This window comes from Ignavibacteriales bacterium (assembly GCA_026390575.1).
GTDB lineage: Bacteria > Bacteroidota > Ignavibacteria > UBA10030 > UBA10030 > Fen-1298.
In genome coordinates this window covers 346,029-403,699 of the sequence record JAPLFR010000009.1, presented here as the reverse complement: position 1 = coordinate 403,699, position 57,671 = coordinate 346,029, and the positions used below count along the sequence as shown (strand labels likewise).

Below are 57,671 nucleotides of genomic sequence, written 5' to 3'. Positions count from 1 at the left end.
GGCGCGAATAACTCGCCGCACTTTCGTTGCATCCATCTTTCCCGCGGAAACTGGATCGATCTTTTTCAAACGTTCAAATAATTTCTCAGGCCCAAGCGCGTGTACTTCAGTTTCAAGCTGTTCGCGTATATCCGAATTTTTACCAGGTCCTTCAAAGAATCCATCGATGACGGCACGAACATACAAACCGGAACCACCGACAAGAATCGGCTGTTTGTTTTGCTTCAAAAGTTCTTCAATCTTCGCACGGGCTTGTTGGCCATATTCTCCGGCGTTGTAATATTGATCTGGATTAAGAATATTTATGAATTGGTGACCAACACGTTGAAGTTCTTCGGATGTCGGCTTCGCTGTACCAATATCAAGATACCGATAGATTTGCCGTGAGTCCGCTGAGATGATTTCTCCACCCAACTTTTCAGCGAGAAGAATCGAGAGCGCAGTTTTTCCCGATGCTGTTGGTCCGACGATAACAAGTAATAGTGGAAATGACATAGAATTATTGCATCTCTATCAACATGGACTTCATGCTTTATAATTAAATATGTTCATGTTTTGTCTACTGATCTTCGCTCGTTAAAATGGATAGTAAGTTACGTCATTGTGCGTTGTAATTCAAATTGCTCTCAAGAACGATTATATATTCAAGAATTTGATCGTTATTGATTGTAAAACATTTTCAAGAATAAACAAAAAGCCTCAGACATTCGCTGAGGCTTTTTTAATGAGAAAAACTATAGAAGACTGCTATTCAAGAATTATAATATTCTTTTTTACTCGGATATCTTTTGAGGAACTGCCAATGAGAATATTAAACTCGCCGGGCTCTATGACCCATTGTTTCTTATCTGGGTTATAGAAGTGAAACGCATTTTCATTCAACGTGAATTTTACTTCCTTGCTTTCTCCAGCTTTAAGCTGAACTTTTGAAAACGCCTTGAGTTCTTTTGGAGGCCTCGGCAAGGAAGCGACAGGATCATTTACATAAAGTTCTACAACCTCTGCACCATCAACCTTTCCTGTGTTTTTTACCGTGAGTGTGATCTCCACAGGATCGGTTATTTTGTACTGATCTTTATTTGCAATCAGATTGCTGTATTCGAACGTGGTGTACGAAAGTCCGAACCCGAAAGGAAATTGCGGATCGATGTTGTCTTTATCGAAATGCCTATATCCGAGAAAAACTCCTTCAGTGAATTTTACATGCTTATCACCATCGTCATCGTAATAACTATTGTACGTCGCATTATCTTCCCAGCGTTTCTCAAAACTTACCGGAAGTTTTCCGGATGGATTGGTTTTTCCAAAAAGAATTTCGGCAACGGCAAGGTTTCCTTCCTGTCCTGGATACCAAGCATGGATGAGCGCTTTCGTTTGCAGAAGCCATTGGTTCATATCGACATTCCCGCCGGCGTTCAGAACGACTATAATATCTTTTTTCGCTTTCATTACTTCCTGAATTAACTCCTGCTGCTGCATCGGCAGGGCAAATGTCCTGTCTGCATTTTCCCTCTCAGTTTCATTATTAAATCCAACGGAGAGAATAACGAGATCACTTTGTTCAGCAAGCTTGTACGCTTGCCGATATCTTTCTGCAGTTTTTTGTTTTGCTGATTTCTCGGTTTCATATCCCAGCCGGACAATACCATTGGCATGACGTTGCCATGTATGCAAAGAGATTTTATTTTCCTTTCCCGCCTCTAATTGGACGGTTGCAGAATGCACCGCTTCTTTGACATTGCTCCATGAGCCTACAATAACTGAATCATTGACAAAGAGTCTAAAACCAACATCTGATGATACAACAAAGCGATACTTTCCTGATTCCTCCACTTGAAGAAGTCCAGAACATTGAGCTGAAAAGTTATCCTTTGAAATGCCGTCTGGAATATTGTTGAATACGAGATTGCTGTTATCAACATGCTGTTTCTGATCCGGCTTCCCTTCCGGCCAGCGTTTAGCAAAGTATTCTATATTCAAGCCCGGGATTTTCTTTCCATCGGTCATGGAATAGAATTTACTTTGAGCATAAAATTCTACAGGAGGAAGATCTGTTTCGTAGATTCCGGATTCGAAAGTGACGCTTATGTCTTTCGGTGCAATACGCTGTAATGCTTCATAGAGTGAAAGGGGATGGAGCGGTTGGACAAGCGCGCTTCCCCCGCCTCCGGTGACGGCAGGATCACCATTCGGACCGATGAGCGCAATTCGTTTTATAGAATTTGACTGCAACGGAAGAATGTTTTTTTCATTCTTCAATAACACAATACCACCTCGCGCATCATCGAGCGATGTCGCACGCACGTCGTTAGAATCTAGTACAAATCCTTTGCTAATATCCGGATTTTCAAAATAACCGAATCGTTCATATTCCCGGAGAATGCGCCGGATTTTATCATCAATAGTTTTTTCCGACAATCTTCCATCTTTCAAGGCAGGAAGAAGTGTATCACGGCACATCCATTTTCCCGAAGGCATTTCCAGATCGAGTCCACCGTTCGCAGCAGCAACGCCGTCATACACCGAGGTCCAGTCCGACATAACAATTCCGTCAAACTTCCATTCATCTTTGAGAATTTTGTTGATCAAATAATCGTGCTGAGATGCATGAATACCGTTTACAAGGTTATACGACGTCATGACCGCAGCAGTATGCCCCTCTATGACCGAAGCTTGAAATGCAGGAAGGTAGATTTCGCGCATCGTCCGTTCATCCATGTCGGTTGAAATTCTGTGGCGATTATATTCCTGAAAATTTCCCATATAGTGCTTGGCAGTTGCCATAACACCTTCCTGTTGTATACCTTGAATAATCTGTACAGCAATCTTTCCGGCAAGAAAAGGATCTTCACCTAAGTATTCGAAGTTACGCCCATTCATGGGTGCGCGGTGGATATTCATAGCCGGGCAGAGCATGAAATGGTTATTCCGTGCACGCGATTCTTTCCCTATTGCATCTCCAACTCGACGAGCGAGCATCGTATCCCATGAAGCGGTAAGATTTATTGTTGCAGGATATGCGGTAGAGGGGCCATAATTTCGTACACCAACCGGGCCGTCGGCCATATTGGTTTGAGGGATTCCAAGCCGTGGAACGGAGCGAATGTGGAAATCCTGATATCCGCCGATGAAATCGATCTTTTCTTCGAGCGTCATCTTTCCGATGAGGTCTTCAATCTTTTTATCAGATGAAGCCGGTTGACCCGCCAGTGGAAGAGCAAAGAGAAATGTGAATGGTACAAAAAGGAATATGGAGATTTTCATGCTATCCCTTTGTAATTTGTGAGAATGAATGTAGAGTTCAAAATATTTGGATAGTATTGTAGTCATATTTCAGATTTATTCCAAGTAATTTTCTGCGGTTGGATGGAAATCTAGTGGCAATCAAAATTTTTTCTCATGTTTCTTCTGATGAAAACAGGCATGCACTCTTCTTTGCTGTATATAATTCACGCCGGTTGCGTAGAGAGAAAAAAAGATTATCTTAATGCTATTCTGTTTTGATGGAAAATTATCGTCTTCATTTTCATTTTGAGATTCTATGATTTTTTAGGAATCTAGACACCTAAGATTGATGCGTGTAGCACAGGTTTTCATTCTTCGAAATGTCTCGGCTGAAAACCAGGACATACTTTAGCAAAAGGAGAAAATGCATGAACAAAATCAAGATCACATTGCTTACTTTCCTTTTTTCAATTCAAGGTTACGCACAAGAATCTTTTATGACATTAGGTGAGCGAAAATCCATCAGCCTTGATGGAAGTTGGAATTATATTATCGATCCGTATGAAAATGGTTTTTACAATTATCGTTGGGAACCGAATCCGAATGGATTTTTCAAGAACGAAAAGTCTAAAAATAAATGGGACCACATTGAATACAATTTCGACATCTCTGATACTCTGACTGTTCCGGGTGACTGGAATTCACAGAGAAAAGAACTTTTCCTCTACGAAGGTACGATTTGGTACAAGAAATCATTTGATTTCAAAAAGAAAAACAACACACGTGTTTTCCTGCGCTTTGGCGCTGCAAACTATAGTGCGATCGTGTATCTTAACGGAGAAACACTTGGTCAACACGAAGGCGGATTTACGCCATTCAGTTTTGAAATAACAAATCTTGTCCGAGAGAAGGACAATTTCATCATCGTAAAGGTTGACAATAAACGCTGTGCCGAATGCGTTCCCACTCTGAACACGGACTGGTGGAACTATGGCGGATTGACACGGAGCGTGAGCATCATAGAGACTCCTGCAACATTCATCAGTGATGATGTTGTGCAATTGAAAAAAGAATCTGCAGGCGAAATATCCGGCTGGATACAGTTGAATGGTTCTCAACTTCATCAGAAAGTCAGCGTCGCTCTGCACGATGCAAACATTCGACGGCAATACAAAACAGATTCGAGCGGATTTGTGAAATTTTCATTTCCTGCTTCAGTGAAACTTTGGTCGCCGGAAAATCCGGTACTGCACGAAGTAATAGTTTCTTCTGAAACAGATACTCTTTCCAGTTTCATTGGATTCCGGACAATCGGAACGAAAGGAACACAAATACTTCTCAATGGCAAACCGGTTTTTCTAAGAGGTATATCCATTCATGAAGAAGCCCCTTTCCGGTCAGGACGGGCGAACAGTGTTCGAGATGCACGAACATTACTGGGGTGGGCAAAGGAATTGGGTTGCAATTTTGTTCGGCTGGCGCATTATCCGCATAATGAAAATATGGTAAAAGAAGCAGATAAGCTCGGATTGATGGTCTGGTCTGAAATTCCGGTTTATTGGACAATCCGATGGGAGAATGATCAGACATATAGAAACGCATCGCGGCAGCTCTCTGAAATGATTACACGTGACAGAAATCGGGTTTCGATCATTTGCTGGTCAGTTGCCAACGAAACGCCGTTGAGTACGCCGCGGTTGGAATTTCTCAAAAGCTTGATTCATCAAGCACGAGAGATGGATCCGACACGACTTTGTACTGCTGCGATGGAACGGCATTATATCGATACGGTGACACAAATGATTGACGATCCGCTTGGCGAATTTGTCGATGTGTTAGGATGTAATGAATACATCGGATGGTACGACGGGCTGCCGCAAAAAAACGATTTCATCCAGTGGAAAACAAGATTTGATAAGCCACTCATCATGAGCGAATTTGGAGGCAGCGCGCTCTTCGGATTTCATGCAGATTCGCTGACAGCGTGGAGTGAAGAATTTCAGGAGTCGTTGTACATACATCAGCTTGTCATGCTACGGAAGATTCCATTCTTGAGCGGGACGAGTCCATGGATTCTCATGGATTTTCGTTCGCCGCGCAGACAATTAACAGGAATCCAGGATTTTCGGAACAGGAAGGGTTTGCTTTCTGAAAAGGGCGAGAAAAAGAAAGCATTTTACGTACTTCAGAAATATTACAATGAACTCCAGCAGATTCGGTAAGTGAGTAAACACGACGACGAGCAAAACGATATCGGCTTAGCTGTGCCAATATCAAGGTAGCGATAGATATGCCGACAGGTAACCTTGTAGCCTTGCGAAGGATTTGGAACCTTCGCAAGGTTGTACACTATTATTGTTGATGGATTAAATGGATTAGGAAAATTCTATTCAAGACAGAAACCCTCTGGCTTATTATTTACTTTATCTTCTACAACTGTTGACTTGTCTATACTAAAATATGATGTATCAGACCATGTTGTAGCCTTTCCATCACTAGCACCAACAGCCTTCGCAAGGTTTAAGGCTCAATCCAAAAGGAAGCATTCAAATTTTTCATCAGTTTTTATCCGATGTTGTTCTTCCACAAACCTTTTGTATGTCTCACCATCGTCAAAATATAAATTTCTTAGTGATAAATCCGTAAATATTTTACCCTTGCGAAGGTCATTCGAACCTTCACAAGGTTTGTTGGGTTCGTCAGTCGAAATCCAGATATTGTAATCAGAAAACTCCCAATCATTAGGTTTACTCACTAATTGTGCTGCTACTGGATTAAGATGGATGTATGCGCAGAGTTGAACGGCATACAGATCGCTATCGACTTCGCGGGTTTTTGCCCTGCCCTCAAAAAGCGTTCCTGATCTGTGCTGCTCTTTGTTTAGTGCTTGTGTGTATGAATTAAAGAGAGTCTGGATACAACGCTGTACCGAACCCTTTAATGATTGCCGAAGCATAAAATGGTAATGATTTGGCATAAGGCAGTAAGCAAGAACCACGACTTTGTACTTTGTTGCGTACTTTTCTAATAGTCGAAGGCAATAACGATAATTTTCATGAAAAAAGAATATTTCCTCTTTGTTAGCTCCCCGGTTGTAGATATGGTAATATTTTTCAGATTCGTATTTCATATCTGTATTACCCTTGCGAAGGTTTTAGAACCTTCGCAAGGGTACACCTTCTGTGCTCGACCACTACTTCTCTTTCCAACCTTTTTTCCCGATAAGGGGAACAAATTTAAACCCAAGCGACTCCACCGATTCAAACTGATCACCCGAACGAGTTATTACTCGAATTGATTGGGTTTCTAAGTCTCCAACCGGAATCACAAGCCGCCCGCCGTCGGCAAGCTGGTCAAGTAACGGCTGAGGCACTTCCGGAGCTGCCGCTGTGACAACTATCCCATCGTACGGCGCATATTCATTCCATCCTACTGTTCCGTCTCCGCAGCGTGCCGCTACGTGGTACCCTAATTTTTCTAACAGCTTGCGTGCTTCTAATTGCAATTCCACATGCCGCTCGATGGTAAACACGCGGCATCCCATTTCAGCAAGAACGGCTGCTTGATAACCTGAACCGGTCCCAATCTCCAGCACTTTTGAATCCTTTCCGACTTGTAATCTCTCTGTTTGAAATGCTACTGTGTATGGCTGAGAAATTGTTTGTCCGTGTGCAATCGGCAGGGCACTATCGTCATACGCACGATTCATAAACGCCGGCAGAACAAATTGTTCACGCTCTACATTCCGCATCGCTTTCAAGAGTTGTTCATTCTTGATACCGCGCTGACGCAGCAGCTCAATCATTTCAGCTCGCTCTTTTTCAAATCGATTCATTCATAATTCCGGAGAATAACCTTGATAAAATTCACTGTTGTTGTCCAGTGTGTCATATAACTTTTTTCAACGCCATAGATCGTCTGCACAGGAACGAATTCTAATTTAAAGCCGCGCCGCGCCGCTTTAATCAGAAATTCTGTCTCTGCTTCATAGCCGGTCGTTTCGAGTTTAATGCAGTCGATAACGGATCGGCGCATCAGTCGAAAACCGCATTGACTATCTTTAATTTTCACTCCAGTTCGCAATCCTACCAGCGCTGATGTAATTGTGTTAGAAATTTTTCGGTGTATCGGCATTCGAGTTCCGATTTTTTCACGCCAGCCGATGACAATATCTGCGTTCGTTTTTTGTTGAACAAGAAGAAATTTTGGAACCTCCTCCGGCTGATGCTGTAAGTCGGCGTCCATCGTTATAATAAATTCAATGCCGGTTTGTTTGTTGAAGTAATCAAAGCCGGTCTGAAGTGCAGCGCCTTTGCCTCGATTCTTTTCATGCCGAAGAACAACTGCTCCAACGGAAGCTGCACCTTCATGCGTTTGGTCCGTCGAGCCGTCATCGACAACAACGATCTGCACCTCGCCAATCGCAGTACGCACCCGACGTACGAGTTCTGCCAGTGACCACTCTGCATTGAACGCTGGAATAAGAATCGCGATTGTTTTGGTTATGAATCCCATCTCAAGGTATTTCCGGCAGACCGGCAGATTTCAATGCATCGCTGACCATTGCCACACGTTTCATTTCTTTTACATCGTGCACGCGGATGATGTTGGTGCCGTTCAAAATAGATGCTGTGACTGCAGCGGCAGTCCCTTCCATTCGCTCGCTCGGCGGTAAATTCAAAATCGCGCCAAGAAATGATTTTTTTGATACTCCCACTAACAACGGATATCCAAGAGACGTTAAAGATTTTAATTCCTTGAGCAGCTGAATGTTGTGTTCATACTTTTTTCCAAACCCTATCCCTGGATCAACAATAATTTGTTTGATACCGGCTTTCACTGCCGCATCAACACGCTCCTGCAGGAACTGTTTTACCTCTTCGGTTACATTCTTATAACTCGGATTCAGCTGCATCGTTTTGGGTGTACCTTGAATATGCATTACTACAACGCTCGCTTTATGTTTCGCTACGATCGATGCCATCTTCCCGTCAAATGTCATCGCACTAATATCATTGATAATGACTGCTCCAGCTTGCAATGCAGCTTCCGCCACATCTGACTTGCAGGTATCGATAGAAATAGGAACGTCTACTTTTTTTGCCAGCGATTCGATAACTGGAATGACTCTCCGTATTTCTTCTTCTATCGAAACCGATTCTGAACCTGGTCTTGTTGATTCTCCGCCGACATCAATAAAATCCGCACCGTCTTCCGCTAGCTTCTTTCCATGTGCAATTGCCTGTTCGACATCCAGATAACGCCCGCCATCTGAAAACGAATCCGGTGTCACATTTAAGATTCCCATCACATGCGTTCGCGATGCAAGATCGTATTCAACCGCGCCAAAGCGATATCTGAAATTCATTTCCTATCCTGTAACGTAATTATGTAGCGTGATTCTTCTCTCTTGAGGAATACAATTCCTCCAATCTTTAAAAATAAATCAGGGAGATATCTGAAATCTATAATCCCTCTAGTTGCTAAACGCCGAAAGCGTTTAACGTTTGTAATACTAGATTTAAAAAAGAAATATACAACTCCAGTGGAGTTGAACACCTATGGTGTTCATATATTTAGATGTTTTCTATTTACAAACGTCCAGCTCCTGACAGAGATGACAAATATCTTTTATGATTCAATTATTTTCAAACTCAGCAATGAATAGCTTTCAGCAAACAGTTCTTACCATAGCAATCGCATGAGTGCAATGCCGACAGCTTTCACTCCCCAAATCATATTCGCCGGTTCCCTATCTGTGGTGAACACAGGGATATCCAACGATGAATGATAATACGGTGAATAGTCAATCGTTACAGAATCGGGATTTCCTTTCCATGCCTTCGACAACCATCCTCGCGTTTGCCGCATGGATTTAGGTTCATTCCATGCCGCCGTGAAAACTGTAATCGATGGAATATTTTCTTCAGACACATCTAAATAATCAAGATACTTAGGCAGAAAGACATAGGAATCAGTACCGCCTTGAGATGGATTCGTCGTTGCTTCTTTCCAAAATCCATTTCTCCCAACATATTCCTCGCCGATTTTTTCAAAGAGCTTTAACAAGTTGTAATTGTGCGGTACATCGTTCCCTTCAAAGTAGAGACACTTCCGCGTTTTTCCAATTCCAATTTCATCATAGTTGATGACACCACGGATATTTTTTAATTCCTTTGCATGCTGTGTAATATACTTGCCTGCCGAATAATATTCACTTCCCCATACAACAAACCGAATGCTGTGCTTCGGTAACGGAAGAGTTTTATGATTCACCAAGACCTTGAGAATGCGTGCCACTTCTAATACTCCCGATTCTCCAGAGGCATTATCATCTGCGCCGGGACCGCCGGAATCGGAATCACCATGGGCACAGACGATATAATATTCATCCGTTTGTCCTTGAAGCGTTGCAACGACCGTTTTCGGATTCCCCTGCGCTATCGTTGTCCTGCATGAATATTTTATTGAAACATATATTCCTTTCGCTAGTTCTTCGCGCAGCCGCTGACCGGCTATATTAGGAATGTCGAAAACGGGAATTGGGTTCTTATTAGATTCCTTGAGAGTAGAAATCATGGCCCAATTGGAATATGCCGATGAACTTACACGTACATAACTTAAGATGCAGCGCGCTCCTGCATCGACTAATTTATCGTACATTGTTTCGGATGGATGTTGATCTATCAGTACAGCACCTTTGCCAATCATTTCCTCGTCAATATCACGAATGGACTTTATGAACGTCAGACGAACAGTATCCTGCTTTGCAGAAGGCGAATATCCTGCAAGCCATTCATGTTGAATAAGCCCGCTGAGTCGTTCCGGCTGTTCAATTCTCAAATCCCAGTCATCGTTGGAGTACACAAGCTTTTGAGGATCTCTCACCATATCCGGTTTGAAACCATAACTTTTAAATTTATTGAACACAAACGACGCTGCTTTGTCCCCTGATTTTGTTCCGCCAAGCCGATTACCGCATTTCACCAAATCGCGTACGGTTTGTTGAAGGCGTTTTTGTGAAACCTTGGAAACGAATTTTGTTTCACTTGATGATTGCGCTTGAAGTAGTGAAATCGCACTTACACAGAATATGATTGCAGAAACAAACCAGCGTTGATGTGCCATTGAGTAAGAACCGAAAATGTCGAAGGAAAAAGTTTGCTGTGCAATAATACCGAAATCTTCCGAGAGGAGCAATGGAGCGTAAAATAATTTAAAATGAAGGGTTTATGAAGAGATGAAAGAAACTTTACATAACGTGTTTCTCACTATCCTTGCAATACATTTTCTTCACGGGGTGAGGAGAATCGATAGTGAAAAATCCCTGAAACGATGGGATGCATCAAACGTTCAGCATTCCCTGAACAATTTTAGGCATATCATCTGGAGGGAATGATACTTTATCCATAATTTTTGTGCGCCCGAGCGCTTTGTTGCTGACCTGTAATAATTCCGAAGGATAATTTGTTATGAGCAATGCGGGAATGTCAATGCCTTGGTTGCGCGCCGATCGAATAATCGCAATTCCATTGGTACCAGGCAGAAGGTAGTCACAGATCATGATATCGAACCTTTCCTGCAAGAGTTTCTTGATTGCCGAATCCCCATCGATACAGAAGGAACAATTAAATCCCGCCCTGCGCAATGTTGACATCAGTACTGATCGATACACATGATCATCTTCTATAATGAGAATTCTTTTTTCTTTTTGTTGAGCGTTGATCATCTTGATAACATCCCTGTAGTAAACTCACATAGTGTACAAAAAAAATGCTGATTTACAAAATCAATCTATATCATTTTCTCCTTCTCTTCACCTTTTTACTCCTAACTTCAAATATATCAGGCGTTTCTGTTCTGTATTATTTATCGCATCAGAAAAAGTCAGAACGCTGCATTCGCTTCAAATAGAGCAATCCCATAGCAACTATTGTAACCCAGCCCTGCACCTTGACGTCACCTTGAAATAATTTTTGTTCGACTTCTTCGATTGTGAATTCTACAAGCTCCATCTCTTCTAGATCGTCTATAATCGGCTCCCCCACCTTGTGCGTATCAAGCGCAATGAAGAGATGCCCTTTGCCTCCACCGTGATTACCGTTCACGGGAAAGCTGCCTAAAGGGATCCATTGTAAAGCCTCGCAACCCATCTCTTCCCGCAGCTCTCGCTGTGCTGCAGCAAGCGCATCTTCCCCTGGCTCAAGATATCCGCCAATGGGAGCAAGGGAAGTCCCATCGACAGCGTATTTTATCTGATGAAAAAGTAAAATTGTATTCCGGTCAGTCACGGGAAGAACAAGAACATAATCAGGTGAAATAATCCATGGCCAATCTTTTATGACTTTACCATCCGGCAATTCAATGGTATGTTGTTCTATTCGTAAGAACTTGTTGAAATCAAGAATTGTCGTTTTTTCAAGAGTTTTCCATTGATGCATAAAATGTCCGATGTATAAAAGAATTCACACCTATAAGTGAAGGTATCATTAATTTTCTAATAAAACGATCACCACCTACACTATATCAACCTATAAATCACAAATAAAAAGTCCGGCACCGTTCCGTTAGCATCAAGGAATAATGTAGGACTTATATTTACTGAAAACTGATAACTTACAACTGATAACTGATTACTTTAGCTTCAGATTCCGTTCGTTGATCCTTCCCCAATGCAGATATGCTTTGTGGCTAACGTCGTCCTGTCCGCTCGACAAGTCCGTTCGACAGCCGGAGGCTTAAAATTGAATCACGCAAAGCGTGATACATTATCAGGCTTCCAGCTGTCGGAATCGACGATCGCAGTCTGACGACCATTTTGCCCGCCAGAACACGTAGCGGGCTGGTTGGGCGGATGGCTCGGTCTTTCGCCTTCCACAATCATTCGCCTATATTTCATTTCTAAGCTACCCTTGGAAGGTTTCTCGGCTTATACTCTGTAACCTTCCGAAGGGCTGGAAGTGGCAAAGCCATGCCTTTGGCACCTGATAATGGAACACGCACAGCGTGTTTCTACTTTATCACTTCCCACAGGTTACGCGGATCACTTCTCATCCAGCACTTCCCGTGTTAATTTCAGAATTTCTTCGAAAGTGTACGGTTTCAAGATAAATTTTTTCACACCGGCTTTGAGAAGTTCCGATTTCATTTCAGGGTCAAGAAAACCAGTCGCAACGATGATCTTTACGTCCGGATTGATCTTCTTAATGAGATTAATTTCTTCCACACCGGTCATTCCGGGTAATCCGAGATCGGTAAACACCATGCTGATTTCCTTCTGCCGTTCCCTATAAATTTTCACGGCTTCTGGACCATCTGCAGCAGAAAGGACTGTGTACCCTTTGGCAGCAAGTGATATCTGGATAAACGCCATCAGCGTTTCTTCATCTTCTACTACTAACACTGTTTCTGTCCCGCCTGGAATTTCTTTTACATTTTCTTGGATGTCTGTTGGTGCCGGCATGATAGCTGACGGCACGGGTAAATACAATCGGAATGTTGTGCCCTTTCCAAGTTCACTTTCCACCTCAACAAATCCTTTATGGGTTTTTACAACACCAAATACCACTGCCAATCCTAAACCGGTTCCCTTTCCTTTCTCTTTTGTTGTGAAGAACGGCTCAAAGATTTTTTGTTGGATCTCGTCGGTTATTCCTTCACCGGTATCGCCAACCTCGATGCAGACATAACTGCTCGCAAGAACATCCGGATGCTGATTACGTAAACTTATACCGGATACCATGCGAGTATTGATGGTAAGAACACCGCCGCTTGACATCGCATCACGTGCATTCACACAAAGATTCAGTAATGCTTGATGCAACTGTGAGCGATCTGCAATTATGAAAGGAATTGCGTTATCACAATTCTGCGAATAGGTAAGAACCTTGGGGAACGTTTCTTGGATCATCGTCATGATTTCCACAACAAGATCATTCACATCTACTGGGCTGAATTCCGTTTCCGATTTTCTGGCAAATGTCAATATCTGCTTGACAAGTGTTTTGCCGCGGTCCACGGCTGTTATGATAGTATCAACAGCGAGGGCTAACTTCTTTGCATCATCTTTAAACCGCTTGATGCTTGTGATGAATGCCAGTATGATTCCAAGAATATTATTAAAATCATGCGCGATCCCTCCGGCAAGCGTTCCCAAACTCTCCAACTTTTGCATTTGCCGTATTTGATCTTCTAACAGCTTACGCTCTGTGATATTTTCGACTGTTCCATCGTAATACAGAGTTTTGCCTTGAGAATTGCGGATCGCCCGGGCACTTTCCAGTATAAATATGACAGTGCCATCCTGTCGAATCCATTTTGAATCATAACCATTGACCTCGCCTTCTCTTTCGATCTTTTCAAGAAATTCTTTACGTTGAGAAGTTGAATCGAAACCGTTTTGTTCAAGGTTCCTTTCAACAATTTTTTCAAAAGATTCAAAACCAAGCATTTTTACTAATGCCGGATTTGCCAACAGTATTTTTCCATCGGGGGTCGTTCTATAAAGACCGATAGTGGCATTCTCGTAGAGTGAACGAAAACGCAACTCACTTTCCTGTAGCGCTTCCTCTGCCCGTTTGCGCTCGGTAATATCACGATCGATGCTAATCGTGTATCTTTTTTCTTTTACGGTCAATGGCACAGCTGTGTATTCAACAATATTATCTTTTCCATCGGGCCGAATCCAGCTAAAGCGTCCAGCGAAAATAATACCATGCCCAATAGAATATGTATTATCTTCGCTCAATGACTTCGCGATATTCTGCGTGTTTCCGAGTTTCAGTAATTCTTCACGACTACGCCCTGCCATCTGAGCATAGTGCTCATTACAATCTATAAGCCGCCGCTGAATTGGATCGTCGGCTTCCTCAAAGATACAGAGACCATCAAAAACATTCTCAAAAACCAAGCGAAGTTTTTGTTCAGACTCCTGTAGCGCTTCCTCCGCCTGCTTGCGCTCGGTGATGTCCTGTCCATGAGTAATGGTGGCAATTATTGTTTTACTATCTGCAGAATAAATATTTGCTGTATTCCATAAGACAGTGCGAACACTCCCATCCTTACAGCGAACAGGCATCTCGACAGATATCAGGTTTTTTCCGTTTGATATCCTTGAAATAAGAGTTGATATTTCTTTTCGCTTATCATAAGAAAAAAGCATTACCGGATTCTTACCAAGAACATCGTACATAGTATATTTCGTTAACCGTTCAAATGCCAGATTGAACTTAGTGATCTTGTTATTATTGTCCCAAACCATTATTGGCGCATTAGCAAAACTAAGCAGGTTTTCAAGATAGTCCGTGGTTTCCCGTAACGCTTCCTCCGCTCGCTTGCGCTCGGTGATATCGTGCATGCTGCCTATGATTTTTTCAGGTCGCCCTTCAGCATCAAATTTAATCGTTGCAGAAATGGAACAAGGGATAAACGAACCATCCCGGTTCTTAAGTCGGACTTCGAAATCAGTGACACTGCCTGTTTTCTGAATCGCTGCTAGAAGTGTATCGCGGTCATTGGTGTTAGGATAGAATTCGTACATCGATTTCCCTATTAAATCCGTCCGATTGTATTGTCCCTTCGAAATAAGCTTGACAGATGGACTGACTTCAAGTATTGTGCCATCTAGCAAAGTTTCATAATACACATCCTGCACATTTTCAAAAATAGAACGATACTTTTCTCCACTCTTTTTTAGTTCTTCTTCTGCCCGTTTGCGTTCGGTGATATCAGTGGCAATTCCCACGAACGCGATATCTTGTCCCTTCTCATCTCGAACAAAGGATGTCGAGAGAGAAACCGGGAATTCGCGGCCGTCCTTCGTCCGATTCATTATCTCACCGCTCCAACCTCCAGCCAATGTCGCTGCGTGAATACCGGAAGCAGCAATGGGAGGATTGTTTGGTGACCGCACTACATTGATGTTCTTTCCCAGAATTTCGTTTTCGGTATAACCATACGTTTTCAGAAATGCGTTGTTGACGAAGAGAACAATATCATTCAAATCCGTTATACTTACACACTCGGCGACACTTTTCAGTGTATGGGCAAGAAGGGTGATCTGTTTCTCTGCCCGTTTGCGTTCGGTGATGTCGTCAGAGATGCCTAATAAGTATTTCGTGACACCATCAGTGCCCTTGATACAGATCTTCCTGGTATGCAACAGCCGCTGGCCTTTCTTGGCTGTCATGATGGGTTCTTCCGGGATGTCCAGCATGCCGGTTTCTCCATCGAGGACTTCTCGGTCCTTAGCCATGAAATGAGCCGCTTGCTCGGGAGGGAAAAGGTCTAGGTTGTTCTTTCCGAGCAAATCTTTTCGGTCATAGCCCAGAAGCTCCTCGCCAGCGCGATTGAATACGACAAACCTCAGGTCTGTTGCCTCTTTGAGGAAAATCATGAGCGGGACATTTTCCACAACCGCTTCGATGAGTGCGTTCGATTCCTTCAGTTCCTCCTCCGATTGCTTGCGTTCGGTGATGTCATGGAAATTAATAAGTAAATATTTTTTCTCGGCAATTGTGAGAATGGCAGGACGAAGATCTGTAAAAAAAATACTTCCCTCTTTGCGCTTAAATCTAATATCACTGCGAAGACCCTCTTCTCCTTTGCTAAACTTCCCGATCTGGTCGTTTATAAAAGCCAGATCCTCACTGGGATGTATATCGTCGATATCCAGATTCAAAAATTCTTCTTGAGTATAGCCCAGCATTTTCATACACATAGCATTACACATGAAGAATTTTCGAGCGTTCAGGTCAACAAGAAACATCCCGTCGCTCGCGTTGTTGAAAATAGCCCGGAACTTACCTTCTGACTTTTTTAACTCCTCCTCCGCCTGTTTGCGTTTGGTGACGTCACGCGAGACTACCACGACCTTGATCGTGTTTCCATTCTCATCGCGAATCACGCTCCCCTGTGACTCGATGTAACGAACGGAGCCATCTTCGAGCAAGAACCGATACTCCGAGCGCTGTCCGATTCCTGTTCTTACCGTTTCCTGAAATATGCGCCTAATCTTTTCCCGGTCTTCGGGATGTATCTCTTGAAAGGAATCTGTTCCTCGAAGCGATTCCGGATCGCCAAGTATGGATTTGTACGATGGGCTGCTATAGATTCTCTTTCCCTCAAGATCAAGTACGGCGATGAGGTCGGTGGCATTTTCTGCAATGAGTCGAAATCGCTCTTCACTCTGTCGAAGCTGTTCTTCCGCCCGCTTGCGTGCGGTATTGTCGCGGATATTGCACTGAATAAATTTTACCTTGTCAACTAAAATGACCTCTGTATCTATAGTGAGGCCCGCTTTGTTTTTTACAGATATGTTGTTGTAATACACTACGCCATCTTTTTCCAATCTTGACAACGCCTCTTGAAAGTCTTTATCATCTTTCACAACTCCGATTCCCCAGAGTTTATTTTTCGAGAACTCCTCTTTTGAATAACCCAGCAATTTCTGGGCATATGCGTTAGCATTAAGAATGTCACCTTGTGATCTATGAACAACCAATAATCCATCCTGCGATGTTTCAAAGGCGCCGCGATAATAATCCTCGGAAGCATCCGATTCTTCTTGTAATCGCATACCTTCGGTGATGTCCTGTTGAGTGTGCTTATATTTCTCCCGCAGGGTTTCCATTTTATTCACTTTCCTGCGAATAGATTCCAATTCTTTAATCAGTTCGTTCTTCGTTTTCCGATCACCCTTCATATATCTTCCCCTCCTCCGATGGTACTGTGTTTTACATATTCAGACTCTATCACAAACGCTGCCGATCTAAGAACAAAACCGATTGTGACCCATCATTACGCTGCAGACATGTCGCATAACGACGCTAACCTTTCGATCACTTCAATCGCTTGTTCGAACTCAGTTGTTTTATCAAAGAAATATTCGACGCCGAGTTGCTTGCATAATTCTCTATGAGGGATAGTTGCAAAGCTTGTAAGCACAAGCACTGTCGTAGACAAGTTATTTTTCTTGATATTCCTTATCACATCGAAACCATTTACTTTTGGCATACGCAGATCGAGAATAACCAGATCCGGTTTCAATTTCTGAATTGATGTAATCGCATCCTCGCCGTCGCTCGCCACGCCAACAACTTTGGCATTGTGAATTTGGGAAACCATTTTGACAAGTCGATTCAGTATGACAGAAGAATCATCTGCAATGAATATTCGCATGAACGTCACCTCTTTTGTTAACAATAGCTTACACGAATGTAACATCAAGCGGTATAGTAAAAAATGTGATTTTCCTGTCGTATTATTAACAATGGGCTAAAGTAGTTTTATATGATTGGTTCTTGCTATTAACGTGAGAAACGAAAGAAGATAGGTCGAGGTGAATGAAAAGCTAATGAGAAGTATAGAATTAGCAGATTCGGTTCAAGTCATATATATGTACAGTACATGACGTGGGGTATTCAAGCCGGTACTCTCAATATCCTTTCGAATCCCGCACAACCGGGAGTAGAGTCCGACTCGTAGTCGGACACATATTAGTCCCTCTATTTTTCGTCCAGCTACGAGCTGGACTCTACAGGCATATCTATCGGCAACTCGGGATCGTCGAAAGGACAAGAGAAGCTAGAGATCAATCTTTCCTCTTATCAAGATTCCCTGCCCCCCGGCTTGACCGTTGGAACAAAGTGCAGGTACCTGTAACACACAGGCGGGCCTCCTAACACACATTGAATATATTGCTATGTCAATTATTCGCTCAGATGGTTTTCGAACAAGTAGCGAACAAGTTCTGCGTTTGTTCTCAAGTGCATTTTTTCCAGAATATGCAATCGATGGGTGTTTACAGTACTCACACTTAAGTTTAACTCTTCAGCAATCTGCGTAACAGTTATCCCGGAACCAATTAAAAGCAGAATTTGAAATTCTCTATCAGAAAGACTCTTATGTGTGGGTTGTTTTTGGTCGTCCTGAAGATAATCGGTTAGTTCCTGCTTAAGCGTTAGACTGACGTATTGTTTCCCTGCCATCACAGTCCGAATTGCCAAAAACAGCTCATCTGCTGCGCCGTTTTTTGTAATGTACCCATCAGCGCCATCCTTCATAGCGCGGAGTGCATACCGCTCCTCCGGATACAGACTCAATATAATTACATGCATCTTGGGATGTCGAGCTTTCACTTCTTTCAAGACGTCAAGTCCGCTTTTGTCGGGAAGAGCAATGTCCAGTAAAAGTACATCACATTGGCATTTATCTAACTTATCCAGTGCCTCGTTGCCGCACTGTGCTTCGCCGACGATTGTAAGATCAAATTCTGTACATAGAATTTTTTTCAATCCCTCGCGGATAAGAACATGATCGTCGACAATGAAGATTTTTGTCATAGCTTCATATTTCCTATGTATCTTTTTCCATTATTTCTGTGGTGTCGGGAATTTGTTCCCGACACTCCTGCAAGTCACTTTGCAACTGAGGTTGGCCAAAAAGTGTACAAATAACGGTAGTCGAAACCTTCAGGTTTCGTTTTCAGATAATAAATGAAGACGAAAGTCTTCGACTACCAAGTTTTCGGTACTTTTTGGACAACCCCAGCATTTTTTTGTTTTCGTGGCGTCAGGAGTTTGCTCCTGATGCACCAAACAGCATACCACCTCAACAAAATTCCGGAAAATCTCTTTGACCGACAAGAAGCCTGCCTGCGTTTCACTACGGCAAACAAGCCCGCCACAAAACACGGCAGGTAAGTAAATCCGGACGGCACTCATAGTGATATTGGTTTCAGGAGTTACCTCTTGGCACACATAACAGCATCCTATATTACTCTACTCTTTTATTACTCCCCTTCTCTCCTGACGACACAATTGACTATAAAGGCAGCCGGACTATTATTGTTGTTCCTTCATCGGCAATTCCACTGATTTTGAGTTGCCCGCCAAGAGCCAGGGCGCGTTCGCGCATGCCAATAAGACCAAACGAATTGGCTTTTGACTGTTCATTAAGTGTAATTCCACGCCCATTATCTTTAATTTCAAAGACAAGCATTTCATCATCCCTTCGAAGAGCACTTTTCACAATGGTAGCATGAGCGTGGCGTAAAATATTTGTAAGGACTTCTTGATAGATTCGAAAAAGAGCAATGGATTTTTTAGAATCGATTTGAATATCTCCTGCAGATGATTGGAACTCACAGGAAATACCCGTGCGCGATTCAAACCCCTCTGTTTCCCATTCGAGAGCCGCCAGAAGCCCTAGGTCATCAAGCATTTGCGGACGCAGATCGGCTATTATTTCCCAGATTAACCGACTCATTTCATCTATAAGCTTTTTTGCAGATTTCAGTTCTCCAGCAATGTATGGACGGGAAATATCCTGCTTTTCGTCAGAGATTGTACGCAGCAAGAGTGACAAGTCCATTTTCAACGCAGTCATTGATTGTCCAAGCCGGTCATGAAATTCCCGGGCTAAATGATTCCGTTCTTCTTCACGGATATTCTGCAAATGATCGGCAAGCATGTGAAGCTCTTTATGGGATTTGTTGATCTCCTCCTCCGCCCGCTTACGTTCGGTTATGTCTTGGTTAACTACAATTGCACCTTGAATATTTCCGAGGGCATCGAGAACCGGGGCAGTGTAATTGAGAATCGTTTTCTTTCTGCCGTCGAAAGCATCTATCTCCAGCAGTTCGTCAACAATCGTCACTTTATCCATGATGGTGTGCGCCAGCGCCCAGTCATCCGGTGCCAATTCTTCTCCGGACGGAAGTCGTCGACCCTTGAATACTCCGTATTCGGACGGGGTCACTTTAGGCTCTGCACCCCATATCTTCACTCCTGCAGGATTCCCGCGCAGGAGCTTTCCATCTTTGTCGGCAAACCAGAGCCCCACAGGAAGTATGTCAAAGACCTTCTGCAGAATGCTTTCGCGATTTCTTAGTTCTTCCTCTGCCCGCTTACGCTCGGTGATATCAGTAAAGAGGACACCCACTCTTTGACTTCCATCCCCGCCGATGCGGAAGGCAAACACATCATAATACCTCTGCATCGCAATGGCTGGGTTCTCAAAACGAATGGCTTCGCCCGTTCGGGCCACTTTCCCATAGATTTCAAACCAATGTGCGTCATGATTGGGAACCATCTGACGGATCGTCTTTCCTAATGCTTGTTGGAGCCCTGTATGTTTCTCGAACGCCTGATTGATTTCCACAAAACGGTAGTCAACCGCCATACCGTCTGGGTCATAAAGCATTTCGACAACGCAAAAGCCTTCATCTATTTTCTCGAACAGGCTGCGATACCGTTCCTCGCTTTCTCGCAATGCCTTCTCTGCTTGCTTGCCTGCCTGTTCGGCAGACAGGCGTTCGGTGATATCCTGTTGAGTGTGCTTCCGTTTCTCCAGCAGATTTTCCAATTTCTTCACTTTCCTACGAACAGATTCCAATTCTTTAATCAGTTCGTTCTTCGTTTTCCGATCACTCTTCATACATCGTGTCCTCCCGTTTGGAGTTTAGTTCGAGACACTGTGACCATATCATAAGAAAGGTAGACGAAAATCAGGAGGAAAACATATCCGAAGCGGTGTCTTTTGTGGTTAGCATTTTTCATGGATGGAATCCTTTAACTTAGCACGTCTGAAGGTTACATATAAAAACATAAATGCCCTGCCTCGATGCTATAGGTTGACCGATGCAGGACAAATATTCTTGGAAAAGTAAACTTGAAATTAAATGCGTTGAAATTATTCTTCGCCAATGCGATGGAGCACAAGTCAACAACCTGATAAAGACTAGTTTTGAATGCATACTCCTCCACTTTTTAAAACCAGTACATGTAGTTCCAAGCTGCCGTAATTCTTCGATCGCTTGTTAAAGAGAGAGAATCCGTCCCTGTAAAAATCCGCAAAATCTCTCTCAGATTTCCAATAAAACATACCGATGATTATACGAATCAGGAATAGTCCAAAAGGATGAAAAAAGGATTAATTCTTTTGGAAGAGCCGAATATTTGACAATAGACTGAACGGAATCTGCGATAGTTCAAATTATGGCAAAATTGAGGATAAAGACTCGAGAGAAACAAATTCTATGATGGTTAAATATGAAGTCAGAACTGCACACAACAAAGCTTGATTCTTTGTCTACAGAACCGGGCTTTTATGATGATTGAAAATGCGGAACTTTTACTGCTTTTACTTCCCAACAACGAGCTACTTATTCTTTTCCTCTTCCCTCTCACTGTCGCTGACCAAAAAGAAAGAAAATGTCACCCCGAACTCCTGCCTGCCGAAGTGCATCAGCACGCAGGCAAGTGTTTCGGGGACAAATTTTTTACAAAAAACAGATGCTGAAACGAGTTCAGCATGACAACTCTGGACTTTTTAGACAACCTCAGCACATTGGCGATTCATTTCTCATCCAGCACTGCCCGTACCACTTTCAGAACCTTTTTGGCGTTATATGGTTTGAAAAGAATATTTTGTATACCAGCCTTCTGGAATTCCAATTTAATTTCTGGAGCAAGGTAACCGGTGGCAACAACGATTCGTGCGCTCGGGTTCAGTAGTTTTATCCGTTTACACAAATCCATTCCGGACATCTTGGGCAATCCGAGATCGGTAATGACCAATGCGATATCTTTGTTCCGATCCTCATAGATTTTCGCTCCCTCCATTCCATTATCTGCGGATAACACCGTGTATCCCTTTTCACTCAGTATTTTCAGAAGAGGTATCCTTAGATTCAACTCATCTTCCACAACCAACAATATTTCTTTCCCACCGGGAAGTTCTTCTATCGTTTCTCCCACCTCAATGCTCATGGGCGCTGCCGCTTCCGATGCTGGAATATACATTCGGAAGGCCGTTCCCTTGCCAAATTCGCTTTCCACGTCGACAAATCCTTTATGGGTTTGAACAATGCCAAATACAACTGCCAATCCTAATCCGGTTCCCTTTCCTTTCTCTTTTGTTGTAAAGAATGGTTCAAAGATTCTTTTACGGATCTCGTCCGTCATCCCTTCGCCTGTATCAATAACCTCTATGCAAACATAACTGCCTTCAAGAGCATCCGGAGGCAAATTATGCAAACTTGTGTCGGATACCATTCGAGTATTGATAGTTAGTACGCCCCCATTCGGCATAGCATCGCGTGCGTTCACACAGAGGTTCAGCAGAGCTTGGTGCAATTGCGAGCGATCGGCGTTAATTATAGGAATATCCTTGTCGAAATTCTGCGAATAGGTAAGAACTTTCGGGAACGTTTCAATGATCATCGTCATAATTTCCATGACGACTTCCGTAACATTCACCGGACCAAATTCCGTACCTGATTTTCTCGCGAAGGTCAATATCTGGTCAACAAGAGTTCTGCCGCGATCTACGGCTTTGATTATAGTATCAGTTGCGTGGTCTACTTGCTTGGTATCGCTTTTAAATCGCTTTATGTGTGCGCTGTATGCCAATATGATTCCAAGAATATTGTTGAAATCATGCGCAATACCGCCTGCAAGAGTTCCTAATCCATCTAACTTTTGCATTTGACGCAACGCGTCTTCCGCCTTTCTGCGTTCAGTAATATCATGAGCAACTCCTTGCAGACCAATTACTTTCCCTTTCTGTATTATAGGATATTCGTATGCTTCCAGTAAAATTGGATTTCCATTTGCATGACAAACTTCTAAAAGAGTAGGTTCTTTAGAGAATTCTCCCCGAAGATGAGCAAACGTTTTCTCTTTTGCATTTTGATTAAATTGGGCTTTAGTGATAAACCAATCTTTCCTCTTTAACCAAATATCGGCTGAGTACCCTGTTATTTGTTCAACTGTTGGAGACACGTAGGTGGTATTTGCGTCAACATCCTGTGTATAGAAAAAGAGGTGAGGTGTTCCCTCAACGATTGCCCTCATCCTTTCTTCACTTTCGCGTAAGGCATCTTCCACTTGCCTTTGCTCAGTAATATCGCGTGTAGCTACCATCCGTACCGATTTGTCTTTATAGATGATCCGCTTCGCGAAAATTTCAAGCAACATTCTTGTTCCATCTGCCCGTAGAGCAGGAGTCTCGAAGCGCCCTTCTATTCCTAAGGCAATACGTTCGCGGAGACGGTCATGCATTTCGATCGGTGCAAATTCAAGCATGGATATGCCGATGGATTGTTCTCGCGTATATCCAAACATTTGACACATTGCTTCGTTCACTTCTACGATTATTCCTTTGTCTAAGATGACAATCCCCTCAACCGTAGCTCCCCATAGTTCGCGGAACTGGGATTCACTTGCACGCAGCGCTTCTTCTGCCTGCTTGCGTTCGGTGATATCAGAGATGATTCCGTGCCAAAGTGTGCCGCCATCCGCCATCCGCTCCGGATGCGCCTGACACCAGCGCCAGCGAAGACCTTGCCGCGGAAGATTAACCCTGAATTCGCTATAGAACTCATCCAACGTCCTGGCTGATTCCTGAATGGCGTTTGCAACATAGTCGTAATCGTCCGGGTGCAAACGACCGAAAACCGGAGTCGCGTCTTCCCGCACTTCTTCGGGCGTCACTTCATAGATGTCATTTATGCCAGGGCTTGAATAAGGAAATGCGGAATGCCCATCCGGAAATAACCGGTACTGATAAATAACGCCGGGTACCAGGCGGGAAAGGTTTGTCAGCAGATCGCGGCTTTGTGTCAGTTGTTCCTCCGCTTGTTTACGCTCGGTGATATCTCTTGTAATGCTTAGAATATGTTGAATTCCATCTAAAACAATAATGGAAGCAGACATCATCCCATATTTTATTTCACCGGCCTTAGAACGAAACCGGGCCACAAGGTTTTCTACTACTCCGTTTGTCTTCAAACCTTCTAGCAGTTTATTTCTATCGCCCAGATCAACCCAAATATTTGTTTCAATGGAAGTTTTACCAAGAATATCTTCTTCGGTATAACCCATAATACGAGTGAAACCTTGATTTATAGAAACATACGCACCGTCGTTCAATCGATTGATATTGATAGAATCTGGACTCGTCATGAACGCTTTTCTAAATTTTTCCTCACTGTTACGCAGTGCATCCTCCGCCCGCTTGCGGTCGGTGATATCTGAAATAATTCCTCCAAGCAGAGGTTGACTCTCGGGAATGGCAATTTTGAATTTTTGAGTGTAAAAAATATGTTGCTCCCCTTGTCTGTCGATCCATATTTCCTCATAATTCGTATACCCTTTTTCCATCGCCTCGGCGTCTTTTTGAATCATAAGGTCAGCAACTTCGGGAGGGAATATTTCCTTAGGCTTTTTGCCCATCCAATCATTTATGGGAAACAGCGAGTTATATTTTTCGTTAGCAAATATTGGCCTAAATTCATGATCTTTGATAAGAATAAGTGCTGGAACAAAATTCATAAAAGCAGTAAGTTGTGCTTCGCTTTGGCGCAGCGCCCCTTCCGCCCGCTTGCGTTCGGTTACGTCCAATGCAAGAACAAACATTGCTTTGTGCCCTTCGAATGCGATTTCATGTCCGGTGATTTCTACATCGATCAGGGAATCATCTTTTTTGCGATGCCTTGCCGTACCAACCTTTCTCAACTGTTCAGTATGCTTCTTCAGTACTTCTTGAAGATACGGTATATCTTCGGGAGGCCGTATGTCTTTTATCGTCATACTTAGAAATTCCTCACGCGAATAACCGTAGTGGTCAATTGCAAAATCATTCACCGCAAGAAAAGCGAGTGTGTCAATATTGTATACCCACATAGGTACCGGATTATTTTCAAATATCAGCCGATATTTTTCTTCGGAAGATCTCAACGCTTCTGCTGCCTTCTTACGCTCAGTAATGTTGCTTACAATGTGGACTGCGCCATCGTACTGGCCAGTTGCATCCAGAATTGGATCTACCAAAACTTCAAACCAACCTTTTCCGATTTGTAATTCCAAGCTCTCGCGATGCAGACTTTTTTTAGCCCGTTGAACAGGGCATTCGGGAATCGGCTGCGTCGTTCCGTACACGATTTCCCAGCAGTGTTTGCCGATTACGTCTTCGTTTGAACGCTGGAAGATAAATTCCGACGTTCTATTAGAGCGAATGATGCGCTCATCTTTGTCGAGAATCCACATCGCGTCATTTGTGGAATCAAATGTGTTTTGCCACTCGTGCAATGCCCTCACAATTAATTCTTCTGCTCGTTTGCGCTCGGTAATGTCGATGAGAGTCGTTATCAAATAAAGCGGCTTTCCATTATTATCTTTACGTAAGAAGGAGCTCAAATCGACCCACACAGTGGATCCATTCTTATGTAAAAACCTTTTAACAAAACGCACAGATTCTTGCTCACCGGACAGGAGCAGGTCAATTGCACTTTGAGTCATCCCTATATCATCAGGGTGAGTGATGTCCTGCCATTTTTTTCGTCGGAGTTCCTCCTGAGTATAACCGAGCAATTCACAAAAAGACATGTTCACATCGATTTCGCCCGAAGGAAGAGTAATCGATTTCCCAACGGGGGAATATTTAAAGACATACTTAAATTTGTCTTCACTCTCGCGCAGCGCTTCTTCCACCCTCTTGCGTTCTGAAATATCTTGAATCACACCTATCGTGCCTAGAATGTTCCCGTCCTTTACAAAGTTCGACGCATCTAATTCAGCTTGAAATGTATTCCCATCTCTTCGTTTTGCGAGAAGAGAAAGATTCTTAGTCGGTATTCCATTTCGAATTGCCGCTTCAAAAATAGGAAGTACCCGCTGCAATTCCGTTTCATCTAAATACTCGCCAAAGAAATGACCCTGCATGGATTCACCTGTACATCCGAACACATGTTGTACTGCCGGTGAGATATACGTAATAATTCCTTTGACATCTGTTAAAAATACAACATCACTAAGATTTTCTGTAATGGAACGGAATTTCTCTTCGCTCTCACGCAGCGCGTCTTCCGCATTCCTGCCTCCCACTTCAGCGAGCCTGCGCTCGGTGATATCTTCTGCTACTCCATCGTAGTACAGGGTCTTCCCAAAAGAATCGCGAATAGCGCAAGCACTCTCTCGCACAATTAAGAGTGATCCATCCTGGCGAATCCACGTCGACTCAAAATCCTTGACCTCGCCTTCCATCTCAATTTGCCTGAGAAATACTTTACGCTGAGCCGTTCTTTCGAAACCAACTTTTGCAAGATTTCTTTCAGCAAGCTTTTCAAAAGATGAGTAGCCAAGCATTTTTATCAATGCCCGATTTGCCATGAGTATTTTTCCGGCGGGAGTAGTTCTGTACAAACCTACTGTAACATTTTCATAGAGTGTGTAAAACCGAAGCTCGCTTGCGTGCAATGCTTCTTCCGCCCTTTTACGCTCCTGGATCAGCTTCCACTCGCGAAGAGCACGCTCGAGCGTGCGTGGTATTGTTTTAAAAGCTTCTGGAGATTTAACCACATAATCGAGTGCTCCCTTTTTCATTGCCTTGACCGCAATTTTCTCGTTGCCATATCCGGTCATGACCACAATAGGAAACGGTCCGGCTTCCAGAGGAGATATCAGCACTTCGAAAGCTTTTCCATCCGGGAGATTGATATCCATCAAAACTATATCCGGCAATGAACTCGCAATGGCGCTGCGATACTCCTGCAATGAACCTGCCATCTTCACTTTGACATTCGGATTGGCAACTCGAATAGTACGGCGAATGAGTGCGGCCTGAGTCGGTTCATCCTCAACGATCAGAATGTACGACGGACATATTTTTGGGGATGGAGAAGCTATTGGCTTTATTGGTGCTTTCTTATGTTGTGCCATTTTAATGCTCCTAGTCTATCGTACGCCGTGCAATTATTTTCGGAGATACATTCTGGAGTCGTCTCGGTTCAAGTAGTGCATAAGGCGCTCACGCAGAGATATTCTGAAGGTTACCTGAAAATATTTAGGAATTTTAAAGAATGGGTTGCGTGGAATGAAATTGAATCTCTGTACAATGAAACTTGATTTTGTGCGCATCCTCTTACTTCCAATCCCTTTCTTGGTGTACAGAGTTACTACACGAACTATGGAAGAGTAACAACTCTTATAATGAAAATCAAGGTGTGGACTGCATACAGCAAAGCCCTATTCTGTGTCTGCAGAACCGGGCTTTTCGCTTTCCATATGGTTAGTAATTTTTGACTGCTTTTACTTCCCAACAACTAGCTTCTTATACCGCTCGTTGATCCTCCCCCAATGCAGATTCGCAATGAAGTTGTCAATGAACTTTGCGCGTGCGGGGCCATCTTTGTGATAGTATGCATGCTCGAATACATCCAACGGTATCAAAGGCACTGCGCCCCAGATTGCGCCGTACTGATGTTCATCTACCAATGCATTCAGTAAACGGCCGGAGTAAAGACGATCGAACAGAAGCAAACCCCAACCGCCGAGCTTTGCAGAGATGGCGGTTGCCTTGAAATCTGCTTTCCATGCGTCAAATGATCCAAAGTCTTTTTCAATTGCCGCTTTGATTTCCGGACCTTTCGCCGGATCACCATCACCGCCAAGGACGTCCCAATAAATATCATGCAGCAGTGCGCCTGAATGATTCCAGCTGAATCGCCGCTTCAACTCGCCAATAACGCTGTAGTTACCGTTGGCGGCAGAGCGATCGGCTGTTTCAAGAGCTTTTTCGATATTGTTTAGTGCAGTGACATACCCCTTCTGGTGTGTATTGTAATGCCAGTCGGTTGTCTCCGGACTCATAACATTGGCGAGGAGTTTTTTCGCCTCTTCGTCTGAATACGGCCGCTTATTGAACTTCCATTCGTATGCCATAATTTCATCCTTTATGTTTATAGATTTGCTTGTTGTTTTCAATTCAAACTATAGAACGATGGAGCCGGATAAATAGTTCCACTGACAAATCAACATTTTCAAAAAGATCTGCCAAAGGCATCCCTTTGGGAAAACTTCAAATAAGTGTCAACATCAAATATCCAAGATGAAAATTAGATTTTATTCGACCTTACGATGGAAGGGAGTTTTACTCCCGACCAATCGTTTCAGTTTGGGAGAACTCTATATAAATTTTGTTGCCCCACAAAATGGGGCATTAATATTAAACCTCCGGCTCTCACAACTATACATTGAAAAAGATGTGTCGGGAGTCCCGATTGCTGAAGGCAGTCGGGACTGACACCACAATAATCATTTGAAAATTGGAAATTGTTATGCCTCTTAACCCATATTGAGCGTGAGTTTTGCCGCTTCAGTCATCATATCCGGATTCCAGATAGGATCGAAAACCAATTCCACCAGTACATTACTTACTCCGCGAATTTGCTGAACCCGCCGTTTCACATCTGCTGCAATCATTGGCCCCATGCCGCATCCCGGCGCTGTTAATGTCATTCTGATATACACATTTGCATTGCCCGGAAATTCTTCTTCCACCTTCACTTCATACACCAAGCCAAGATCAACAATATTGACAGGAATTTCCGGATCATAGCATTGTTTTAAGGCATCCCACACGTGCTCTTCCGGAACCATTTGCATTGGTTCGATGGTTATGCCGCCTGTCGCCGATTCAACCTGTATCGGCGATTCATTCTTTTCTTTTGCAATCATCGCAATACCCGGCTAATGATCACCGCAGCCGCAAGACTTTTCTTCGCTGGAATTATCATCGCAGTTGCAGGATTTTGATTGATGGGGATTATTAAATTTGAAGCCTTTCCCATGCGGGCCGTCGACATACTCCAGCGTCGTTCCGTATAAACCTTCCAGATTCTCCACATCAACATAAATTGGAATACCTTCGCTTTGAAAAACCCGGTCTGTTGCCTCAACTTTATCGTCAAATGCAAGCACGTACGAGGGTCCACAGCATCCGCTGCCTTGTATCCCAATCCGCAATCCATGAGTATCCGGAATTTGATTTTCCCGGCGAATGTTCCGAATCTGTTCAGCCGCTTCCGGCGTTATTGTAATCTCTTGCGCTGAGACCTCTGTTTCCTGTGTGCTCATAACCGTTATCCTATATTATTTATTATATTGTTTAACATTTATTCTGTCGATACAGTTTCCTTTTTTTCTTCCAGGGCGTTCTTCATTGTATGCCATGGAAGGATTGCGCATTTGACCCGCGCCGGAAACTCACTCACACCGGCAAACGCCGCCAGCTTTCCGAGCTCTTCTATACTCTTTTCGCTTTTATTTTCACCGCGCACGAGATGATGAAAATGATCAAACAATACTTCAGCTTCTGCACGCGTTTTTCCTTTGAGCACTGTACTCATGACAGAAGCAGATGCTTTTGAAATCGCACAGCCAGATCCCTGAAAAGAAATCTCTGTAATGACATCGTTATCCAACTTAAGATAAATCGTGTAGTGATCGCCGCAGAGCGGGTTGTATCCATCTACCGAACAACTTGCTTCTTCCATTTTTTTAAAGTTGCGCGGATTCCGGTTGTGATCGAGAATAATTTCTTGATAGAGCGCTTTGAGATCAGACATGCCCGAATACCTCTTTCACTTTCTGAATACCTCGAATCAGAGTACTGATTTCTTCCTCAGTATTGTAAAACGTAAACGATGCCCTCGCCGTCGCCGGAATGCCGTACTTCTGCATCACCGGTTGAGCACAATGATGTCCAGTACGAATTGCGATCCCTTCTTGATCGAGAATCGTCCCAATATCATGAGGATGAATTCCTTCCATGACAAACGACACAACTCCAGCTTTTTCTTTTGCCGTTCCGATTATTCTCAAACCTTGAATTGCCGTGAGCCTTTCCTGTGCTGAACGGAGCAGTGTTTGTTCGTATTGCTGAACAACGTTCCAATCAAATAAATTCATATAATCGATCGCCGCCGCCAAACCGATTGCACCTGCAATATGCGGCGTTCCTGCTTCATATTTATGTGGGATATCGGTGAAGATTGTTTTTTCAAATGTCACCGACTTGATCATATCACCACCGCCTTGATAGGGCGGCATAGATTCAAGGAGATGAGCTTTCCCGAAAAGTATTCCTAATCCAGTTGGACCAAAAATTTTGTGAGATGAAAATGCATAGAAATCTGCATCAAGATCTCGTACGTCAATGCGCATGTGCTGGACGGCTTGCGCTCCATCCACCAACACAGGAACTCCGTGCTGATGCGCCATCTCAATCATTTGTTTCACCGGATTGACGGTGCCAAGCGCGTTGGAAACATGGCTTATAGCAGCAATCTTGGTCTTACCCGAAAGCAAGTGCGCAAATTCTTCCAACACAACTTCACCATTGTCATCAATAGGCGCAATGCGAAGTTTTGCTCCTTGTTCTTCGCAGAGCATTTGCCACGGAACGATATTAGAGTGATGTTCCAATTCAGTAATAAGCACTTCGTCGCCAGGATGAACATTTTGTCTGCCAAATGTTGCCGCGACAAGGTTGATTGCCTCTGTTGCACCTCGGACGAAAATAATTTCCCGTTCCGACTCAGCATTCAGAAATTTCCGCACACTTACGCGCGCTGCCTCATATTTCTTCGTTGCTAATTCACTCAGATAATGCACACCGCGATGTACGTTAGAATTCTCTGAACAATAGTACCGTTTGATGGTATCTATCACCACATGAGGTTTTTGAGTTGATGCCGCGTTATCAAGATACACTAACGGCTTGCCATGAACGCTTGTGGATAAAATTGGAAAATCTCTCCGAATCTCCTCCACCGGGAAATCTATGACAGCCTGTTTCGTACTTGTTGATGTATTTTTCATGTTCATGAGTTTGATATATGATTCTTACTTAGTCGATCATGAATCGTCCGTTCTGCTTGCTGGCGCAATGGTTCAATCGTTATCCGGTTGATCACATCACTTGCAAACGCAGAGGTTAGAATGTCACGCGCCGCATCAAGATCGATACCGCGCGAACGCAAATAGAATATTTGTTCATCATCCAACTGTCCGATGGTCGCGCCGTGTGTGCACTTCACATCATCCGCAAATATTTCCAATTGCGGTTTCGTGTTCATCGTCGCATCGTCGGACAAGAGCAGTGTTTTATTCGTTTGTTTCGCGTCGGTCTTCTGCGCGTCTTGTCTGACAAATACTTTCCCGTTGAAAACGCCTTTCGACGAACCATCCAGAATCGACTTGTACAATTCATGACTGCTGCAATGCGGCACTGCATGATCGATGACTGTATGGTTATCAACGATCTGCGTGCCTCTGCTGAGCGATAATCCGTTGAGTACGCACTCAGCACCTTCAGCACTAAAACGAGCAGTAATATTGTTCCGAACAATTGAACCGCCCAGCGAGATCACGTTCGACGTATAACGGCTTGCCGCGCTCATCTGCACATGTGTCGTTCCAACATGGTACGCGTTGATGCTTTCTGCTTGCAATTTATCATGCTCGACAATCGAATGAACACCAAGCGCTATTTCTGTCAGTGTGTTCGTCAGATATGTGTTTTGGGCAAGACCAACAAACGTCTCGACAATTTTGAATTGACTATCGATTCCTGCGATGATAAGATTTCTGGGCTGAGCGGCAAAAACTTCCTCGCGATTGGTTGCGACAAAAAGAAGCTGAATCGGATATTCCAGAACAGCTCCGCGAGGCACCGAAATAAAAGCACCATCCCATAAAAAAGCTGTATTGAGCGTTGTGAATGCATTCTCCTCGCCTATCACCTTAGTATTCATGGTCGACTGAATTGTGTCCGGGTATTTCTTCAACATTTCTGCCAGACTTCCAACCGTTATTCCTGCTGGAAACGAAACACTATCTGACAACTCCGGTGAGAACATTCCATCAAGAAACACCACATGCAGTGCGCTCTCCAATACATAAGGTTGAATGTCGTTTTTCGTTACTCCATTCAATTCATAATGAAGGATGGGCTGGAATTCTATTTTCGTGAGAGGTACAATGTTGGTGAAGCGCCACTCCTCTTGCCGTGTTGTGGGGAAGCCGAGTTCCATGAACCTGTGCATCGCATCGCGTCGCATTGCATGCACTGACGTCGACTTCTCACCGTTCAAACTCCGCTCAAATGCTTCAAACTTTGATTGATACCATTTAATATTTTGATTGATCGGCTGCATTTTTTTTCTATTCTTCGTTTAGGCTATCTGTCCGGCCTCTTCGTGGATCCAATCGTACCCGCGGTCTTCAAGTTCCAGTGCAAGTTCCTTACCACCGGATTTGACGAATCTTCCATCCTTCATGACATGAACTACATCCGGAATAATATAATTGAGCAGCCGTTGATAATGCGTCACGACAATTGTCGCATTTTCATGCGATCGAAGTTTGTTCACACCTTCCGAAACAGTTCTGAGCGCGTCGATGTCGAGGCCGGAATCTGTTTCATCGAGTATTGATAATATCGGTTCGAGCACTGCCATATGGAATATTTCGTTGCGTTTCTTTTCGCCGCCGGAGAATCCCTCATTTACAGGACGGTTCAAAAAACTTTCGTCCATCTCCACTATTTTAACTTTCTGTTTGATGAGCGTCAAAAAATCAATCGCATCAAGTTGTTCTAGTCCTTTATGCTTGCGAATAGCGTTGAGCGCTTCCTTGAGAAAATAGGAATTATTCACGCCTGGAATTTCCACCGGATATTGAAAGGCAAGAAACAATCCTTCGCGCGCGCGTTCTTCGGGAATCATTTCCAATAAATTAATTCCTTTATACAACACCTGACCATCGGTCACGTTATATGCTTCACGCCCTGCAAGCACTCCGGCAAGCGTACTCTTTCCCGAACCGTTCGGCCCCATAATTGCATGAACTTCTCCAGCATTCACCGTCAAATTGATCCCGCGCAGGATTTCATTTCCATTCACACTCGCATGCAAATTCTTAATTTCAAGTAACTGCATTTTATAATTTTCCTTCTTCTAACTTTTTACTTTTTCATTTTGCATTTTTATTTTTGATTTGTTATCCAACGCTTCCTTCCAAACTCACACCAAGCAGTTTCTGCGCTTCCACCGCAAACTCCATAGGCAATTCACGAAATACTTCTTTACAAAAACCATTGACGATCAGATTCACAGCATCTTCTGCAGAAAGTCCGCGCTGTTTACAATAGAATATTTGATCGTCGCCAATTTTTGATGTCGTTGCCTCGTGCTCGGCTTTTGCGGATGTATTTTTCACTTCAATATATGGAAACGTATGGGCACCGCATTTGTCACCCAAGAGCAGAGAATCGCATTGCGAAAAGTTACGCGCGTTCATTGCGCCCTTTTTCATTTCTACTAATCCGCGATAGGAATTCTGTCCGTGTCCTGCAGAAATTCCTTTTGAAACGATCGTACTCTTCGTATTCTTCCCGATGTGAATCATCTTCGTTCCTGTATCTGCTTGCTGGTAATTATTGACAACCGCAACAGAATAAAATTCTCCTACTGAATTGTCGCCTATCAGAAGCACACTCGGATACTTCCACGTGATCGCTGAACCGGTTTCTACTTGTGTCCATGAAATTTTTGAATTCACGCCTGCACATTTACCGCGTTTCGTGACAAAGTTGTAAATACCTCCGCGCCCTTCTTTATCACCGGGGTACCAATTCTGCACGGTCGAATATTTGATCTTCGCATTATCTAACGCAACCAATTCTACCACCGCCGCATGCAGTTGATTTTTATCCCGCATGGGCGCTGTGCATCCTTCTAAATAACTCACCTGAGCGCCTTCTTCCGCCACAATGAGCGTTCGCTCAAATTGTCCTGTCGATGCGGCATTAATACGGAAGTACGTTGATAACTCCATCGGACACCGGACGCCTTTGGGGATGAAGCAGAACGAACCATCACTGAATACTGCCGAATTCAATGCGGCGAAATAATTATCATTCGCAGGTACAACAGAACCAAGATACTTCTTTACTAAATCAGGATGTTCGCGAACTGCTTCTGAAAAAGAACCGAATATTATTCCCAGCTCTTTCAGCTTTTCTTTAAATGTGGTTGCCACCGAAACACTATCGAAAACAGCATCGACCGCAACACCTGCGAGCCACTCTTGCTCACGAAGGGGAATACCAAGTTTATCGTATGTCTTCAATAATTCAGGATCAACTTCTGATAAATCTTTAAGCAGCGAATTTTGTTTCGGCGCTGAATAATAGACAATTGCCTGATAATCGATTGGAGGATACTTAATATTCTGCCAATGCGGTTCTTCCATCGTTTGCCAATGCCGGAACGCTTTCAGCCGCCATTCAAGCAGCCAAACCGGCTCCTGCTTTTTTGTAGAAATCAAACGGATGATGTCCTCGTTCAAACCAGGAGGTGCGGAATCGGCTTCAATATCAGTTATAAAGCCATACTTGTATTCTTGAGCAGCAAATTCTTCTATAGTATTTGTTTCATTGTTCATAAATTTCTCAATCTGGTAACCGGTTACACAATTTGCTCCAGTGTTGTGTTCTCGAGAAGCAAATTCAGATTGTGCTGCATTTTCCCGAGAGGTTTACGAATCGTACATGCTTGAAAGATAGAGCAATCTTCTCCGCCTTCGGCATAGCATTCAGCAATCGTCGGTTTTTCATCTTCAATGACACTGATGATGTTCGAGATATGTAATTCATTCGGTTGTTTTGCAAGTGAATAACCGCCATGCATTCCTTGGGTTGAAACGACAAGCCCTGCTCTTGTGAGTTTCTGCAAAACCTTCGCTAGCAATTCATACGGAATATCGTACTTCGCGGCAATTTCTTTCGCAGTGAATACTTGTCCTCGTGGATTCATTGCCATGTGCCGAAGAGCCATCAAACCATATTCCACTTTTTTTGAAAGTTGAAGCATAAATACGACCATTCCGGTCTTACATTACTCCAAAAAATTAGAGTCTTTTTATGACTCTTTCTATTTAAATATCTCTCTCTTTTTCTACTAAATCAAGTACTGATATAAACCTCTTTTCAAATCTTTGAAGAGGTCACATTTTTTTTTATCTTACAAAGTATATGGAAGCACTACAAACACTTGATCTCACGAAGCATTATCGCTCCGGCGCATTCAAAAGAAAGAACATTCCTGCACTCGAAAAAGTTTCCCTTTCCGTTGAACAAGGTGAAATATTTGGATTGCTTGGTCCAAATGGAGCAGGAAAGACCACATTCGTCAAACTTATTCTTTCCATCGTTCACCCAACATCTGGTACAGCAACCGTCCTTGGATATCCTTTAGGACAACGGGCATTGAAAGAGTATTGCGGCTATTTACCTGAAAATCATCGTTATCCAGGATTTCTCACAGCGGAAAATACACTGATATTTTTTGGAAGATTAAATGGTTTGCCGGAATCGACCTTGAAAGAAAAAGCACGGTCACTCCTCGAAACAGTCGGATTGAAAGACTGGACGAAGGTCAAGACAAAAAAGTTTTCCAAAGGAATGCTGCAGCGGCTCGGACTTGCACAAGCTCTGATCAACGACCCGAAAATATTATTTTTGGATGAACCCACAGATGGCGTAGACCCTCTTGGACGGAAAGAAATTCGCGACTTACTTTTAAGTTTGAAAGCGCAAGGCACAACCATTTTCTTAAACTCGCACCTTCTTTCTGAAGTGGAAATGATCTGCGATCGTGTGGCGATTCTGAATAAAGGAAAAGTAGTGCGCACCGGGACGATTGCAGAACTCACAACACAGAAACTCGCGTATGTCATTCAGTTGTCTTCTCCTATAACCAAAGAGATACATGAACGATTACAGCAAACGATTCTCCCTATCGAATATAATGACACAAATTTAATCGTTTCCCTGCATGACAAGTCTGAGCTTAATACGATCATCGATATCCTCCGTGAAGGTAGTGTCGGAATTGAAGGTATGGCTCAACAAAAAACATCATTAGAGGATTACTTCATTCAGATCATGAAAGGAGAAAACGAACAATGAGGTTTTGGGGCATGTTTCGGTTCACAGTGGAAGAAGCAATGCGCAGGGGAACGCTCATTTTCTATTTCATTGTCGCATCAATTATTTTATTACTTCTCACTCTTGGAGTTAGCCATCCTCTCAATGAACCGGATATGGTGACTCTGTTTGGTCAGCCGCTTGCGCGCTTATCTCAACCAGGATTGAATGTTATCGAATTTCTTCTTATTCAACTGCATTCATTATCTATCTTTTGGATCATTCTTCTTGGTATGTTCGGTGTCGCAGGACTGATTCCATCAATGCTCGAGAAAGGAATGATCGATCTCTTCCTCAGCAAACCCCTTACACGAGCTGAATTGCTCATGGCCCGCGCATTGGGCGCAGTCTCCGGAATTGTCATTAATCTTATTTATTTCTTTCTCGGCGTTTGGCTTGTCTTTGGTTTGAAAGTTGGAGTGTGGCATTGGGGATTTCTTTCTTCAACTCTATATGTCGTTTATGCGTTTGTATGTTTCTTCTCCGTCGTGACCATCGTTGGATTGATAACCAGAAGCGCCAGCTTCTCAATTATGCTGGCATTTATTTTTTCTATCATTTCGTGGGGACTTGAGGTGAGGGAAAATGGATTATACATACTCTGGGACAATGTTGTATACCACCGTTTACTGGACGCGCTTTATTATCTCACTCCGCAGCTGAACGCCATGCTCGAAAATTCTACTCGTGTCATTGGCAAACTTCCCTATATTTCCAATGCACCGGATTTTACTATTATGCCGTTCGTCTATTCCTTCTTCTCAACGTGCCTCCTCTATTTCCTTTCGATCTGGTATTTCTCGAGACAGGATTTTTAAACGCAAAGCAGGGCTTCCATTCTTAGTCCGACTTCGTTTGAATATTATACGATTTCTATATACCTTTTTGCAATTAAAGAGGACGCAATGAGAATCGGTATAACATGCTATCCCACATACGGCGGCAGTGGCGTTGTCGCAACCGAACTTGGTAAAGCGCTTGCCAATCGCGGACATTCTATCCATTTTATCAGCTACGCTATGCCGATGCGGTTGAGCGGATTTCAGGACAACATTGTCTATCACGAAGTAGAGATGTCGAATTATCCGCTCTTCGACTTTCCGCTTTACACACTTGCCCTCGCCAGTAAAATGGTAGAAGTATCACGTTATGAGAAACTTGATCTTCTTCATTGTCATTATGCAATCCCGCACGCGACGAGCGCATACTTGGCAAAGCAGATCATGGGAGACCATATCAAGATCGTCACAACGCTTCACGGTACAGACATCACGCTTGTTGGACTGGAACCCAGTTTTCTGCCGATCATGAAATTTAGTATCGAGCAGAGTGATGGCGTGACGGCTGTATCCCGCTTCCTCAAAGAAAAGACTCAGACAAATTATGGAATAGATAAAGAGATCGAAGTAATTCCGAATTTTATCGATACAACAAAATACAAACGACAACCATCGGACACATTTGGTTTGAAGTGCGCGTCAAAGGGTCAAAAGATTTTAGCACATACTTCAAACTTCCGTCCGGTGAAACGCGTCACAGATGTGATTCGAATTTTTAATGAAGTGCAGAAAAAGATACCAAGCGTCCTTATTCTCATTGGCGATGGTCCAGACCGTTCACAATGTGAAATGTTGTGCCGTGAATTTGGCATTCAAGAAAAAGTTCGCTTCCTCGGGAAGCAAGTCGAGCTGGTGCCAATTCTTTCTACTGCTGATCTTTTCTTGATGCCAAGTCAATCGGAAAGTTTTGGACTTTCAGCACTCGAAGCGATGGCGTGTGAAGTGCCCGTCATTTCCTCAAGTGTCGGCGGACTGCCTGAACTTCAAGTGCATGGACAGACAGGATTTATTGCTGAATTTGGCGACATCGACCGAATGGCCCGCTACGCAATTGACTTGCTCACGAATTCATCCAAACATAAACTTTTTGCAGAAGCGGCGCGCAAGCGCGCAATTGAATTTGAATCTTCAAAAATTATCAGCCAGTATGAACAGTACTACGAACGAGTCCTCGCGGTACAATAAAAACAGTAATTGATACCTCTCCGACCTCTTTTAGAGATCGGAGAGGTTCAACCCTCCAAGTTGTGAGTGAGTTTCACTCACGAACACAAAAGCCGCAAATATACTTCTCAATGTTTTACCTCTTCTACCGCTTACAGCGATTACAATTCTCAAAATTTAGCCTCTCCGCCCGCTTACAGCGATTACCATTCTCAAGATTTAACCTCTCCGACCGCTTACAGCAATTACAATTCTCAAGATTTAACCTCTCCGACCGCTTACAGCGATTACAATTCTCAAGATTTAACCTCTCCGACCGCTTACAGCGATCGGAGAGGTACCATAAATTGGTTTATGCAGATCGAAGCCGGACATATTTCGCCATCGATCGCCTCTCATCGGTAGAACACATGAATAAACATCAACACCTTCTCTTAAAAAGGTAGTTGACTCATTTGAGTAAAAGCAAAATTGGAAAGCGTACGGATAGGATCTATAGAATACATCCGACAGTCATCGAATTGCGACATGCCGGGTAAGTAATTCTTTCCGTGCAGAGATTCTTGTGTGTGTCTTCAAAATATTCCAAATCAATGCACTCGCCCCAAGGACGGATGCATGATCCTCGGCTAATCCCGAAGGAAGTAACTTCACTTTGTTCTTGAAAGTACCGAAGAGATGCTCCTCCATCGATTGTTTTGCTGGCATGAAGAGAAGATCGCCTGCCGAAGCCAAACCACCAAAGAAAATTACAGCCTCAGGGCTTAAATGTGCAATAGAGTCGGCGAGTTTAATTCCAAGAATATTTCCTGTGTAATCAAACGCTTCCAGTGCCAATCGATCGCCCCGTTGTGCAGCATCATAGATCATTTTAAATGTCAAGTTCTCGAAACTGATATAACGGAGATCGCTTGACTCAGTGGTGTTGCAAATGAGATCTTGCACAGTTCGGCATATACCCGTAGCAGAGACATATGTTTCAAGACAGCCGCGGCGACCACAACCACATTCCCGCCCCTTTAAGTCGACTGTCGTATGGCCTATTTCTCCGGCATTTCCATCTGCACCACAAATCAATTCACCATTTGCCACGATGCCGCTGCCAAGTCCTGTACCCAGAGTGATCACAATAAAATTCTTCATACCCTGGGCAGTACCAAACAGCATTTCACCAAGCGCAATAGCATTCGCATCATTCGTTGTTAACACCGGTACGCTGTAATACTTGCCAATTTCTGCCAGGACATCTACATACTCCCAGCTCAAATTGGGTGGATATTCAATTGTTCCTGAATAATAATTAGCGTTAGGTGCACTTACGCCGATTCCGACTAATTTGCATTTCTCAGGCATTGTACCAAGAAGTGTTTTCGCTCCTTCATGGAGTCGTTCAAAAAATAATTCAGCTGCTTGATAAGCTATAGTTGGAATAGTCGCACGTGCAAGGCATTTCCCTTTTCTATCGACGTAGCCAAAACCTGTATACGTACCACCGATAGTCACGCCTAGCGATACTTCGATCCGCGTCATATTATCTTTCTGCCAAAAGAACATTAAGCTTTCATCATTCAATTACACCTGGGAAGTGATTTATTTTTTTGGACTAGCAAGTTATGCAACAAAGGATAAAAGCTCGTACGGCGAATATTTTCCTTTCAAAGGATATCCATGAGGAGACTCCTTGAAATCAAAAGGAGATATGAATAAAAGCCTTCAAGCGGTAAACTTGAAAATCGTGATACTCGCCAGTGCACTACCAGCATTTAACAACATCCGTACCATGCAAAGAACCAAATATATTCAATGCAGGTCATTATTTTATTCCAAACCGATTATTATGTTAATAACGACCTATTATCAGGTATGATAAGTTGTACTAGTACCGCTTCAAATAAGTAGCATTGCGTTTCGTTCATAGAAATCGCAATTTTTTCGCGGCACTGTGCCGCATGGAATACAAGATCATTTATTAGAATCGGCACTAGGAAGGTATTTTTTGAAGAGAGGTTAAACCTTCAGATTTGAAACACTTGTTAAAAAAATATCTATAGGTACGTATCCTCACTAGTTCAATTTTAAGCTGTCCGTTTTTTGCTTCGCAGAATAGTACTGCATCCCAGCAACAAGAGCATCAGGAGTTCATGCTGATTTTCTTAAATGGAGGGAAGTTTAATTTCCAACTCCTTCACTAATAAATCGACGAACGGAAATCATGCTTCCCAGCAATCCCAGAACGCAACCGATTCCAACGATGACGCCGTAGTAGTAAGGCTGAACACGGACAAACTCTGAAAGCGAGACAGTCAACCACTGTTCCAGATATTGAAAGAGCGCGAAAATAATTATGGCGGCGATTGCTCCGCCCAGCAGACCCTGAAGAAATCCTTCCAGCAAGAACGGCGTACGGATAAAGGTTCGTGTTGCGCCAATGAGTTTCATTGTTTGGATAATTTTACGCTTGGCATAGATGGCAAGGCGTATCGTGTTCGCTACTAAAATGACCGAAGAGATTGTAATAAAAATGCCAACACCGAGTGTAATCCAAAGAAACAGCATCGCGCGTTGATCCAGCATCTCCAATAATTGTTTCCGGTAGATGACATCATCCACGCCTTTGATGGATCGTATTTGATTGGCAATACCCTCTGCATGTTTTGCAGTTTTGTAGCCGTCTTTTAAGAATATTTTCAGAGACGCCGGCAGCGGGTTGAAATTCAACACTTTGTAAATATCCTCGCCGAACTCTTCATTGAATATTTTCGCTGCTTCTTCTTTTGAAACGTACCGAACCTCGCGCACACCGTCCAGCATCTCTACTTGGCCTTTTACTTCAATGAGCTGATCGTTGGAAACTTGTTCATTCAGAAAGGCTTCCATCTCCACTCGTTCGCGAAGGGATTTTACCAAATCATTCACATTTAAAAAAAGAATGGCAAAAAAACTCAGTAGTAAAAGAGACACGCAAATCGTGAAGACAGCGGCAAACATCGAAAGCTTGGCGCGTTGGAAACCTGAAAATCCTTCTTTTACAACATATCCGAGTTGCATATTGTTCTCACTTCCTGTGGCGTGATATAACGGAGTCGTCGAACGGCTGGTAACTGCCCAGCACACGTACAAAAGTACACACTTCTTCCAAATGATGTAATGCCTGCCGCAGCGGATCACGAGCAGGTATTCCCTCCACATCTAAGTAGAAGAGATATTCCCACGGTTTGCCGATGATCGGGCGTGATTCAATCTTCAGGAGATTAATGTCCCGCAGTGCAAATACTGCAAGCGCTTTGAAGAGTGCACCGGGAATATCCTTTACTGCAAAGACGAGCGACGTCTTCACGTTGCCAAACGGTTGAATTGGTTTTCGCGAAAGCGCAATGAAGCGCGTGAAATTGCGATGATTACTCTCAACGTTTCGTTTCAAAATATGCAGTCCGTGTACCTGCGCTGCCTGCTCGCTGGCGATAGCCGCTGCATCGTTGCGTTTCCGTTCCTGAATGAACCGGGCCGCCGCCGCGGTATCATGCACTGCTTCTACTTTCACATGTTTGAGTGTGCTAAGAAAGTTTTCGCATTGACCGATCGCCTGCAATTGTGAGTAGATTGTGCGGACACTGTTCCGTTTGGTTTTTGGCAGCGCCATGAGATGTAATTCAATACGGAGTTTTACTTCTCCGATGATAAAAAGCTTATGCTTCAGAAGAAGATCGTACACTTGATGAATACTACCGAAGAGTGAATTTTCAATCGGTACAATGCCAAAACCCGCGGCATGGCGTTCGGCATCCGCAAAAACATCGGAAAAAGCAGGCAGCGGTTTCAAGTTGGCATGGGCACCAAAGAATGTACGCGCCGCTTGCTCACTGAATGCACCCGGTTCACCTTGATATGCAATCATCACGTCTGCCTTTCCAAATTAATTATTGGATTCATCATTCCATCGGACAATCATCCACGGATCCTGCACTCGCATGCGTTCCAATGTGAGATTCGCATATCCGTTGACATAAATAATATCGCTCGGATTAAACGTAACCGTGAGATTGAATCCTCGTTTGATCATCACTTTTGTATTTGTCGAATCAACTGAAGACGATACAATGTCGTTCCATAAGATATCTAATCGCTGCGCATTCTGGAACAGTCCCCATGCTGTTCGCATCTCCTCATCTCTTCCCCATGTCACATCAACACTCCTGTCATAATCGTGATACACAAATGTAAAGTTACCGTCAAGAAGTTGCCCATAAATTGATGTATCGCGAAGAGTGTAAGCATATTTAAGATTTTGAAATATTCCGTCGGACGTTTTTTGATCACTCAGGATTTTCGATGTTCCATCGGAAGAATTATCCAACCCTGGCGCAAATGGATTACAGCCAACGAGCAACAAGATGAACGGTATGGAGATAATAATGATTTTCATTGAGGTTTTAGCCGTCAGAGCGTACGCACGCAGAAAGAAGTCGGCACTTTTCCATGAAATCAAAAACTTCAAGCTCCGGTTCCGAATCTATACTTGTTGAAGTACGAATCATCGATCCACCATGCTATCGTGCAAAAGCTCCTTTCAAATCGCTCCAAGTCGAATCAGAAGGATTCACTCCAATATCCACCCACCGCCTAATGTACCAATATCCAATCTGCGGATCACGAATAATCGTGAATTGTGATTGCCCCGAAAAAACTTTTGCCACGGCCGACCTTGTATGTGGAACATTCAGATGATACGCAGTTCCGATTTCACAAGAATCTGGAAAATTCGTTGATGTCATCGGTACAAATTCCAGAGTCACATTCGTGTTTTGTTGAAGACTATTCTTCACGTTTTCAAAATATTGCTGCTCTTTTGTTTTGTCCCAGTTCATTAATTCGCCGCCATATCTGGTACGAGCACTTGTCGCTGGTTCAAAACTAAATGACGTTTCGGAAAATGATTTGCTATAGTTGACAGCATCACGGTCTTGGAACGCGTTTACCATATTCTGCAATACGAGCGATGCATCTGTGGGTGGAATATAATTCGAACTCTGTTGTGACGGTTCTGCCGGTGTTCTCGTTTTGAACAAATCGCAGGACATCAAATTGAAACAGAACGCTATGCCAAGAGCTATATCGAGACTGCGCGGCATCAAAGTTCCTTCACACCGCAATACGCCCTTCAAATGCTCTGGAGAGAGTCGCTTCATCTGCAAATTCGAGATCAGAACCTACCGGCAACCCGCGTGCAATACGCGTTACTTTTATTCCCAGGGGTTTCAACAATCGGGAAAGATAGAGTGTTGTAGTTTCTCCTTCCACATTTGGATTCAGCGCCAAGATAATTTCTTCGATTGGTGAAGAAGAAAGACGCTGGAGTAATTCTTTAATCTTTAATTCTTCAGGACCAATGCCGTCAAGCGGCGAAAGCGCTCCACCCAAAACGTGGTATAAACCCTTAAATTCATTTGTTTTTTCAATGGCAAGAACATCGTGGGGCTCTTCTACAATGCAGATGAATGATCGTTCTCGTTTAGGATTCGAGCAGATTGCGCACGGATCGGTTTCCGTGATGTTTGAGCAGATAGTACAATACCGTACTTTATCTTTCACATTCACCAATGCTTTTGCCATCGTAACGACTTCATCACGCGACATTTTGAGTACATAGAGCGCAAGACGTTGCGCAGTCTTTCTCCCTATACCGGGAAGCTGTGCAAATTGTTCTGCAAGTTGTTCAATTGATTCAGCTGTATAAAACATTATATTCTTTCCATACAGATTCCCGAAGTCTCAAAGACTTCGGGAATCTTATTAAAAACCTGGAAGCTTCATACCGGGAATATTGGGCATCATTCCACCGGTCGCTTTTTGCATTTCTTCCGCCGCCATTGCAGTTGATCGTTCCAGCGCTTGATTGACAGCTGCCAAAACTAAGTCTTCCAGCATCTCTTTCTCATCCGGATTTATAACTTCCTTTTCAATTTCAATTTTCATGATATGCTGTTTGCCGTTGGAAGTTACTTTCACCATACCTCCGCCGGCTTCGGCAGTCACAGTTTTATTTTCAAGCTCTGCCTGAACTTGATCCATCTTCTCCTGCATTTTCTGCACTTGCTTCATCATCTGCTGCATATTCGGCATGCCGCCTTTAAACATTTCGATATCTCCTAAGTTTTTTGTTCGAAAATAACTTTCTGCGTCAATATACCCCGAAATGGAAGGAAAGTCAACGCACGAAATTTGGAATACTCATCTTGACTTTCCGAAGAATTGGAGATATATTTAGGTAAAGCTCATCAGCAGTGATGAGTTTTTTAGTGATGTGATTCCGCGATAGCTCAATGGTAGAGTCCCGCAAAACAACTGCGGGATTTCGAGCCGCCACCTTTAGTGTCGGTTCTCAACATGCGGCTATTATATCGACGAAGTCGGGACGTAGGTTCGAAAATAGTGTGAAGTTCTTTTAGATAAGCGTTGTTTAGTGGATGATGGAATTGGATTTCATCGTTCACAAAATTCCGCGATAGCTCAATGGTAGAGCATGCGGCTGTTAACCGCAGGGTTGTAGGTTCGAGTCCTACTCGCGGAGCCAAGGAAGGTAGAAAGTCGAAACAGCGGTTTCGACTTTTTGCTTTTTATCCCAGTCCAATTCAACTACTCCATCCCCTTGAAAAGCCAATCTAAGCTTTCCTTTCGATTCCTTCTTTTTTAGGTAGCAATCGATACTAGTCAAAATTGATTTTGTCACATTAATTTCTTCATTCTCGAAAAGAAGCAATAAGAAATCCAAAATGGAAGCATGTCATATAAAACATTCATAGAGCTTATGGAAATCCTCAATTAAACACAGATAGATTTCTGGGATATTCCTGATGATCATGGGATATTTCGCTGGAATGATAGAGAAAGTTTCTTATATTTCTGCAAATTGTTTTACAGATTTTTCCTATAGAATAGGATGAATATGAATCTCGAATCAATCCTTCGCGGGCTCTTTGGCCTTACTATCATCACGGCGCTTGCATACCTTTTCTCAAATAATAAGAAGAAGATCAATTGGAGACTTGTTGGCACAGGCATCGTGCTTCAATTCGCTTTCGCGTTTATCGTGGTTAAGACCGATATTGGAAGGGAGATCTTCAACTATTGCAGTCAATTCTTCGTGTGGCTCTTTAGCTTCGCAAGTAATGGGGCGCAATTCGTTTTCGGCGCTCTGGCAAAAGGTCCCGGCACGCCTGGAAGCCTCGGTATGATATTCGCTTTCCAAGTATTGCCGACCATTATTTTCTTTGCATGCTTCATGAGCGTTATGTATTATCTCGGCATTATGCAACGCATTGTGCAAGGGATTGCATATGTGATGTTACGCTTATTAGGAACCAGTGGTGCCGAATCACTTGATGTCGCTGCAAATACATTTATTGGACAAACTGAAGCGCCGCTCGTCATTCGTCCCTATCTTTCAACACTAACAAATTCCGAACTCTTCACCATTATGACCAGCGGTATGGCGCATATTGCCGGTGGAGTCCTTGCAGCGTATATGCAAATGCTTGGTATTGCATACGCAAAAGCCTCCGGATTATCTGTTGATGCATCGCAGGTTTATTTTGCCGGCCACCTTCTCGCGGCAAGTATTATGGCGGCCCCTGCAACGATGGTTGTTGCGAAAATGCTGATGCCGGAAACAGACACGCCGTTGACGATGGGAACTGTACGAGTCAAAATCGAGCGAACTCACTCCAATGTTATCGAAGCTGCAGCAGGCGGTGCTGGTGATGGCGTGCGTCTCGCGCTCAATGTCGGCGGAATGCTTATTGCATTCATCGCTATCATTGCGCTCATCAATGCATTGCTTGGGTACGTTGGAGATGTATCAGGCTTGAATGCAGTTTGCCAGGCACAGTTCCAGCAGAAACTTTCACTCGAACTCCTTTTCGGACTCGTGTTCCAATTTATCGCATTTACCATCGGAGTGCCGTGGCATGATTCACTCAATGTCGGCAGCCTGATGGGTATCAAACTGGTCGTGAACGAATTCGTAGCCTACTTGCGAATGACCGACATGATCTCGGCAGGAATGCTCTCGCCAAAAGCAATTGTGATCGCAACGTATGCGCTTTGCGGGTTTGCAAACTTTTCATCCATTGCAATTCAAATCGGTGGATTGAGCCCTCTGGCTGAAAACCGCCGAGGCGACATCGCCAAACTCGGTATGAAATCATTGCTCGGCGGAACAATCGCAACATGGATGACCGCTTCAATCGCAGGACTTCTCGCAAACTAATTCTGTATGTATTATTCAAGGATCGCCCTATGAACGACAACCAGAAAAAGTATAAATGGTTTGTACTCGGAGACTGGAACGGTTTCTTCGGCCTCATGTTCGACAACCTGACCGTTCTCTCTTTTCTCGCCGGTATTCTCATTTTCGTTTTCAAATATCCCGCAGACATTGTCTACACGCGGATGTTTCCTGGAACTGCCTTCGGTGTCTTGTTCGGCGATCTTATCTATACATGGATGGCATTTCGGCTCGCGAAGAAAACCGGCAACACGAAAGTCACAGCAATGCCCCTTGGACTTGATACACCATCGACCATTGGTATTGCGCTTGTCGTTCTTGGCCCCGCTTTTATCGGATTGAAGGCAGAAGGAATTCCAGAACGCGACGCCGCAATGATGACTTGGTACATCGGTATGGCAACAATGGTTTTTATGGGATTAGTGAAAGTAGTATTTTCTTTTTTTGGAAGTTGGGTGCAAAAAATAGTCCCACAAGCAGGACTCCTTGGTTCACTTGCAGGCATCGGACTCGGACTCATTGCGATGACACCGCTAATCGATATCTTCGGTATGCCGCTTGTTGGACTCATCGCACTTGGTCTGATATTCTATACCTTGGTTGCTGGAATCAAACTGCCATTTAAAATCCCGGGAGTGCTTGCATCCGTTGCCATTGGAACCTTACTCTATTATTCACTCGGCCCTTCGGGAATTATCGGCGGAACATACGTCGGTCCGCCTCCTGCTGAACTTCATTTCGGTCTTCCTTTGCCGACATTGGATTTCATCAAAGGCCTTGGTCCTGCATTAAAATATCTACCCATAGCAATTCCGTTCGGCATTTTAACTGTTGTCGGCGGAATTAACGTTACGGAAAGCGCCCGCGTTGCAGGAGATGATTATAAAACACGCGACATTCTTCTTACAGAGGCATTTGCGACACTTATCGCTGGAATTTGCGGTGGCGTGGCACAGTCAACTCCCTACATCGGACAGCCGGCATACAAACACATGGGTTCACGCTCCGGCTATACATTGCTTACCGGTATCTTTATTGGATTAGGCGGCATATTCGGATACGTATCATTTATCGTTGAATTAATTCCGCGGGCAGTCCTGGCGCCGATCCTTATTTTTGTCGCATTTGATATCATCGCACAATCATTCCAGGCATGTCCGGCTCGGCATGCACCGGCAGTAGCGTTTGCATTCTTTCCCACCATCGCCCGGTTACTCGCTATAAAGTTGGGAAACCCGGACGCCGTACTTCCTGAAACATTTAATAAGTTGATGACGCTTCCCGGTAAAGCGCTGCCGGAAATGCTGGTCATCGTTGCACTCGGCAATGGATTCATCGTCACGGGAATGTTATGGGGAGCATTTCTTGCAGAATTGATTGATCGGAAATTGCGAAGCTCCTCCATCTATCTCGTTGTGCTTGCTGTGCTCGCGTTCTTCGGTATTATACATTCTGCCATGCCCGATGGTGTCATGTATCTGCCATGGACACTTGATGGATTAGCAAGACAGGTTCCCTATCAATTCACTGCGGCATATCTCGCATTGGCTGTTTTCTTCTTTGCCATGTCATGGACAAAAGAGAGCCGCGAACCGATTACAGGAATGGAACACTAAAGGATTTCTTATGCTTCGTTCCGCACTTGTCTGGCTTACAACATGCATACTTATTCTTCTTTGGTTTGTTTTATTAGCGGTGAGCAGATTATTTGACCGTGATCCGGTACACTACCGGACTGGTTATCTTTTTCGAAAAATCGGAAACGCAATAACCTGGATCAATTCTGCATGGCGGCTTCACATTACAGGCGAAATTATTTCCGACCCCCGGCGACCGTATGTTGTTGTGTGCAATCATCAATCGATGGCTGACATTCCATTGATCAGCAACTTGCCGTGGGAAATGAAATGGCTGGGAAAAGTGGAATTGTTCAAACTTCCAATCCTTGGCTGGATGATGTGGCTTGCAGGCGATATTAGTGTCGATCGAAAGAATCCGCGCAGCGGCGCTCAGGCACTCATCAAAGCACAGCATATTCTTCAACAAAAATGTTCAGTGATGATTTTCCCCGAAGGAACGCGTACTCTTGATGGACGCGTACGGCAATTTACCGATGGAGCATTTCACCTCGCTATCAGAGCGAAGGTCCCAATCCTCCCTCTCGTCATAGAGGGTTCGCGCGATTGTATTCCTAAGAACAGTTGGAAATTCGGCAAACCGTCGGATATTTTTTTGAAAGTCCTCCAACCGATCGAAACATCTTCGTTGACCATACAGGATGTTCCTTCACTTCGCGATTCCGTTCGTTCTGCAATGATGAAACAGATTGCAGAATGGCGCTCTGTTTCAATTGAAGATGTGGATGGAATGCAAGTGACTCCACCGGAATCGTAAAAGCACAACGCTTGAAGTGAAATCCGATTAAGTCTCTCACAATAAATGATCCCCGCCGCAAGCAGCGGGGTATTCACTATGTCACCCTGAACTTGTTTCAGGGTCTACAGTATAGATGCCGAAACAAGTTCGGCATGACAATCTATAATACGACGCAAGCGTCGGGGTATTAAATCCAATAGAGAATATAAAGCCTCAGAAAATATCTGAGGCTTTTTTATTCTTCAATAAATCGGTGGAGAGTTTACCGTAAGTGACTGCCGCTACGCACGCGTTTATTCCTTTATAATCCTCCCCGAACCATTGATTTGTTGATTGACGCTCTTTGGTTCCCCTTTATATTTCACAGTACCGGATCCATTGATTTGGGCAGAGATGGAATTATTCGCGTAGACTTGAATATTACCGCTCCCATTGATCTGGACATCAATATCGTCTGCAACGAGTGAAGCTGCATCAATCTTTGAGGAACCTGATGTATGGATACGAACATCACCGCTCTTTCCGTTGAGGTGTAATTTTCCGGAGCCGTTAATTTCAATTTCTAAAGAGTTATTGTTGACGTGATTGATTTCGCCGTCAGCCGAACCGTTCGATGTGAATCCGCTGATATTCGGAACAGAAGCCACAACGCGAATCCTATTGGTAGGCAAAACAAATCCTTTTGTGTAAATACGAAGTGTATGATCGCGAACCTCAGTTTTTACAAGCGGCAGCAGATTTTCATCAGTTTCAATTGTTAATGACTGTTTCGCCTGGCAATCAATCTGGATTTCATAACTGCCATCGCACGTAATAGCTTCAAAAGCCGGAACGTCCCTCGTTTCAGTTTTAATGGATCCATTCCCGTGAATTCTATGCCACTGACAGGAGCTGAGCGCGAAGATACTTACCAATGAAAACATGAGCAGTTTTTTCATGACGTGTATTTCCCTTTCAGAAAAGTTTGACTGTCTTGCCAGATACCTCTGCATATCTCCTTAACAGTATACCTTACTTTTCATCTAAAGGTTTCAACCGGGAATAAATGTTTTTTCCAATCTGCTTTTCGTACAAATAATTATATAAATGGAAATAATTTGTGGGCCCTGCTGGGCTCTGAGCCGAAGGCTTACGCCAAAAAGATGGCGTACAAGCATGCGCCTCTGGCGCAGAACCTGTGACCTTTTATTCTGTGGGCCCTGCTGGGCTCGAACCAGCGACCCGCAGATTATGAGTCACTTCGGGCACAATTTCATAAATCGTTATTTCATCGCAACTTAATATTTTTCAACATCTTAAGGCTTGGAAGATGAAGGAACATTTTTCCACATTTTCTATTCATTTCCATATTTTCCGTAGCCAAATCGTAGCGAAGAATAACTTTCCTTTACATATTTTTTATAAAAATATTTAATTGAATCAACGCTCCTAGTCAAAGCGGGCATTTAAAACATTCTGTAAAATTGTTTTTAGTTCGACTATTTCCATACTTGTAAAATAGGCACTTTCAGGAATGAGATTATAGCTCCGAAAGGTTTTTCCTTTGTAGTTGTCATCAAATGAAACGAATTTGTCTCCTTGATTAATTTTTAATTTAGCGATTATAGGCTCAATATCTTCCACAATCGCAGTGGGATCAAGCATTACTTCATAACAAATGAATTTATAAATGTAACGAAAAGGGTGATTAATTGATTTCGTAAAAGTTCCCTTAAGCTCTATGTACTTGGGGTTTGATTGATGCGTTACGACAAAATCAATTCCTGTTGTTGTATTATAATCTCGTATATCAAAAGTAAATAGATTGGGAAATGCTTGCATCAATTGTATGAGTAAAATAAGGGTTTCAGATTCTGAATAATATCCAGAACTCAATTTCTTGGGTTCATAAAAAATATGATCTCCGACAATAATCTTCTTCCTTGATTCGCTGTTTTTATGTCGCAAAGAAAGTGCTTTTCGATCTTCTTCAATTGATTCAATCTTTTTCTCCATGTTTTCTATTTCTATTCGCTGATTGATAGCTCCCTTGATTTCTGCAGTATTAAAAATATCTGTGACTTTTTTCTTGATAAGATCAATTATTTCGATTTCAGAATTGTGAATTGAGCCTCTGTTTGCTGTAAGACTAAAAGCATCCGAGTCAATAAATGCCTGCAAATAAGTGTATACACCTTTTGCACCCTCTATCCAAGTATCCACTTTTTCAACGGGGATGCCACCTTTGCACGCCCAAATACCATATCTATCACTGTCTGCATGAGTTATTTCTGTTCGGCCTCTACCACGCCCCGTTAGGAGAATATCATAGCGACGTTTGGTCTCATACCCTTCAAGACTAATAATTAAATTAAATGTAGTTCCGTCAGAACAGGAAACTGGCTTCTTGTAAATTATTTGGCTAAAATAGTCATAATAGGCCTTATTACTCCCGATTTCAGAAACGTATTTCTTCATTTCCTTATCAGTCGAACGCTCAGAAGGGAAATAATGTCCCATAGAGATTTTTTCAAAATTGCTATTTTCGTATTGCTCAATTATAGGCAATGGATCAATTGCTTTCTTCGAGTTGTAGTCTTTTAAGAAGGCATCACAATCAAGACTACGTAAGTATAATTCAAATTGACGATTCTTAATGTTTTCATCAAAATATGTGCGAACAGTGCCTAGGATTGTATACCACATACAATAATCACGAAGGTGTTTGTGGTTAAGCTTAAATTTTGTGTGTTGTGTTCGAAAATGCAAATGGCCAATTATTCTCACAAAAAAGCCTTGATTCCAATCAGAGGGTAGCTTTACATTCGTATCGTCTGGGGATATGGGATCAGAGTATTCAATGCCTTCTTTGTCACTCGCGATCTGATCAATAGGATTATTTAGGACTACCGAATAATAATCACCATTAAGTACTTTTGAAGTAATAATCACCTTAATAGAATTAAAGAATATCTTGGCGCCATGCCCTTTATATCCAATTTTAGTCTTGTCCGGTATCAGTTGTTTATTGACCTTTGTAGAATTCGCTAAGTCAAAAAAATTAGGAATATTTGCCTTAGGTAGGCCTTTCCCATTGTTGAATATGTCAATTATTAATTCGTTTCCGCTTATTTTTTGATTTTCATAAACATGGCATACAACTTTTGTCGCATCTTCGTCAAATGCATTTTGAATTGCTTCTCTAAAAATTTCTAGAGGTTCGCCAAAATCTCGAATAATTTGAAGAATTTCATACTTGCTATTGACTTTGATCATGTTAGACATTCTATAGACTCCATTCTTTGCAGTATCTTTTAGCAAATCGTTGTTTCTAGTGTTACAATATTACTCATTCTCTCTCATTAACACAAGGAGCAAAGATCTATACAATTCAAATCATTAAATCACTCAACCTCATCGATTTCTTCTGGACATTCATTTTTTGCGACCATACTTGATGTCTTCCATTAGCTTCTGCATAAAAGTACGTGTCTTGACATTTTTTTTCAGATGATCTATAATAAGAATAATAGCACTCTCGCAGTTATATAAATCATTATATCCCGCAGCAAGTATCCTACAAACTTAATAATAAATCTTTTTGACCTAATGTAAGGCAAAAAGTATTGATAGTGTCCGCATCATTGCCCTTTTAGTTTGAGCTATAAGCTTCAAACCAAAAAGGACAGCAACCTACTTAACTTCCCTCACAATAAATAATGAAATTCGGATAAGATTAACTCGGTTGCTGTCCTTGCGGACAAGATGCGGACTAATAAAATAAATCTTAATAATTGTCAATATGATAAAACGACTTGAGGTGCTCACCATCGAACAGAATCAAATAAAAGTAAATGTCGAAATAGATTATATCGCCAAGACAATTTCATTAGTCGATATTAACAGCAATCGCGGATGCTTTACCCGATACAAGGAATATGTTTTTGCCAATCGTTCTCTCGACTATATGAACAAGTGGCTTACTATCCTTGACGCTATCAAATATGCCATTATAGAATCAAGGAAATTACTTGAGTCTGATATATCTGAAAAAACAAAATTGGAAGAAAGCCGATCTCGATAATTATGATAATATCGGAACACTAATCTATTCATTGACTGCAAACTTTTCAAAAACACGAGTCTTAAATAACTAATATGCTATAATACATATGAACATACCCAAACAGCTAAAAATAGGCGGTCATATCGTTAAGGTTGACATGAGTGAGGAATTGGATAATAATGGCGAGTCGGAACCTTGCATTAATCTGATAAAGATTAGTAAGGAGATAGCTCAGAGCCAAAAAGAGTCCACTTTGATACACGAGATATTTCATTTTTTAAACACCACCTTTGATCACGGCATGAACCACGCCTTTATGGATAGCTTGGCCGAACAGTTTTATCAAGTTTTAAAAGATAATAACCTTTTAAAATAACATGGCCAGAACGACTCGTCAATAGTTTGTTCTGGCAGCGGTATCGGTAGGATACTCATTCCTGTTATAGCCCCATTAGTATGAATCACCAACATAATACCCTCCACGAATTATTATCAATTCAAGCCGGAAGTATCAACAACCTTTTCTCTTATGAAGCCAAGTCTTATAAGGGATCTTTGTTGCAGGTGAATAAGGATATCAAGAAATACGTAAAAGCCGGTTGGGTCCAACAGATACCCTTCGACATAAGACCAAGAAACAAACGCCAGCAATATTTTTATTTCGTTACGAGAGGCGGCACAAAAGTTATTGACCGACTTGAGGACTTTAAACAAAAGATAACCAAGTCTTTGAATAACGCCGAACACGAGTCAATGAAGTTTGATGTTGCCTTATCCTTCCTGAGAAACTTCCCCGATTGTGAGTTTGATTTTAATTACAAAGCTGACTTTAACGGCATAAGACCGGATATATTTATCAAAGCAAAAAACATTCACGATCACCGAGAATATTCTTTCTTTGTAGAGATAGAACGCAAAAAGGAATTCACAAGGATTAGCCGAGACAAAATTTTAAGATATAATAAATTCATCAAGGAGGGATTATTTACCAAGAACGGATTATCTCCCAAGACTAAAATATTGTTTGTTTGCGCTAATCACCGCTTCGATATTTATATGAGACCCATTCAATATTCCGAACCGCTCAATAGACCAACTATCAATTTGCTTTACAAGCAGTTTGAATATTTCCTATCAGGAATTAAAGACATTTCCGACAAGCATTTTCGCTTTATCCCCTTCCCCGAATTTACCGATATAGCAAAACCCATTTGGCGTATGCCAAGCGGAACGAAAGTAAAGATTATAGAATAGCACTTTAAAAATAACTAACCCATCAATATGAGATGGGTTAGTCCCACCTCATATTTCACAGCCATAATATGAGGTGAAAAATGAACCCCAAAGTAAAAGCAGTCCTGGATTCAATAATAGAACAATTCAAGAGTGGTAATATTCCCCAAAATGTGGCTCTTGCCTCTTTCCCTATTCCTAATCTCCCAAGCTCTAAGTGGAGTTTGCTAAACCAACTGGCAATGGTTTTTGCTAAGACTTGCGATGCACGGGGATACAAGCAATGGCTTGAGTCGAAACGCTTTGTTAAAAAAGGAGCAAAGGCGATTTACATTTTCGTTCCTCTTATCAAGAAAGATAAAGAGAATGGAGAAGAAAAATCTCTCTTAAAGGGATTCGGTGTCGCACCTGTTTTCCGAGTTGAGGATACCGAAGGTGAACCGCTTGACTACCAACAAATTCAACTCCCCGAACTCCCACTAATGGAAAGAGCCAAAGAACTTGGAGTTGAAGTCAAAGTAATTCCGGGAAATAAAGAACATTTGGGATATTATTCCCATTCTAAGAAAGTCATTGCTCTAGCCAGCCCCGAAGAGTGCGTTTTCTTCCACGAGATGTGCCACCGAGCTGATGACCTTATCAAGAACGGATTAAAGAAAGGACAGGACCCGCTTCAAGAGATAACCGCCGAACTTGGAGCATTAGCCCTCTGTAATATCGTGGGGCTTGACGGATCTAAGCACATTGGCAATTCCTACCGCTATATTGAAGACCACGCCAAAAAGTTAGGCATCTCCACTTACACCGCAGTTATCCGAGTTTTAGCCGAAACTGAAAAGGTGCTGAACCTGATTTTGAAGGGAGGCGAACAATGTCCGACCGTGTCGTGAAGTTCAAGACCCTTGTCTGGAAGTTTAAGGAGACAAGCTTCAAGTATCCCGAACTTTCAGAGATACCAAAGAAAGCAATAAACTCTCCCGAAGATGTTTTCAGACTTTTCAACCCTTTATTAAGAGAAGAATCAAAAGAGGTTTTCCTTGTAGTCTGGTTGAGTGCCACAAACCGAGCGCAAGGTTTTGAGATAGTTTCTTCTGGCTGTCTTAGTTCTTCACTTGTAGACCCCCGTATTGTTTTCCGAGGAGCGATAGTGGCTAATTGTGCTGCTATAATAGTTGCTCATAATCACCCGTCAGGAAATCAAGAACCCTCTAGTGAGGACATCTCAATAACCAAACAGCTTGTAGAAGCGGGAAAGATTATTGGTATATCTATCCACGACCATTTAATATTTGCCGACAATGCTTTTACTTCTTTTGCTGAACGCGGTTTAATATAAGGAGTAGCCAGATGTATAGTCCCCGCATAGACGAAAAGCTAATCCCTGTAATATACAGGCGAGCCAAATCCTCTAATAAGCCGATGACGAAAGTCGTCAATGAGATTTTGACGGCAGAACTCTGTGAAGACTTCTTTTGTCGAAATTGTAATAACACAATTTCGGCAGATCAAGGAAGTAAAGAGGGATATTGCGATAAATGTAATTCTGCCGTATTTCTTTTAACCACCAGCCAATAGGCCGGTGGTTTTTATTTCCTGTGGATAACCATTGCTTATATAGCTTGACAGATTTAATAGGTGTGCTATAATATCTATATAAGTATTACAATGCTTACACCGATAGTAATATTAGCGAAATATGTTTAATCCAAATAATCTTAGCGATTTATCTTCTGAACTTGAGAACGTGTTGAATACCCCAGTTAGTGAAAAGATACTTGAACAATTCACTGAAAAACAACGAAACCTTTTAGCACATCTGATACATGATTGGACGCAAGGCAAGAAAGTTGAAGGAGCGATAAAGAATATTTTAGAATGTGGGAAAGAGAAACTAAAACCGAGGGAGTATAGCGATAAGACAAAATATTACTTAGAAACTAAATTAAACTAATATGAACAAGCTGTTAGAATTTCAAAAAAAGGTAGGTGCAATTACCAAAGACAGCATTAATCCATTTTTCAAATCTAATTATTTTGACATCAATAAGCTGATTGATGTAATCAAACCAATACTCAATGAGTTAGGATTAATCCTAGTACAGCCGTTATCCCAAACAGCGAATGATAAACCCGCTCTACAAACAATTATTTTTGATACCGAAAGCGATAAAGAGCTATTAAAAAGCACGACCCCCTTGCCAGAAAATCCCGATCCACAAAAAATGGGGAGCATCATAACCTATTACCGCCGATATGCTATTCAGTCATTATTATTCCTGCAAGCGGAAGACGATGACGGAAACAGCGCGGCGCAAGTTCCAAAGAAGATAGTGAAACAGGGAGTTCCTAAAGCAATAGACAAAAAAACTATACTCGCTACTCTGTTGAGAAAGGCTTCTCAGAATAAATTGGAAACGCCGGAAGATTACAAGGAGGCATGTATGAACATCACCGGTTTTGAGTTATTGCCCGCTAATTATGATTTAATTATTAATCATTTAAAAAAATAATATGCCAAACAATTTTATTGACGGATTTTTCGTGAACCAACCAAGAGAGAATGCACCCGAATTTGTGAAGGGCAGCATTTCAATTAATGTAGACAAGTTTATTCCCTATTTAAAATCAAAAGCAGTAATTACTTCCAACGGTGTAGGCTATGTCAACATCAATTTGCTATTGAGTAAAGAAGGAAAGCTCTATGCTAAACTTGATGATTGGAAACCAAACGGAGCGAAATCATCTTCCGTTAAACAAGAAGTTAGTCCCGACAAAGCTATAGCAGAGGAAGAAAAGGATATTAATGTTGCCGATATTCCTTTCTAGTTTCCTCTTATAGATGAAATGAAATTAACCAAAAGGAAGATTACGAATATATTGTCGAAATCGCTTGAGCGGCAGAATCTTAATCAAATCCGTGCTACAGTCGAGGATTTTAAGACTAATGTTGCAAACCTGCCTATCGATAAAAAGGGATTTTTCAACATAGGTTCCAATGGAGATATTTTAATGGTTAGCTCAAAATATCTCATTGGCGAGCTTGACCAGATACTCGACACTAAAACAATTGAACGAACAAAATATTATATCAAACGACTGGTTCGTTCGCTCTCTGAGTCAAAGACAAGCAAGATAAATGATCTGAATTTACACAGATGGAAAGAGTACGACGATATTCTTACCGACAGCCTTTGGATTCTGGATAAACGCGACATTTCCGGTGCACACAATGGTGGTTATTGGGGCAACTTTATTCCCCAAATTCCCAACCAATTATTAAGACGTTATACTAAAAATGGTGAATGGGTTCTCGATGCTTTTTTGGGTAGTGGAACAACTTTGATAGAAAGTAAACGATTGGGAAGGAATGGTGTTGGAGTAGAACTTTTACGGAAAGTTGCGCAATCTGCGGCAAAGGCAATTGACCAAGAAGATGATTTGTTCTCCGCTCGCACAGAAATAATAGTTGGCGATAGTTCAAGTATAGATTTTAAGGCGGAATTAAAGCAGCGAAATATTAAAAGTGTCCAACTTCTGATAATGCACCCGCCATACTGGGATATAATAAAATTCAGTGAAAACAATAAAGATTTGTCTAATGCAAAAACAATAGACGAGTTCCTATGTCTCTTTGGAAAAATCATTGACGCTACATATCCCGTGTTGGACAAAG

The 57,671-nt window shown here is 42.7% G+C and carries 48 protein-coding genes and 1 tRNA gene (2 of these 49 cut by a window edge); 17 read left to right on the top strand and 32 right to left on the bottom strand.

Translation table 11 applies throughout. The annotated features are described in order from the left end of the window. Positions 1-495 carry the 5' portion of a tRNA (adenosine(37)-N6)-dimethylallyltransferase MiaA gene (gene miaA, locus NTX44_10170; GenBank protein MCX6121972.1) on the bottom strand. Its footprint begins 459 nt before the window's first position, so only the first 495 of its 954 coding nucleotides appear in the window; the start codon lies at positions 493-495; the stop codon falls past the left edge of the window. A 252-nt stretch (positions 496-747) separates the two neighbouring features. Next, entirely contained in the window at positions 748-3,264 is a 2,517-nt protein-coding gene (locus NTX44_10165; GenBank protein ID MCX6121971.1) for a glycoside hydrolase family 3 C-terminal domain-containing protein, read from the bottom strand. 389 nt (positions 3,265-3,653) lie between these two features. Here NTX44_10165 and NTX44_10160 point away from each other — a divergent pair, with 389 nt between their 5' ends. Continuing rightward, positions 3,654-5,447: a beta galactosidase jelly roll domain-containing protein gene (locus NTX44_10160; protein MCX6121970.1), complete on the top strand. Its 1,794-nt coding sequence runs from the start codon at positions 3,654-3,656 to the stop codon at positions 5,445-5,447. A gap of 305 nt (positions 5,448-5,752) precedes the next feature. Here NTX44_10160 and NTX44_10155 read toward each other — a convergent pair whose 3' ends face one another. The 21 genes from NTX44_10155 to NTX44_10055 form a co-directional block, all read right to left on the bottom strand. Beyond that, positions 5,753-6,355 (bottom strand): transposase, encoded by a 603-nt coding sequence (locus tag NTX44_10155; GenBank protein ID MCX6121969.1) that lies wholly within the window; start codon positions 6,353-6,355, stop codon positions 5,753-5,755. A 63-nt stretch (positions 6,356-6,418) separates the two neighbouring features. Beyond that, entirely contained in the window at positions 6,419-7,060 is a 642-nt protein-coding gene (locus NTX44_10150; GenBank protein ID MCX6121968.1) for a protein-L-isoaspartate(D-aspartate) O-methyltransferase, read from the bottom strand. Beyond that, complete coding sequence (locus NTX44_10145) at positions 7,057-7,740, bottom strand: glycosyltransferase family 2 protein (protein MCX6121967.1); 684 nt, start codon at positions 7,738-7,740, stop codon at positions 7,057-7,059. The genes NTX44_10150 and NTX44_10145 overlap by 4 nt, the downstream gene beginning before the upstream one ends. 1 nt (position 7,741) lies before the next feature. Then, entirely contained in the window at positions 7,742-8,593 is an 852-nt protein-coding gene (gene folP / locus NTX44_10140; GenBank protein MCX6121966.1) for a dihydropteroate synthase, read from the bottom strand. Between the two features lie 317 nt (positions 8,594-8,910). Then, entirely contained in the window at positions 8,911-10,353 is a 1,443-nt protein-coding gene (locus NTX44_10135; GenBank protein ID MCX6121965.1) for a M28 family peptidase, read from the bottom strand. A gap of 217 nt (positions 10,354-10,570) precedes the next feature. After that, positions 10,571-10,954 carry a response regulator gene (locus NTX44_10130; GenBank protein ID MCX6121964.1) on the bottom strand — a complete coding sequence of 128 codons (384 nt, stop codon included), beginning with the start codon at positions 10,952-10,954 and terminating at the stop codon, positions 10,571-10,573. Positions 10,955-11,102: 148 nt separating this feature from the next. Continuing rightward, positions 11,103-11,666, bottom strand: coding sequence for an NUDIX hydrolase (locus NTX44_10125; protein ID MCX6121963.1), 564 nt, complete (start codon positions 11,664-11,666; stop codon positions 11,103-11,105). A gap of 602 nt (positions 11,667-12,268) precedes the next feature. Further along, positions 12,269-16,927 carry a PAS domain S-box protein gene (locus tag NTX44_10120; protein ID MCX6121962.1) on the bottom strand — a complete coding sequence of 1,553 codons (4,659 nt, stop codon included), beginning with the start codon at positions 16,925-16,927 and terminating at the stop codon, positions 12,269-12,271. Between the two features lie 95 nt (positions 16,928-17,022). Continuing rightward, positions 17,023-17,403: a response regulator transcription factor gene (locus tag NTX44_10115; protein MCX6121961.1), complete on the bottom strand. Its 381-nt coding sequence runs from the start codon at positions 17,401-17,403 to the stop codon at positions 17,023-17,025. A gap of 530 nt (positions 17,404-17,933) precedes the next feature. Further along, on the bottom strand, positions 17,934-18,566 hold the full coding sequence (locus tag NTX44_10110) for a response regulator transcription factor (GenBank protein ID MCX6121960.1): 633 nt from the start codon (positions 18,564-18,566) through the stop codon (positions 17,934-17,936). A gap of 481 nt (positions 18,567-19,047) precedes the next feature. Next, positions 19,048-20,661 carry a PAS domain S-box protein gene (locus tag NTX44_10105; protein MCX6121959.1) on the bottom strand — a complete coding sequence of 538 codons (1,614 nt, stop codon included), beginning with the start codon at positions 20,659-20,661 and terminating at the stop codon, positions 19,048-19,050. Positions 20,662-21,581: 920 nt separating this feature from the next. Further along, on the bottom strand, positions 21,582-26,945 hold the full coding sequence (locus NTX44_10100; GenBank protein ID MCX6121958.1) for a PAS domain S-box protein: 5,364 nt from the start codon (positions 26,943-26,945) through the stop codon (positions 21,582-21,584). Positions 26,946-27,314: 369 nt separating this feature from the next. Beyond that, positions 27,315-27,947, bottom strand: a complete 633-nt coding sequence (locus NTX44_10095; protein MCX6121957.1) for a hypothetical protein — start codon at positions 27,945-27,947, stop codon at positions 27,315-27,317. 402 nt (positions 27,948-28,349) lie between these two features. Further along, positions 28,350-28,742 (bottom strand): iron-sulfur cluster assembly protein, encoded by a 393-nt coding sequence (locus tag NTX44_10090; protein ID MCX6121956.1) that lies wholly within the window; start codon positions 28,740-28,742, stop codon positions 28,350-28,352. A gap of 12 nt (positions 28,743-28,754) precedes the next feature. Further along, positions 28,755-29,141 carry an iron-sulfur cluster assembly accessory protein gene (locus NTX44_10085; GenBank protein ID MCX6121955.1) on the bottom strand — a complete coding sequence of 129 codons (387 nt, stop codon included), beginning with the start codon at positions 29,139-29,141 and terminating at the stop codon, positions 28,755-28,757. Positions 29,142-29,179: 38 nt separating this feature from the next. Then, complete coding sequence (locus tag NTX44_10080; GenBank protein ID MCX6121954.1) at positions 29,180-29,632, bottom strand: SUF system NifU family Fe-S cluster assembly protein; 453 nt, start codon at positions 29,630-29,632, stop codon at positions 29,180-29,182. Beyond that, a complete protein-coding gene (locus NTX44_10075) occupies positions 29,625-30,887 on the bottom strand; it encodes a cysteine desulfurase (protein MCX6121953.1) in 1,263 nt (420 codons plus the stop codon). The genes NTX44_10080 and NTX44_10075 overlap by 8 nt, the downstream gene beginning before the upstream one ends. 2 nt (positions 30,888-30,889) lie before the next feature. Beyond that, positions 30,890-32,224, bottom strand: coding sequence for a Fe-S cluster assembly protein SufD (gene sufD, locus NTX44_10070; protein ID MCX6121952.1), 1,335 nt, complete (start codon positions 32,222-32,224; stop codon positions 30,890-30,892). Between the two features lie 18 nt (positions 32,225-32,242). Beyond that, on the bottom strand, positions 32,243-33,007 hold the full coding sequence (gene sufC / locus NTX44_10065) for a Fe-S cluster assembly ATPase SufC (protein MCX6121951.1): 765 nt from the start codon (positions 33,005-33,007) through the stop codon (positions 32,243-32,245). A 61-nt stretch (positions 33,008-33,068) separates the two neighbouring features. Further along, entirely contained in the window at positions 33,069-34,514 is a 1,446-nt protein-coding gene (gene sufB, locus NTX44_10060; GenBank protein ID MCX6121950.1) for a Fe-S cluster assembly protein SufB, read from the bottom strand. A 23-nt stretch (positions 34,515-34,537) separates the two neighbouring features. Then, positions 34,538-34,942: an Rrf2 family transcriptional regulator gene (locus tag NTX44_10055; protein ID MCX6121949.1), complete on the bottom strand. Its 405-nt coding sequence runs from the start codon at positions 34,940-34,942 to the stop codon at positions 34,538-34,540. A 161-nt stretch (positions 34,943-35,103) separates the two neighbouring features. Here NTX44_10055 and NTX44_10050 point away from each other — a divergent pair, with 161 nt between their 5' ends. The 3 genes from NTX44_10050 to bshA all read left to right on the top strand — a co-directional run bounded on the left by NTX44_10050 (position 35,104) and on the right by bshA (position 38,081). Further along, the gene (locus tag NTX44_10050; GenBank protein MCX6121948.1) at positions 35,104-36,039 is read left to right on the top strand and encodes an ABC transporter ATP-binding protein; all 936 of its coding nucleotides are present in this window, start codon (positions 35,104-35,106) and stop codon (positions 36,037-36,039) included. Between the two features lie 11 nt (positions 36,040-36,050). Next, positions 36,051-36,875, top strand: coding sequence for a hypothetical protein (locus tag NTX44_10045; GenBank protein ID MCX6121947.1), 825 nt, complete (start codon positions 36,051-36,053; stop codon positions 36,873-36,875). An 87-nt stretch (positions 36,876-36,962) separates the two neighbouring features. Then, entirely contained in the window at positions 36,963-38,081 is a 1,119-nt protein-coding gene (bshA, locus tag NTX44_10040; protein ID MCX6121946.1) for an N-acetyl-alpha-D-glucosaminyl L-malate synthase BshA, read from the top strand. A gap of 492 nt (positions 38,082-38,573) precedes the next feature. On the opposite strand, the gene NTX44_10035 is transcribed toward bshA, so the two are convergent. From NTX44_10035 to NTX44_10005, 7 genes are all read right to left on the bottom strand, one after another. After that, on the bottom strand, positions 38,574-39,590 hold the full coding sequence (locus NTX44_10035) for an ROK family protein (GenBank protein ID MCX6121945.1): 1,017 nt from the start codon (positions 39,588-39,590) through the stop codon (positions 38,574-38,576). A gap of 639 nt (positions 39,591-40,229) precedes the next feature. Continuing rightward, the gene (locus tag NTX44_10030; protein MCX6121944.1) at positions 40,230-41,108 is read right to left on the bottom strand and encodes a permease-like cell division protein FtsX; all 879 of its coding nucleotides are present in this window, start codon (positions 41,106-41,108) and stop codon (positions 40,230-40,232) included. Between the two features lie 7 nt (positions 41,109-41,115). Then, entirely contained in the window at positions 41,116-41,955 is an 840-nt protein-coding gene (pheA, locus tag NTX44_10025) for a prephenate dehydratase (protein MCX6121943.1), read from the bottom strand. An 18-nt stretch (positions 41,956-41,973) separates the two neighbouring features. Further along, positions 41,974-42,555 carry a hypothetical protein gene (locus tag NTX44_10020; GenBank protein MCX6121942.1) on the bottom strand — a complete coding sequence of 194 codons (582 nt, stop codon included), beginning with the start codon at positions 42,553-42,555 and terminating at the stop codon, positions 41,974-41,976. Between the two features lie 52 nt (positions 42,556-42,607). After that, a complete protein-coding gene (locus NTX44_10015; protein ID MCX6121941.1) occupies positions 42,608-43,189 on the bottom strand; it encodes a hypothetical protein in 582 nt (193 codons plus the stop codon). Positions 43,190-43,199: 10 nt separating this feature from the next. After that, entirely contained in the window at positions 43,200-43,799 is a 600-nt protein-coding gene (recR, locus tag NTX44_10010; GenBank protein MCX6121940.1) for a recombination mediator RecR, read from the bottom strand. A gap of 51 nt (positions 43,800-43,850) precedes the next feature. Then, positions 43,851-44,195, bottom strand: a complete 345-nt coding sequence (locus NTX44_10005) for a YbaB/EbfC family nucleoid-associated protein (protein ID MCX6121939.1) — start codon at positions 44,193-44,195, stop codon at positions 43,851-43,853. Positions 44,196-44,556: 361 nt separating this feature from the next. Between NTX44_10005 and NTX44_10000 the strand changes: the two genes are divergently transcribed. The 4 genes from NTX44_10000 (at position 44,557) to NTX44_09985 (ending at position 48,738) form a co-directional block, all read left to right on the top strand. Beyond that, positions 44,557-44,631: transfer RNA gene (locus NTX44_10000), tRNA-Asn, on the top strand. A 372-nt stretch (positions 44,632-45,003) separates the two neighbouring features. Then, positions 45,004-46,326, top strand: a complete 1,323-nt coding sequence (locus NTX44_09995) for a NupC/NupG family nucleoside CNT transporter (GenBank protein ID MCX6121938.1) — start codon at positions 45,004-45,006, stop codon at positions 46,324-46,326. A gap of 29 nt (positions 46,327-46,355) precedes the next feature. Then, positions 46,356-47,960 (top strand): hypothetical protein, encoded by a 1,605-nt coding sequence (locus NTX44_09990; protein ID MCX6121937.1) that lies wholly within the window; start codon positions 46,356-46,358, stop codon positions 47,958-47,960. A gap of 10 nt (positions 47,961-47,970) precedes the next feature. Next, a complete protein-coding gene (locus NTX44_09985) occupies positions 47,971-48,738 on the top strand; it encodes a lysophospholipid acyltransferase family protein (protein ID MCX6121936.1) in 768 nt (255 codons plus the stop codon). A gap of 275 nt (positions 48,739-49,013) precedes the next feature. Here the strand turns inward: NTX44_09985 and NTX44_09980 are convergent, their stop codons facing one another. Both NTX44_09980 and NTX44_09975 read right to left on the bottom strand, forming a co-directional pair. Further along, the gene (locus tag NTX44_09980; GenBank protein MCX6121935.1) at positions 49,014-49,658 is read right to left on the bottom strand and encodes a DUF2807 domain-containing protein; all 645 of its coding nucleotides are present in this window, start codon (positions 49,656-49,658) and stop codon (positions 49,014-49,016) included. A gap of 490 nt (positions 49,659-50,148) precedes the next feature. After that, complete coding sequence (locus NTX44_09975; GenBank protein MCX6121934.1) at positions 50,149-51,984, bottom strand: ATP-binding protein; 1,836 nt, start codon at positions 51,982-51,984, stop codon at positions 50,149-50,151. Between the two features lie 517 nt (positions 51,985-52,501). On the opposite strand from NTX44_09975, the gene NTX44_09970 reads away from it, so the two are divergent. The 9 genes from NTX44_09970 to NTX44_09930 all read left to right on the top strand — a co-directional run. Further along, positions 52,502-52,783: a hypothetical protein gene (locus NTX44_09970; protein ID MCX6121933.1), complete on the top strand. Its 282-nt coding sequence runs from the start codon at positions 52,502-52,504 to the stop codon at positions 52,781-52,783. A gap of 88 nt (positions 52,784-52,871) precedes the next feature. Continuing rightward, positions 52,872-53,141, top strand: a complete 270-nt coding sequence (locus NTX44_09965) for a hypothetical protein (GenBank protein MCX6121932.1) — start codon at positions 52,872-52,874, stop codon at positions 53,139-53,141. 80 nt (positions 53,142-53,221) lie between these two features. Then, positions 53,222-54,019, top strand: coding sequence for a hypothetical protein (locus tag NTX44_09960; protein ID MCX6121931.1), 798 nt, complete (start codon positions 53,222-53,224; stop codon positions 54,017-54,019). A gap of 80 nt (positions 54,020-54,099) precedes the next feature. Next, the gene (locus NTX44_09955; protein ID MCX6121930.1) at positions 54,100-54,888 is read left to right on the top strand and encodes an ArdC family protein; all 789 of its coding nucleotides are present in this window, start codon (positions 54,100-54,102) and stop codon (positions 54,886-54,888) included. After that, positions 54,870-55,334: a DNA repair protein RadC gene (locus NTX44_09950; protein ID MCX6121929.1), complete on the top strand. Its 465-nt coding sequence runs from the start codon at positions 54,870-54,872 to the stop codon at positions 55,332-55,334. Before NTX44_09955 ends, NTX44_09950 begins: the two co-directional genes overlap by 19 nt. 360 nt (positions 55,335-55,694) lie before the next feature. After that, positions 55,695-55,949, top strand: a complete 255-nt coding sequence (locus NTX44_09945) for a hypothetical protein (protein MCX6121928.1) — start codon at positions 55,695-55,697, stop codon at positions 55,947-55,949. Between the two features lies 1 nt (position 55,950). Further along, positions 55,951-56,508, top strand: coding sequence for an ERF family protein (locus NTX44_09940; GenBank protein ID MCX6121927.1), 558 nt, complete (start codon positions 55,951-55,953; stop codon positions 56,506-56,508). Between the two features lie 31 nt (positions 56,509-56,539). Then, positions 56,540-56,824, top strand: a complete 285-nt coding sequence (locus NTX44_09935; GenBank protein ID MCX6121926.1) for a hypothetical protein — start codon at positions 56,540-56,542, stop codon at positions 56,822-56,824. A gap of 51 nt (positions 56,825-56,875) precedes the next feature. Beyond that, positions 56,876-57,671: the 5' portion of a DNA methyltransferase gene (locus NTX44_09930; GenBank protein ID MCX6121925.1), read on the top strand. It continues 239 nt past the right edge of the window; the window shows 796 of its 1,035 coding nt (coding positions 1-796); it begins with the start codon at positions 56,876-56,878; the stop codon falls past the right edge of the window.

Bases quoted from the DNA above. Each gene is read 5' to 3' on its own strand.
- NTX44_10015 (MCX6121941.1), bottom strand. From the start codon at position 43,189: ATGCCGCGCAGTCTCGATATAGCTCTTGGCATAGCGTTCTGTTTCAAT.
- NTX44_09965 (MCX6121932.1), top strand. From the start codon at position 52,872: ATGAACATACCCAAACAGCTAAAAATAGGCGGTCATATCGTTAAGGTT.
- NTX44_09940 (MCX6121927.1), top strand. From the start codon at position 55,951: ATGAACAAGCTGTTAGAATTTCAAAAAAAGGTAGGTGCAATTACCAAA.
- NTX44_09970 (MCX6121933.1), top strand. From the start codon at position 52,502: ATGATAAAACGACTTGAGGTGCTCACCATCGAACAGAATCAAATAAAA.
- NTX44_10150 (MCX6121968.1), bottom strand. From the start codon at position 7,060: ATGAATCGATTTGAAAAAGAGCGAGCTGAAATGATTGAGCTGCTGCGT.
- NTX44_10100 (MCX6121958.1), bottom strand. From the start codon at position 26,945: ATGGCACAACATAAGAAAGCACCAATAAAGCCAATAGCTTCTCCATCC.
- NTX44_09960 (MCX6121931.1), top strand. From the start codon at position 53,222: ATGAATCACCAACATAATACCCTCCACGAATTATTATCAATTCAAGCC.
- NTX44_10155 (MCX6121969.1), bottom strand. From the start codon at position 6,355: ATGAAATACGAATCTGAAAAATATTACCATATCTACAACCGGGGAGCT.
- NTX44_10120 (MCX6121962.1), bottom strand. From the start codon at position 16,927: ATGAAGGGTGATCGGAAAACGAAGAACGAACTGATTAAAGAATTGGAA.
- NTX44_09955 (MCX6121930.1), top strand. From the start codon at position 54,100: ATGAACCCCAAAGTAAAAGCAGTCCTGGATTCAATAATAGAACAATTC.
- NTX44_09975 (MCX6121934.1), bottom strand. From the start codon at position 51,984: ATGTCTAACATGATCAAAGTCAATAGCAAGTATGAAATTCTTCAAATT.
- sufB (MCX6121950.1), bottom strand. From the start codon at position 34,514: ATGAACAATGAAACAAATACTATAGAAGAATTTGCTGCTCAAGAATAC.
- NTX44_09995 (MCX6121938.1), top strand. From the start codon at position 45,004: ATGAATCTCGAATCAATCCTTCGCGGGCTCTTTGGCCTTACTATCATC.
- sufD (MCX6121952.1), bottom strand. From the start codon at position 32,224: ATGCAGCCGATCAATCAAAATATTAAATGGTATCAATCAAAGTTTGAA.
- NTX44_10050 (MCX6121948.1), top strand. From the start codon at position 35,104: ATGGAAGCACTACAAACACTTGATCTCACGAAGCATTATCGCTCCGGC.
- NTX44_10005 (MCX6121939.1), bottom strand. From the start codon at position 44,195: ATGTTTAAAGGCGGCATGCCGAATATGCAGCAGATGATGAAGCAAGTG.
- NTX44_10110 (MCX6121960.1), bottom strand. From the start codon at position 18,566: ATGACAAAAATCTTCATTGTCGACGATCATGTTCTTATCCGCGAGGGA.
- NTX44_10035 (MCX6121945.1), bottom strand. From the start codon at position 39,590: ATGACGCGGATCGAAGTATCGCTAGGCGTGACTATCGGTGGTACGTAT.
- recR (MCX6121940.1), bottom strand. From the start codon at position 43,799: ATGTTTTATACAGCTGAATCAATTGAACAACTTGCAGAACAATTTGCA.
- NTX44_10080 (MCX6121954.1), bottom strand. From the start codon at position 29,632: ATGTCTGATCTCAAAGCGCTCTATCAAGAAATTATTCTCGATCACAAC.
- NTX44_10095 (MCX6121957.1), bottom strand. From the start codon at position 27,947: ATGGCATACGAATGGAAGTTCAATAAGCGGCCGTATTCAGACGAAGAG.
- NTX44_10145 (MCX6121967.1), bottom strand. From the start codon at position 7,740: ATGGGATTCATAACCAAAACAATCGCGATTCTTATTCCAGCGTTCAAT.
- NTX44_10130 (MCX6121964.1), bottom strand. From the start codon at position 10,954: ATGATCAACGCTCAACAAAAAGAAAAAAGAATTCTCATTATAGAAGAT.
- NTX44_09990 (MCX6121937.1), top strand. From the start codon at position 46,356: ATGAACGACAACCAGAAAAAGTATAAATGGTTTGTACTCGGAGACTGG.
- folP (MCX6121966.1), bottom strand. From the start codon at position 8,593: ATGAATTTCAGATATCGCTTTGGCGCGGTTGAATACGATCTTGCATCG.
- NTX44_10055 (MCX6121949.1), bottom strand. From the start codon at position 34,942: ATGCTTCAACTTTCAAAAAAAGTGGAATATGGTTTGATGGCTCTTCGG.
- NTX44_10085 (MCX6121955.1), bottom strand. From the start codon at position 29,141: ATGAGCACACAGGAAACAGAGGTCTCAGCGCAAGAGATTACAATAACG.
- NTX44_10160 (MCX6121970.1), top strand. From the start codon at position 3,654: ATGAACAAAATCAAGATCACATTGCTTACTTTCCTTTTTTCAATTCAA.
- NTX44_10165 (MCX6121971.1), bottom strand. From the start codon at position 3,264: ATGAAAATCTCCATATTCCTTTTTGTACCATTCACATTTCTCTTTGCT.
- NTX44_10090 (MCX6121956.1), bottom strand. From the start codon at position 28,742: ATGATTGCAAAAGAAAAGAATGAATCGCCGATACAGGTTGAATCGGCG.
- NTX44_10045 (MCX6121947.1), top strand. From the start codon at position 36,051: ATGTTTCGGTTCACAGTGGAAGAAGCAATGCGCAGGGGAACGCTCATT.
- NTX44_10115 (MCX6121961.1), bottom strand. From the start codon at position 17,403: ATGCGAATATTCATTGCAGATGATTCTTCTGTCATACTGAATCGACTT.
- pheA (MCX6121943.1), bottom strand. From the start codon at position 41,955: ATGATTGCATATCAAGGTGAACCGGGTGCATTCAGTGAGCAAGCGGCG.
- NTX44_09945 (MCX6121928.1), top strand. From the start codon at position 55,695: ATGTTTAATCCAAATAATCTTAGCGATTTATCTTCTGAACTTGAGAAC.
- NTX44_10105 (MCX6121959.1), bottom strand. From the start codon at position 20,661: ATGAAGAGTGATCGGAAAACGAAGAACGAACTGATTAAAGAATTGGAA.
- NTX44_09985 (MCX6121936.1), top strand. From the start codon at position 47,971: ATGCTTCGTTCCGCACTTGTCTGGCTTACAACATGCATACTTATTCTT.
- NTX44_10030 (MCX6121944.1), bottom strand. From the start codon at position 41,108: ATGCAACTCGGATATGTTGTAAAAGAAGGATTTTCAGGTTTCCAACGC.
- NTX44_10125 (MCX6121963.1), bottom strand. From the start codon at position 11,666: ATGCATCAATGGAAAACTCTTGAAAAAACGACAATTCTTGATTTCAAC.
- sufC (MCX6121951.1), bottom strand. From the start codon at position 33,007: ATGCAGTTACTTGAAATTAAGAATTTGCATGCGAGTGTGAATGGAAAT.
- NTX44_10135 (MCX6121965.1), bottom strand. From the start codon at position 10,353: ATGGCACATCAACGCTGGTTTGTTTCTGCAATCATATTCTGTGTAAGT.
- NTX44_10075 (MCX6121953.1), bottom strand. From the start codon at position 30,887: ATGAAAAATACATCAACAAGTACGAAACAGGCTGTCATAGATTTCCCG.
- bshA (MCX6121946.1), top strand. From the start codon at position 36,963: ATGAGAATCGGTATAACATGCTATCCCACATACGGCGGCAGTGGCGTT.
- NTX44_09980 (MCX6121935.1), bottom strand. From the start codon at position 49,658: ATGAAAAAACTGCTCATGTTTTCATTGGTAAGTATCTTCGCGCTCAGC.
- NTX44_09950 (MCX6121929.1), top strand. From the start codon at position 54,870: ATGTCCGACCGTGTCGTGAAGTTCAAGACCCTTGTCTGGAAGTTTAAG.